Source organism: Verrucosispora sp. FIM060022 (assembly GCF_003977705.1).
GTDB classification, from domain to species: domain Bacteria; phylum Actinomycetota; class Actinomycetes; order Mycobacteriales; family Micromonosporaceae; genus Micromonospora; species Micromonospora gifhornensis.
On the sequence record NZ_RQIV01000016.1, the window covers coordinates 1 to 57,671 of the forward strand.

The window sequence follows — 57,671 nt, forward strand, 5'->3', positions numbered from 1 at the left end:
CGCGATCAACTGCTCATCCGTGACCGCATCCGCCGGCCTGGCCGCCGGCTCCTGCCCCGAGGTGATCTCGGTCGTCATCTGGCGTCTCTCCCTTGATCGGTCGATCAGCCGTTATTTGTACAGTCCCCCTCCTGGACAGGCACGGCCGGCAACCACCAGGCCGCCATCACCGACTTCGAACAACTCCTCACCGACCAACTACGCGTCCTCGGCCCCGACCACCCCCAGACCCTCAACACCCGAGGCAGCTTGGCCAATTTGCAACTGCGGCGAGGGGCGGTGCTGGCCGCACGAACACATGCAACGGCGAAACTCGAAGCAGAAAGACGATTATTCGGAGCACACGACCACCGGACGCGGCAAACACAAACACTAGTAGACGAGATTAGGAACCGCTTGGGTGGACGGCCGAGACCGAGGCGTAGCAACCGAAAGAAGCGCTGATCCGCTCGCCAGCAGACCAGGCGTGTGGACCAGTGAATATCGGAATGTCATAATTTTGACTTCCGGTTTCAGAAGGACTCGCCATACGGACTCTTCGTTTCCAAAGGTGCTACGGGGGCGATAAGCTGCGTCAACAGCAGCGTGAGCTGCTTACACGGTCCACCGGAGTCCATGGCGTTCGGAACTTATCCACGCCCCGCTTTTAACGGCTCGACCGCTTGAGTACTTCATGGTCTGCGACATGCGACGCGGGTTGCGGCATGGAGTACGCCTAGCGCATGGTGGACCCGATGGCCGACATAGGGTGTGCGCCGTAGCAGGTCGTTGGAATCCGGAAAACGGACCGGAAGGCTTCCTCGCAGCATCCATTTGCTCATCTATGCTCGAACCGGTCTGCTGCACCGCCAGGCACCCGCAAGGTGGCGTCGGCGCACATGGTCTACCGCCCCGGGCTCGTCAGGACGACGTGCCGCCCCGTTGATCCGTGCAGTGGCTTCAACCCTGGGATGAACCCGGTCATCGCGACAGCCCGCGGAACGGGTACGGCTTGACCAGATGCGTCGGTCGCTGCCTCAGCCCAGGGCGCGGGCCAGTTCGGTACGGGAGCGGATGCCGAGCCGGTGGTAGATGTTGCGCAGGTGGTGGTCGACGGTCCGGGTGGACAGGAACATCTGTGTGGCGACCTCCCGGTTGGTGGCGCCGGCGGCGACCAGTTGGGCGATGCGCAACTGCTGCCCGGTGAGCAGCCGTACCGCCTGCCGGTCCGGCGTACCGACGGACTCCCCCGCCGCGCGTAGCTCCACGGTGGTTTGCCGGGCCCATACGTCGGCGCCGAGCAGGACGAAGGTCTGCCGGGCCCGGTGCAGGTGGTCGCGGGCGTCGCGGGGCCGCCGGTTGCGGCGTAGTTCCCGGCCGTAGAGCAGTTCGGTGCGGGCCCGTTCGAAGGTGGCGGCGTCGGCCGGGTGCAGGCACAACGCCCGGTCGAAGTGTTCCTCGGCTTCGGCGCTGCCGCGTGGGGCCAGCAGCGCGTGGCAGCGGGCCGACAGCGCCCGGCGCAGCGGGCTGGCGGTGCTTCCCGCCCAGCGGTCGAAGACGGCGAGGGCGGCTCGGGCCCGGGCGGTCCTGCCGTCGTGGGCGGCGGCTTCCACCAGGTGGGGTGTGGCCATCACCTGGACGAGCACCTGGCCGCGTCCGGTGCCGGGTCGGGCCAGCGTGGCCAGTCGGTCGGCCGCGTCGGCGTACCGGCCGTCGACCAGGTCCAGCACGCCGAGGGCCCACTGGGCGAGGGCGTACGGGCGGCTGCCGGGTGCGGCGGTGTCGCCCAGTTCGGCGACGTGGCCGAGGCAGGCGTCGTGGTCGGCCCGCACGGCCGACAGCACGGCGAGCAGACCGAGGTGTACGCCGGCAGTGGCGTGCTGTCCGGCGGCCCGGGCCACCCGCAGTCCTTCCTGGCAGCTTTTCGCTGCGGCGTCGTGCCGGCCCAGCCAGTACTCGCTCATCGCGCGCAGTTCCAGCGCCCTGGGCAGCAGCGACACTTCGCCTCGGTCGGTGGCCAGGTCGACGGCGTCCTCGGCGAGCCGGTACGCCGCAGCGTCGACCGCGACGAGCAGGCCGGCGGCGGCCGCACCGGTCAACGCGGTCGGGGTGACCGCGGCACCGCGCAGCCGACCGCCGAGGGCCACCGCCCGGCGCAGCAGCGGGCCGCCGTGGGCGTGCTCGCCCCGCAGGGTGGCGGCGACCCCGGCGACCAGGGTGGTCAGCAGGTCCGCCCACGGTGGATCCCCGTCGCGGCGGAGTGCCTGCACCCGGCGGGCCACCTCGGCGTAGCGGTAGTGGTCCCCGGAGAAGCAGACGGCCTCACCGGCGCGGACCAGGGCGACAAGTGCCGACTCGCGGTCGACGTCGGCCAGCGTGGTGGCGGCGGCCAGCAGGGTGGGCAGTGCGGTGGAGGCGCGACCGCAGCGCAGGTGCATCTCACCGCGCAGCAGTTCGGCCAGGCCAGCCGTGGCAGCGGTCACCGGCGGGCCAGCGGCGCTGGGGCCGGTCGGCGCGGGTGGGGTCACCGGCGGGCCAGCGGCGCTGCGGCCGGTCGGCGTGGGTGAGGCTTGGTGTGGTGGTGCGCCGGTCGCGTCGGCGACGCGGTGCAGCAGCGCGTGGGCCCGTTCGGGTTGTCCCGCCTGCCAGGCGTAGCGGGCCGCGGTGACCTGCCGGGCGGTGGCGAGCGCCGGGTCGTCGCTGAGTTCGGCGGCCCGGGCCAGCGCGGTCGCGGCCACCGACCGGTCCTGGTGGACCTGTGCTGCGTCCTCCAGCTCGGCGGCCAACGTCGGGTCGCCGCCGTCGGTCGCCGCGGCCTGGTGCAGGGCCCGACGCAGCCGCGATCCGGTGCCGTCGAGGGCGGCGGCGAGCAGCAGGTGGGCGTCGCGGCGGGCGGCGACGGAGGCGGTCGCCTCGATCATGCTGCGGGCCAGCGGTCGGGGAAAGTCGGCGCCACCGGGTGTGGTGATCCGGATCAGGCCGGCGGCCTCGGCGGGTACGAGTGCCTCGACGCCGCTGCCGGCTGCGCGCAGTGCGCGGCCCAGGGTGACCGGGTCCACGGCGGCGGCCCGGCCGGGCGGGGTCGGGTGGGCGAGGTCGGCTGCGGCGATCGCGGCCAGCAGCAGCGCGCCCTGGGTGTCGCGGGGCAGGCGGGTCAGCAGGGCGCGGTAGGTCCGGCCGAGGGTGCCGTCGGTCGGCGGTGCGGCCGGCAGGGGTTCGGTGCCGCACCATTGGCCGGGGGTCAGCGTGCCGGCGAGGTCGACGAGTGCCTGTGGGTTTCCGGCGGCGAGGGTGGTCAGGGCGGCCAGCACCGGCTCGGGTGGGGGTGGGCCGGGGCGGCGGGCGGTCAGCAGGGCGAGGCTGTCGGAGGGGTCCAGGGGCAGTAGTCGGCGGCCGGGTATCGCCGGCGCTGCGGTGTCGTTGCCGGCGGTGAGCAGGAGCACGACCGGCAGTTGGGGCAGTCGTCGGGCCACGAAGGTCAGTACCCGTGCCGTCGGGGTGTCGCCTACGTCGAGGTCGTCCATGGTGCACAGCAGCGGGCCGTCGTGGGCGGTCTCGGCGAGCAGTCCGAGGACGGCGTGGGAGAGGATGAGCTGGTCGCGGTCGGGGCAGCCCTCGCCGGTCAGGGCGTCGCGCAGCACCTGCCGCTGCCGTTCGGGGAGCGCGTGTGCGCGGTCGAGCACGGGGTCGAGCAGCCGCTGCAGTCCGGCGTAGGGCAGCATCGCCTCGTCGGCCAGGCCGGCGGCGGCGAGCAGGCGGCGACCTGCGCGGTGGCGGTGGGCGTACGCCAGCAGGGCGGTGCGCCCCGCGCCGGGCTCGCCGTGCAGCAGGAGCGCTCCGCCGGCCGGTGCGGCGAGCAGCGAGCGGATCTCCCGGCACTCCCCCTGCCGGCCCCGTAGCACTTCTATTTGCACTGCTGATGCACTAACCATGCATCGAGTCTCGCCTATCGGACAGCGCTTGAGAAGAGGCAGAAGCGGAACTCTGCGACAACCGCCCCAGGTCACCCGCCGTCGCGGTGCCGGCTGCGACCCGTCAGCGCTCGTCCAGCTGAGCCAGCAGCGCGCCGACGGTACGGGCCATCACCGCCCGGGCGGCGTCCACGCCCAGCCCGAGGCCGTCGCGCAGGGTGGACCAGGCAGGCCAGGTGCTGGCCGCCACCACCGCGTTGACCACCTGGTCGCGTGCCGGCCCGGCGCGGTCGAGTTCCTCGGCGAACAACTGCTCGATCTCGTCGCGTACCCGGGCGATGTGCTTGAGCCGGTTGCGGCGCAACTGCGCGGAGAACGGCTCGCGCATCTGCGCGGCCCGCGCCGACGGTGCGATCAGTTGCAGCAGCTTGGCCCGCTGCCGGCAGAAGGCGTCGACCCGCTTGGCGAGCGGCAGGGTGGGCGAGATCGGCCGCCAGGCGGCGTCCTGCTGGCGCAGCAGCTCCGCGCCGCTGGCCTCGAACAGGGTTTCCATGTCCTTGAAGTTGGTCCAGAGCGTACGCAGGGAGATGCCGGCCCGCTCGGCGATGCGTTCACCGGTCGGACGCAGGTCGCCCTCGGAGATGAGCGCGAGATGCGCCTCGACGATGGCCGCCCGGGTGCGTTCCGCCCGCGCAGTGCGCCCGTCGACCCGACCGGCGGTCTCGGCACCGACCATCCGCGTCCGTCTCCTCACCCTTGCTGCTCCCTCGTGCCAGCCGAGTCTAGACGCGCGCCGGTACGGCATCCGCGTCCCGATACCGGCGCAGCTCCCGGCGGGCCAGCGACTGGCGGTGCACCTCGTCGGGGCCGTCGGCGATGCGTACCGCGCGGGCGCGGGCCCAGAGCCGGGCCAGCGGGGTGTCCTGGCTGACCCCGGCCGCGCCGTGGGCCTGCACCGCCCGGTCGATGATCCATTCGACGGTCTCCGGCACCGCGATCTTGATGGCCTGGATCTCGGTGTGCGCGGCCCGGTTGCCGACGGTGTCCATCAGCCAGGCGGTCTTGAGCACCAGCAGTCGGGCCTGCTCCAGGCGTACCCGGGCCTGGGCGATCCAGTCCCGCACCACGCCCTGCTCGGACAGGGGCGCACCGAAGGCGTGCCGCTGGCTGACCCGCCGGCACATCAGCTCGACGGCCCGTTCCGCCATGCCCAGCAGCCGCATGCAGTGGTGCACCCGGCCCGGACCGAGCCGGGCCTGTGAGATGGCGAAGCCGGAGCCCTCGGTGCCGATCAGGTTCGTCACCGGCACCCGTACGTCGACGAAGTCGATCTCGGCGTGGCCGCCGTGGTCGCCGTCGTCGTACCCGAAGGCCGTCATGCCTCGACGGACGGTGACGCCCGGGGTGTCGCGCGGGACGAGGATCTGGCTGTGCTGCTGGTGCCGGGGCGCGGACGGGTCGGTCCGGCCCATCACGATGAAGATCGCGCACCGTGGGTCCATCGCGCCGGTGACGAACCATTTGCGGCCGTTGACGACGTACGCGTCGCCGTCGCGTTCGATGCGGGTGGCGATGTTCGTGGCGTCGGAGGAGGCGACGGCCGGTTCGGTCATCGCGAAGGCGGACCGGATCCGGGCGTCGAGCAGCGGGGTGAGCCACTGTTCGCGTTGCTGGGTCGAGCCGAACTGGGCGAGCAGTTCCATGTTGCCGGTGTCCGGTGCGGCGCAGTTGAGCGCCACCGGGGCCAGCCACGGGCAGTGGCCGGTGATCTCCGCCAGGGGCGCGTACTGGAGGTTGGTCAGGCCCGCGCCGTGTTCGCCGGGCAGAAAGAGATTCCACAGGCCGCGCCGACGCGCCTCGGCCTGGAGTTCGGCCACCACCGGCGGTGCCGTCCACGGTTCGTCGGCCCTCCGGGTCTGGGCTTCGAAGATCGGCTCGGCCGGGTGGACGCACTCGGTCATGAACTCGTGCAGGCGCTCGCGCAGCCGTTCGGTGGTGTCGTCGTAGCGGAAGTCCACGTCATCGTCTCCCTAGGGTGCTCAGGCCCTCGGCGATCAGCGGCGGCACCCGCGCGCCGATCTGGTCGAATCCGTCGCCGACGGTCTGGCCCTGCACGTAGCGGTAGTGCACGCCCTCCAGGATCACCGCGAGTTTGAAGGCGGCGAAGGCGAGATACCAGGGCAGTGCGTCGACCGACCGTCCGGTGCGTCGGGCGTACCTGGCGGCCAGTTCGTCGGTGCCGGGCTGTCCGGGTGCGGTCACCCGGCGGGCATAGACCAGCGACAGGGCCAGGTCGGCCAGCGGGTCGCCGAGGGTGGACATCTCCCAGTCCAGTACGGCGCGTACGGTGCGGTCCTCGCCGAGCAGGACGTTGTCCAGCCGGAAGTCGCCGTGCAGCACGGCCGCCGAACGGGTCTCGGGTACGGCGGCGGCCAGCCGGTCGTGCAGGTCGCCGATGCCGGGCAGGTCCCGGCTGCGGGAGGCGTCGAGTTGACGTTTCCAGCGGCGGACCTGCCGGGCGTTGAACCCGTCGGGGCGACCGAAGTCGGCCAGGCCGACCGAGGCCGGTTCGACCGTGTGCAGCACGGCGAGCAGGTCGATCAACCGGAACGCCAGGTCGCGTACCTGCGACGGGGACCAGCCGACAAGCTCCTCCGGTTCCCGGTGCACCCGGCCGGGCACCTGCCCCATCAGGTAGAACGGCACTCCGAGCACCGTCGGGTCGGCGCAGTGGTGGACCATCGGCGGCACCGGGACGGCGGTCGGCGCGAGGGCGTGCATCACCCGGTACTCCCGGCCCATGTCGTGGGCGGTGGCCAGGACGTGGCCCAGCGGCGGGCGGCGCAGCACCCACCGGGTCTGCCCGTCGGTCACCGCGTAGGTGAGGTTGGACCGCCCGCCGGTCAGGAGCGCGCCGTGCAGCGGCCCGGTGAGCAGCCCGGGCACCTGGCGGTGCAGGTAGGTCGCCAGCCGGTCCAGGTCGAGTCCGGGCAGCGGCCCGCCGTCGTCCGAAGCGGCGTCGTCCGGCGTGGCGCTGTCTGCCGGGTCAGGCATCGCGGTGCTCCGTCTGCTGCTGGAGGCGGTTCATTCCGCGCAGCCAGCGGTCCGGGTCGGCGGCCCGGTGGGCGTACCAGTCGGCCACCTGCGGGTGTGGCAGCACCAGGAACCGGTCGTCGTCCAGCGCCTCCAGCACGCAGTCGGCCACCTGGTCGGTGGTGACGGCGGTGGCGTCCAGCAGGGCGCTGCTCATCGCGTCGCCGGCGGCCAGCATCGGGGTACGCACACCCTGCGGGCAGAGCGCCTGCACGACGATGCCCCGGTGTGCGTACGTGGCCCGCAGCCATTCGGCGAAGCTGAGCGCGGCGTGTTTGGTGACCGCGTACGGCGCGTTGCCGAGCATGGTCAGCAGGCCGGCGGCCGACGCGGTGACCAGCAGCCGCCCCCGCCCGGCGGCGAGCCAGTGCGGCAGCAGTTCGCGGGCGGCGTGGACGTGGGACATCACGTTGACCCGCCAGGCCGTCTCCCACGCCCTGTCGTCGGCGTCGCCTGCGGGTGCCACGCCGGCGTTGGCGCAGTACAGGTCGACCCCGCCGAGGCGTCGGCGGGCGAAGTCCACCAGGTCGGCGACACCGGCCGGGTCGGCGGCGTCACCGGGGCAGGCGTGGCCGCCGATCCGAGCGGCCACGGCCTGTGCCGCCTCGGCGTCGAGGTCGTTGACGATCACGCGGGCCCCGACGGCGGCGAGCCGCTCGGCGAGGGCCGCGCCGATGCCGGAGCCGGCACCGGTCACCACGACCGCCGCCCCCGGCAGCCACGGTGCTCCTTGCCTCCTGCCGGCGGTCGCGCCGTCGGTGGCCGGGTCGGCTGTCGACATCGGACTCCCGTCTGCGGTCGGGCGTGGTCCGCACCCGTACGCAGGTGCGGACCACGCGGACGTGTTACTCAGGCGGTCGGCACGCCGTTGACCGGAGGCGACACGGGCGGTGCGGTGTACTCGTTGACCGGTCCGTCGGCCTCGTCGGTCTCGTACGTCGGGCCGAAGTAGCTCTGCTTGCCCCCGCTGACCCGGCTCAGCCGGCCCCCGCCGTAACCGGAGTGGTCGGTGGCGGAGAAGCGCAGCGGCGCCACGCCGGGCCCCTGGTAGCCGCCCTTGCGGACGGCCTCGACCAGCGACTCGCGGGTGAGGTCCTTGCCGGCGGCCAGCAGCACCTGCACGAACAGGTAGCCCACGGCCATCCCGTAGACGGTGTTGCCGTCGAACTCCGCCCCACCGTTGTGTTCGGTGTTGACCTTGGTGAACAGCTGGATCCACGGGTTGTCGGTGTCGCCCTGCATCGGCAGGTAGTTCAGCCCGACCATGCCCTCCAGCAGTCCGGCGGCGTCGCCGAGTTGCCGGGCCAGCGTCGGGTGGTCGGCGCCCACGTTCGACACCACCCACTGGGGACGGAAGCCCAGCCGGGCGGCGGTGCCGACGGACAGGGCGGTGAAGCCGGGCACGGTGGCGAGGATGACGACCTCACAGCCGGCGGCCTTGAACGCGCCGATCTGGGGGGCGACGTTGGTGTTGCTTGTCACGTACGTCTCGCGGGCCACCACCCCGTCGGTGCCGAGCACCTTCTCCACGCCGGCCAGGGCGTCCTGCCCGAAGTCGTCGTCCTGGCCGAGGAAGCAGACCTTCCGGCCGGGCAGGGTGGTCTTCACGTGGTTGGCCAGGATCTTGCCTTCGACCGTGTAGTCCGGGTTGAAGCCGAAGGTGTTCGGGTAGCGGTCGGGCTGGTCCCAGTTGCGGCTGCCGGAGGCGACGAAGAGGTCGGGCACCCGGTTGGTGTGCAGGAAGTCCAGCACGCCGGTGTGGGTGGGGGTGCCGAGGCCGTTGAGGACGGCGAAGACCTTGTCCTGCAGGACGAGTTGGCGCACGACCTGCTGGGTGGTGGCCGGGTTGTAGCCGTCGTCCATGACCTTGTACGTGATTTTGCGGCCGTGTACGCCGCCGTTGGCGTTGACGTAGTCGAAGTAGGCCTTCGTGGCCGGGGCGATCTTCGAGTAGCCGGCGGATGCCGGTCCGGTCAGCGGCATGTGGGTGCCGACGACGATCTCCGTGTCGGTGACCCCGGGAACCGGTTCCCCGGCGCCGGGGCCGTCGTCGGAGCCACACGCGGTCAGAGTGAGCAGCAAGGTGAGGGTGGTGGCGATCGCGAGACCGCGCCGTTCCGTGGTTCGCATGGGACACCGACCTTTCATCGGTCCGGTTGTGCGAGGTGGGTGGTGGGGGTGGGGCGGTTACGAGCGCCCGGCCGGCCGGCGGGCGCGCAGCGCCCTGGTCAGTCGGGACAGCTGACCCTGCACACCGCCGGGGGCGGCGATCATGACCACGATCAACGTGGCCCCGAAGATCGCCAGCGGGAGGTTGCCCTCCAGCCGCTGCGCCGTCGCCGGTGAGAGGGTGAACAGGTTCGTCAGGGAGTGCGTCAGGTCGGGCAGGACGACCAGCAGGAAGGCGCCCCACACGGCGCCGGCGAGCCGGCCGAGACCGCCGATGACGACGGCCATGAGCAGGAACAGCGACAGGTTCAGACCGAACGCGCCGGGTGACACGCTCTGCGCGAGCACCGCCAGCAGGGCGCCGCCGAGGCCGGCGCCGGCCGCGCTGACCACGAAGGCGATGACCTGGGTACGGGCGACGTGGATGCCGGCGAGCCGGGCGGCGACCTCGTCGTCGCGTACCGCCCGGAACAACCGGCCGTAGCGGCTGCGGACCAGGTTGGCCAGCACCACCAGGCAGAGCAGGGTCGCCCCGGCGGCCACCCAGAGTTGCCACCGCTCGTGCGGGAAGTACAGACCCAGCCCTGCCGGTGCGGGTGCCACCGGCACCGACAGGCCCTGCTCGCCGTTGAAGAGGCCGTCGAAGGTGACTGTCAACGCCGGCACCACCACCGCCACCGCCAGGGTGAGCCCGGCCAGGTAGGGGCCGCGCAGCCGGGCGGCGGCGACGCCGACGACCAGACCCACCGTCACGGTGACCGCCACGGCGGCGACCAGTGACAGCAGCAGCACCGCGCCGGAGGTGACGCCCCGGTCGAAGAAGGCGTTCTGGCACAGCGCGACCGTGTACGCGCCGGTGGCCATCAACGCCCCGTGTCCCAGGGAGAGTTGCCCGCAGAGCCCGGTGAGGATGGTCAGTCCGGCGGTGGCGCAGAGGTAGGCGGCCACCGTGGCGAGTTGGAAGTTGCGGTACGAGTCGAGCTGGTAGCTGACCAGCAGCACCACCAGCGCGGCGGCGACGGCGACGGCGAGGTGACGGAGCAGGGTCGGCACGGACCGGCCGGTACGGACGAGATCGACGGCGCGCTGTCGGTGGGGCGGCGCGGGCGCCCGGGTGGCGCTCACACCCGCCTCGCGGTGACCGTGGCGAACAGTCCGCCGGGGCGCAGCAGCAGCACCGTCAGCAGCAGGGCGAGTACCGCGAGCGGGATGAGGTCGCCGCCGGCGTACCCGCTGACGTAGGACAGCAGCAGGCCGACGCCGAGGCCGCCGACGACCGCGCCGGGTGGGCTGTCCAGCCCGCCGAGCACCGCGGCGGTGAACGCGGAGACGAAGACCAGGTCCATCGCGTGGGGATGCAGGCCCAGTTCGGTGGGGATGACAAGCATCGCGGCCAGTGCGCCGACGCCCGAGGCCAGCGCCCAGCCGAGGGTGAGCATGCCGCCGACGTTCACGCCGAGCAGTCGGGACACCTCGGGTGCGAAGGCCGCCGCCCGCATCCGGAGCCCGATCGCGGTCCGGGTGAAGATCCAGACCAGGGCCGCGCCGACCGCGCCGACGGTGGCGAAGACGAACAGGTCGTACGGGGACAGCACGGCGGTGTCGCCCACCGTCAGCGCGGTACGGCTCATCGGGGCCTGTGCGGGCAGGTACTCGTTGCCGTACACCATGCCGAGGATCGCCTGGATCAGCAGGACCAGCCCGAGCGCGACGATCACCGGGTTCAGTGGTGAGCGGTGGTCCACCAGTCGCATCACCGCGATGTCGACGATCGCGCCGAGCAGCAGTCCGGCGAGCAGTGCCGCGGCGAAGCCGAGCCAGTACGACCCGGTCGCGGCGGTGACGCTGTAGGCGACGTACGCGGCGGCGACCGCCATCGCGCCCTGGGCGAAGTTGACGATCCGACCGGCTCGCCAGATGAGCACCAGGGCGAGGGCGAACGCGGCGTAGACCGCGCCCCTCGACAGCCCGTCGAGGGTGAGGAAGAGGAAGCGGTCCACGGTCCTCCTAGCGTTTGTCAGAATCCGAGGTAGGCGTGGCGCAGGTCGGCGTCGTCGCGCAGCCGCTCGGCCGGGGCGGCCAGGACGACCCGGCCGAGTGACATCACGATGCCCTGGTCGGCGACGGCCAGGGCGCTGCGTACGTTCTGCTCGACCAGCAGCACGGTCAGCCCGGTGTCGTCGCGCAGCCGGCGCAGCAGCGCCATGGTCTGGGCCACCACGCGGGGTGCCAGGCCGAGCGACGGTTCGTCCAGCAGCAGCAGGCGGGGTCGGGCGACCAGGGCCCGGCCGAGGGCCAGCATCTGCCGTTCGCCACCGGAGAGCTGGTGGCCGAGGTGCCGTCGTCGCCGCGCGAGCGGTTCGAACAGCTGGTAGACCTCGTCGAGGGCGCGTGCGGCGTCGCGGCGGTCGCGGCGCCACAGCGCGCCGAGGCGCAGGTTCTCCGCCACGGTGAGTTCGCCGATCACGCCGCGGCCTTCCGGTACGTGTGCCACGCCGCGCCGGACGAGTTGCTCGACCGGGGTGCCCCGCAGGTCCTGTCCGTCGAACAGGATCCGGCCGGCGCTCGGGCGCAGCATGCCCGACAGGGTGCGCAGCAGGGTGGTCTTGCCGGCGCCGTTGGCACCGATGACGGCGGTGATGGTGCCGGTGGGCACCCGCAGGTCGACGCCGTGCAGCACCGGCACCGGCCCGTAGCCGCAGGCCAGGGCTTCGGCGGTGAGCAGGTCGGCGGTCATCAGGCGGCCTCGTCGACGGTCGCGCCGAGGTAGGCGTCCACCACGGCCGGGTCCTCGCGGACCGCCTCGGGTGGCCCGGCGGCGACGACCCGTCCGAAGTCGAGCACCACGATCCGGTCGCAGACGGCCATGACCAGGTCCATGTGGTGTTCCACGAGCAGCACGGCGCAGGGGTCGGTGGATCGGTGCGGCAGCGTCCGGATCAGCTCGGCGAGGTTGTCCACGTCGTCGGCGCCGAGTCCGCCGGCCGGTTCGTCGAGCAGCAGCAGTCGGGGGCGGGCGGCCAGCGCGCGGGCGAGGGCGACCCGTTGGCGTACGGCGAACGGGAGGGTGTCCGGCGCGGCGTCGGCGTGCTGTGCGATGCCCAGTTCGTCGAGGACGGTGCGGGCGTGTTCGCGCAGCCGGCGCTCGTCGCGGTCGCTGCGGGGCAGTCCGAGCAGCGCCGGCAGCAGGCCGGCGCGGGCGGTGTGGGTGGCCCCGGTCATCACGTTCTCCAGCACGGTGAGCCCGGCGAACAGGCCGGTGCCCTGCAGGGTGCGGGCGATGCCCAGTCGGGTGAGCCGGTGCGGTCGGGGCCGCAGCGGCCGGCCGTCGAGGGTCAGCGTGCCGGTGTGCGCGGTGACGAAGCCGCACACGACGTTGAACAGGGTGGTCTTGCCGGCGCCGTTGGGGCCGATCACCCCGACCACCTCGCCCGGACCGACCTGAAGCGAGACGTCGTCGAGGGCGGTGAGGCCGCCGAAGCGGACGCCGACCTGGTGCAGTGCGAGACCGTCCGTCATCAACCCTGCCCCTCGCCGCGCGGCCCAAACTTATTACACTGGGAGTGTACGTTTCTCGCGTGTTTCGTCAACACCTTCGATGCCGCGTCCTCAGCGGCCGGCATCGCCGAAGGCGGTGGCCGTGACCGGTGGCGGCAGGTCGACCAGCCGGGCCAGGGCGGCCCGGTGCCGGTCCGCGGTGCCGAAGGCGATCGCGGCGCTCTTGGCGCGCTTGAGGTACAGATGCGCCGGGTGCTCCCAGGTGAAGCCGATCCCGCCGTGCAACTGGACGCAGACCTCCGCCGCCCGCACCGCCACCGGGCCGCAGTACGCCTGGGCCAACGCGGCCGCCAGCGCCGCCTCGGGACCGGCCGCGCCGAGCCGGTCGGCGGCGTACCGGGCCACCGCCCGGGCCTCGGTCAGTTCCACCCACACGTCGGCCAACCGGTGCTTGACCGCCTGGAACGAGCCGACCGGACGGCCGAACTGGTGACGCTGGCGCACGTAGGCCACCGTCGTGTCCAGACACCACTGGGCCAGGCCGACCTGTTCGGAGGCGAGCAGCGCCGCGCCGGCGGTCAGCGCCGCCGTCACCGCGTCGGCAGCGGCGTCGCCGGTGGCGATCGGACGGGCCGCCGCAGCGGTGAACTCGATGTCGACGAGCGGTCTGGTCGCGTCCAGCGACACCACGGCGGACATCCGCACCGCCGGTTCGGCGGCGTCGACGACGTAGAGCGCGTCGCCGGCCGGGACCAGCAGCAGGCCGTGCGGCACGGCGTCGGCCACACCGGTCACCCGACCGGTGAGCGTCGGTCCGGGACCGACCGTGACCGGGTCCGGGCGGGCCTCTGGCGCGGTGGCGAGGTCGGGTGCGGTGGCGAAGTCGACCGCCACCGTCACGTCGCGGTCACCGGCGGCCAGCCGGCGCAGCAGGGTGTGCTCGGCACAGGCCAGCAACGCCCGGGTCGCCACGGCGGCACCCAGGAAGGGCACCGGCGCGACCGCCCGACCCAGCTCCTCCAGCACCACCGCGACCTCGCGGAAGCCGGCTGCGGCGCCGCCGTGCTCGACGGGCACGGCCAGCCCGGTCACGCCGAGCTGGTCGACAAGTCGACGCCACAGTGTCGCGTCGTACGGATCGCCGCCGTCGACGGCGGCGAGCGTGCGTTGCCACGGGGCGTGCGTGGCCAGCAGCGCGCGTACGGTGTCGCGCAGGGCCTCTTCGTCGGCGTCGTAGAGCAGGTCGCTCATCGGTCCACCCGGGGTTCGGTGGGCAGCCCGAGCACCCGCTCGGCGATGATGCTGCGCAGGATCTCCGAGGTCCCGCCCTCGATGGAGTTGCCCCGGGCGCGCAGGTAGCGGTAGGTGGCGGTGCGGCCGAGCAGGTCGGGTTCGGTCGGGCGACGCATCGTCCAGTCGTCGTGGCGCAGCCCTTCGGCGCCGCGCAGCTCCACCTCCAGTCCGCTGATCCGCTGGCTCAGCTCGGCGAAGGAGAGCTTCACCGCCGAGCCTTCGGGGCCGGGCTCGCCGGCGGCGATCAGCTGCCGCAGCCGCAGCGCGGCCAGCCGGGCGGCTTCGGCGCCCACCCAGGCGCGCAGGACCTCGTCGTGCAGCCCGGCGGTGCGCAGCTCGGGGCGTTCCCGCCACAGCCGTGCCAGCACGCCCACCATGCCGCCCTCGCGGGGCAGCGGTCGGCCGCCGATGGCGACGCGTTCGTTCATCAACGTCGTACGGGCGATCTGCCAGCCCTGCCCGACCGCGCCGATGCGGTGGGCGTCGGGCACCCGGACACCGGTGAGGAAGACCTCGTTGAACTCCGCTTCGCCGGTGGCCTGCCGCAGGGGACGCACCTGCACTCCCGGCGCGGTCATGTCGCAGACGAAGTAGGTGATGCCGTGGTGCTTGGGCGCGGCCGGATCGGTACGGGCCAGCAGGATCGCCCAGCGCGCCTCGTGGGCCAGCGACGTCCACACCTTCTGACCGTCGATGATCCAGTCGTCGCCGTCGGGCACCGCCCGGGTACGCAGGCTCGCCAGGTCGGAACCGGCGTCGGGTTCGCTGAACAGCTGGCACCACACCTCTTCACCGGTCCACAGCGGCCGCAGCCAGCGTCGGCACTGGGCGTCGCTGGCGTGCCGCAGCAGGGTGGGCGCGGCCATGCCGAGCCCGATGCTGTTGCGCCGGGGCCGGTTGTCCGGCGCGCCGGCTGCGGCGAAGGCGTCGTCGACGACCGCCTGCAGTTGCGGCGGGGCGCCCAGGCCACCGCGCCCGGGTGGGTGCTGCACCCAGGCCAGCCCGGCGTCGAAGCGGGCGCGCAGGAAACCGAGGCGGTCACCGTTCGGGTCGTGCGTGTCGAGGAACGCGGCGACCAGCGCGCGCAGCCCGTGGGCCGTGTGGTCGGACACCCACCACCTCCAGAATTTTTGCACTGTCAATGCAATATACGGCCGCCGGTCCTCGGGACGGAAGACCGGCGGCCGAACGATCCGGGGCAGCCTGAGTCGCGGCCGCCCCGGCAGGACCGTCAGTGCGGGCAGGTGTTGCGGTACTCCTCCACGGCCAGGCCACTCGGGCCCGGGCAGAGGAACTGGTCGTAGCGGGTGTCGTCGTCGACGAACCGCTTCAGCCAGGCCACCATCTGCTTCGCGGTGGGGGTGTTGACCGTGTTCGGGAAGAAGTGGCCCTCGTTGTTGAGTTCCAGGTACGCCTTCTCCGCCGAGGCCGGGATGCTGTTGTAGAACGGCTCGGAGTGCGTGGCGACCGAGGCGACGGAGTCGCTCTCACCGCCGATGATCAGCGTCGGCACCCGCAGGTTCGACCAGTTCTTGGTCAGGTTCCACGGCGCCAGCGGCACGGCGGCCTGCAACGACGGCCGGCTCGCGGCGGCCTCCAGGCTGCCGCCGCCGCCCATCGAGTGACCGGCCACGGCGAGCCGGCTGGAGTCGATACGGCTGCGCACCGAACTGCGCTCGGTCAGGTAGTCCAGCGCGGCCAGCAGTTGCCGACCCCGGCTGCTCGGCTGGTCGAGGCGGGTGATGGTGTCGATGCCGATGACCACGAAGCCGTGCGAGGCGATCCGCGGCCCCAGCCAGTCCAGACTCGACCAGGAGGCGGTGTAGCCGGGCGAGATGGCCACTGCGCCGAAGGTGCCCGCGGTGGTGGTCGTCGGGTAGTAGATGACGCCGCCGCCGAAGCCGCTGACCAGCGAGGAGACGGTCGTCGACGAGGTCGCGAAGGGGCCGCGGCTGGCCTCCAGGATCGCGTTGGTCGGCGCCGGTCCCCGCTCGTACGGGTTGGCGGCCTGGGCGGCGGACGAGGTGGCGACGACGCCACCGGCGGCCAGGACGGCGGTCATCGCCAGCCGGGCCAGGAGGGTGAGGGAACGGGGACGGGTGGTGGTGGTTGATCGCACGTCGGATACTCCCTTGGGTTGGAGCTGTATCGACTGCGATCAGTGTTTGGGGCTGTCCGCCGACCCCGCATCGGCAGAATCACCAGTCACCCGCTCCCCCGGCCTAGGAGCGACCCGCCGCCCGGTAGGCCGCGCCCGCCTCGGTGGCGGTGCCGTCCTCGCGGTACAGACCGTGTGCCGCATGCTCGCCGCTGGCCGGCAGGGCGAACCAGGCGTACCGCTCGACGTACGGCGTGGCCTGCAACGCGGCGGTCGCCTTGTCGATGAACGTGACAAGCTGCTGCGGCGTCGGGTGGCGCGGCGCGCCCTGGCTGAAATCGATCAGGCCGAACTCGGTGATCCAGATCGGCAGGCGGTAACGTTCGTGGACCGCGTGCACGTACTGCATCAGGTGGTTCGCCGCCTCGTCGCCGAAGTCCGAGCCGTACCAGTGCAGGGCGATGAAGTCGACCCGCAGCCCCCGCTCACGGACACCGGCGAGGAACCGGTCCAGCCAGCCGCCGGGGGTGTCGGCGCCGAAGGCGACGGCCGGGCTACCCAGCCGCATGCCGGTGTGCTGCAGCCGGGGCCACAGGTCCAGCGCGTGCTCGACCGACATGTTCGCCTGTCCCGGCAGGTCCGGCTCGTTGAAGCCGAGCAACGTGCGGCCGGACCGCTGGGCGGTGGCCAGGTCGGCGTCGGTGACGAAGGTGGCACCCCAGATCATCGGTACGAACTCCGGCGCCGCCGGCGCGTCGCTGCCCGAGGTGGACCAGTCGTAGTACCAGGTCGCCCCCACGTCCCGGATGCCGTCACCGCCGGGCGGGAACGCCCAGGTGGCCACGCCCTTCTTCGCCTCGGGTCCGGCCACCTGCGGGCTGCCGCTCGCCGCCCAGGTCTGGGTGACCACGCCGGAACAGCCGCGGATCTGCAACGCCGTCCCGGTCTGGGCCCCACCGGACGCGTCCAGGCACTTGCCGGACCCGGTGTTGATCAGCTGTCCGTTCTCCAGCAGCCAGTCCTGCGCGCCGGTGCCGTTGCAGTCCCACAACTGCACCCGTGCGCCGGCATCGTGCGAGCCGCCGTCCACGTCCAGGCACTTGCCGAACGCGCGCAGCGTCCCCTGGCGCCCGATTCCGGCCCAGTTCTGCGCGTTGGTGCCGTTGCAGTCCCACAACTGCACGGTGGTGCCGTTCTGCGTACCGGACCACTGGACGTCGACACACTTGCCGGCCACCCCGACGATCGGTGCGCTGCGGTCGGCCTTCGCCGACGGCACGGCGACCAGGCCGGCCGCGCCCGCCAAGCAGGTGAGGGTCGCCAGAGCCCAGACGAGCCGCCTGCGGCTCACAGTGCGTGAGGTCATCAACGGTGCTCCTCGATATCCACGGTTGTTGCGGGTACCACGGCGCGCACCCCGCCGCGGTTCACCGGCGCGCAACAAACGTCGTAGCCGCTGCCACCACGGCCCGGGGCATGGGCAGCGCGACCACGGGTACGAGCGAACATGGCCGTGATCAGTGATTACGCCCTTCTCGGCGACTGCCAGGGCGCGGCGTTGGTCTCCTCGGACGGGGTCGTGGACTGGTGGTGCCCGCCCCGATTCGACGCGCCGAGCGTCTTCGCCCGGCTGCTCGGCACCACCGGCGGCTTCTGGTCGATCCGGCCGCTCGGGCGGTACACGACCTCCCGGCACTACATCGACGGAACGATGGTGCTCCGCACCGAGTTCCGCACCCCGACCGGTGTGCTGCGGTTGACCGACGCCCTCAGTCTCGGCGCCGGAGAACGCGGTCACCGCATCGGCTTCACCTCTCCGCACGTGCTGATCCGGCAGGTCGAGGCCGTCACCGGCACGGTCGACGTGGCGGTCGAGGTCGCGGTCCGGCCGGAGTACGGGCTGGTCAGCCCCACGATCACCGAAACGCCGGCGGGGCTGGACATCGCCGGCGCCGGCGACCGGTTGACCCTGGCCGCCGACCGTGCCCTTGCCGTCGACGGTGCACTGGTGACCGCGCGATTCACCCTCGCCGAGGGCGACAGCGCGGTGTTCGCCCTGCACCACCGCCGCTCCGCCGACCCGCCGACCGCCCTGCTGGACGGGCGGGCGGCGCTGCGGGACACCATCGCCGCCTGGCAGTCCTGGGACCGCCTGCACCAGGACTACCAGGGCCCGTACCGCGAACACGTCCGGCGCAGCGCACTGGTCCTTCAGGCGCTGACCTACCAGCCCACCGGGGCGGTGGTCGCGGCGGCCACCACCTCGCTGCCCGAGCAGGTCGGCGGGGCGGCGAACTGGGACTACCGGTTCGGTTGGCTCCGCGACGGCAGCGTCACCCTCAGGGCGCTGTGGGTCGGTGCCTGTCCGCACGAGGCGAACCGCTTCTTCGACTGGATGGCCGCCTCCATCGGATCGGTGGGCGCCACGGACCACATACCGATCATGTTCGGCGTGGGTGGCGAGCGGGACCTGACCGAACACACCCTGGAGCACCTTGAGGGCTACCAGAACAGCCGGCCGGTACGCGTCGGCAACAACGCCTGGCAGCAGAAGCAACTCGACGTCCTCGGCGAGCCGCTGGAGTGCGCCCTGGTCCTGCGCGACGAACTCGGGGACCTGTCACCGGCCGCCACGGACCTGCTGCGCACCTTGGCGGACCGGGCCGCCGACACCTGGCAGGAGCCGGACGCCAGCACCTGGGAGGGACGCGAGGGCGAGCGGAACTACCTGACGTCGAAGTTGCTGTGCTGGGTGGCGCTGGACCGGGCCATCAAACTGGCGTCGACCCTGGACGCTGAGGCACGGGTCCCCCGGTGGTCGCAGGCCAGGGACCAGATCCGCGCGGCGATCCTGACCCAGGGCTGGAACGACTCGCGTCAGGCGTTCACCGGCGCGTTCGGCTCCGACCACCTCGACGCCGGGCTGCTCGTCATGCCGATCACCGGGTTTCTTCCCGGCGACGACGACCGGGTCGTGGCCACCGTGGACGCGATCAGACGTGAGCTGGGGCGCGACGACCTCCTGCAACGCTGGACCGGAGCCGGTGAGGAAGGCGCCTTCATCATCTGCTCGTACTGGCTGGCGGAGGCCCTGGCGCGAGCCGGCAGACTCGACGAAGCCAAGCAGGTGTACGAGAACGTCACCGGCCACGCGAACGACCTCGGGTTGCTGTCGGAGGAGATCGACCGCCGCGACCGCAGCCTGATCGGGAACTTCCCCCAGGCGCTGTCCCACATCGGGGTCATCAACGCCGCCTGGATCATCGGCGAGGTCGAATCCGGCAACCGGCCGTGAGCCCATGGGGTGCCTCGGGCTCGGTTACGTCTGCGGCGAGCGGGTACGCGCCGGTAGAACGGGGAACAGCCACGAAGGGGGAGCGTGCTGATGACCGGACGGCTGGCAGGCAGGACCGCCATGATCACCGGATCCGACTCGGGCATCGGGCAGGCCACGGCGATCGAGTTCGGCCGGGAGGGCGCCGACGTGGTGGTGCACTACCTGCACGACCACGCGGGTGCCAACCACACCAAGACCGAGATCGAGAGAACCGGCCAGCGGGCTGTCGTGGTGCAGGGCGACATCAGCGTCGAGCATCAGGTCGAGGCGATGTTCGACGAGGCCCTCGGGGAGTTCGACCGCCTGGACATCCTCATGAACGACGCGGGCGTGGACGCCTCCGGCATCCCGGTGGCCGATCTGGACACCGCGACCCGGGACCGGGCCATCCGCACCAACCTGTACGGGATGTTCTTCTGCTGTCGGCGGTTCATCCAGCACCGCCGCGACCAGGGCGGACACGGCAAGATCATCAACATCACCTCCGTCCACCAGGAGGTGGCCCGCGCCGGCGGCTCCGACTACGACGCCAGCAAGGGCGGCATGCTGGAGTTGGCCAAGAGCATCGCCCTGGAGGTCGCCCCGATGCACATGAACGTCAACAACATCGGGCCCGGCATGGTGCTCACCCCGTTCAACCAGCAGGCGATCGACGACCCGAAGTACCTGGAGGAGCAGGTGCAGTCCATCCCCTGGAAGCGGGCCGCGCAGCCGGAGGAGATCGCCAAGCTCGCCGTCTTCCTGGCCAGCGACGACGCCGACTACGTCACCGGGTCGACGTACTTCATGGACGGCGGACTGATGCAGAACCAGGGACAGGGCGCGTAGCCGCCCTGCCGGTGAGACGTCCGACGCTAGGCGCCACCGCCGGGTGCGGGCCGGGCGAACGGGCCGGCGCGCCGCGACGGAGTTCGGGCCGCATGCATCAGCGATTCTCTCGGTCGGACCAGGAACGTGCTGGCTGGCACGTGGCGTCAGCGGCCGTACGCCTCGAGTAGCCGCAGCCACACCTCGCTGACGGTCGGGTACGCCGGAACCGCGTGCCACAACCGGTCCAACGGAACCTCACCGACGATGGCGACGGTCGCGGCGTGGATCAGCTCCGCCACGTCCGGGCCGACGAAGGTGACGCCGACGATCACCTTGCGGTCCTCGTCGACGACCATCCGGGCCTGCCCCTGGTAGTCATCGGCGTGCAGGGTGGCACCGGCGACCGCACCCAGGTTGTAGTCGACGACCCGGGTCCGCAGCCCTGCCGCCTCGGCGGCGGCCGCCGTCAGACCTACGGCGGCGATCTCCGGGTCGGTGAACACCACCTGCGGCACCGCACGTTCGTCGGCCGTCGCGACGTGCCGGCCCCACCGGCCGTCGTCGACCTTCTCGCCCTTCGCGCGGGCCACGATGACGTCGCCGACCGCGCGCGCCTGGTACTTGCCCTGGTGGGTGAGCAGCGCCCGCCGGTTGATGTCACCGGCGGCGTAGAGCCAGTCGCCGCCGTCGACGACCCGCATCGTGTCGTCGACGGTCAGCCAGTCACCGGGTGTCAGGCCGACGGTGTCGAGTCCGATGTCCTGGGTGTTCGGCGTACGGCCGATCGCGACGAGGACCTCGTCGGCTTCGACCCGCTCGCCCTGGCTGGTGTCGACGTGGACGGTGCCGGCGTCGTCGCGATGCACGGAGACAGCCTCCGCGTCGACGTGCAGGGACACACCGGCCTCGCGTAACGACTGCGTGACCTGCTCGGCGGCGAACCGTTCCACCGACGGCAACACGCCGTCGCGGGCCAGCACCGTCACCGAGGACCCGAGTGCGGCGTACGCGGTGGCCATCTCGGTCGCCACCACGCCGCCGCCGATGATGGCGAGGCGACGGGGAATGGACGTCGCCGCCGCGGCTTCGCGGCTGGACCACGGCGCTGCGGCGCGCAGGCCCGGGATGTCCGGCATCCGAGAGCCGCTGCCGGTGGCCACGACCACCGCGTGCCGCGCGGTCAACGTCGTCGTGGCGCCGTCGGCGTCGGTCACCTCGACGACCTTGGCGGCACTGAGCCGTCCGTGGCCTCGGTGCAGTGCGATCCCGGCCGATTCCAGCCAGGACACCTGCCCGTCGTCACGCCAGTTCGCGACGATGGAGTCGCGCCGCGCCAGCACCGCCGCCGCGTCCAGGTCTCCCGTCACCGCCTCACGCGCCCCGGGCACCTGGCGGGCCGCGCGCAATGCGGACCCGCTGCGCAGCAACGCCTTGGTCGGCATGCAGGCCCAGTACGAGCACTCCCCGCCGACCAGTTCCCGTTCGACGATGGCGGCGGTCAGGCCACCCTGCACGACCCGGTCGGCGACGTTCTCCCCGACCGGTCCCGCGCCGATCACGACGACGTCGTACGCCAGTTCGGTCATGTCAGCTCCCCTTCGCAGCACGGCCGAGGCGGATCGCCGCGACGAGGAAGAAGATAGCGCCCGGTATGCGTAGCCAGCCGTATTGATCAACGGCGGATGGCCCGCGGTAGCCGTCGGCGATGAAGGATCCCCCGGCCAGGGTGGCAGGAACGAACCTGAACAGGTGGCAGAGGAAACGCCGAACGGCGGCCTGCTGAACCAGTCAGGCCGCCGTTTGACGAAGCGTGAATCAGAGCGAGCGGATGTCCGACGCCTGGGGGCCCTTCGGGCCCTGGGTGATCTCGAACTGGACGCGCTGGTTCTCATCGAGGCTACGGAAGCCGCTCGCCGAGATCGCCGAGAAATGGGCGAAAACGTCGGCGCCGCCGTCGTCCTGGCTGATGAAACCGAAGCCCTTGTCACCGTTGAACCACTTCACGGTACCAGTAGCCATGTCTGCTCCTTCGCAGGCTGTGGGAGACCGCACTGTGCGGTCTCGCGTGCCGCTGCGTTGATGACCCGCGTCGGGAACGACACGAAAAACGAAAAAAGCACCTGGACGGGTTTTGGTTAACCCATCAGGCGCCGAGACGTCAACGGAAATCAAAACTGCAACGAGGCAACCGTAGCACAGAATTTGACGACGTGCGGACCACCGGCCGTTGGCGCCAGTGGGGTGGGGACGGCTGACGTGACAGTGGTACCGCGTGGTGCGCGTACAGTGGAGCGGTGGGTCACCGTTTGTGTCCGCGCCGACCGGCACTTCGGACGTGCCGACGGATAACGGCACGTTGCGGACGGTGACCAGCGTTGTCGTGAGGCAACCCATCGGAGGTCTGGCTGACCTCCAGTTTCGGGTGCTGCCATTTCGGGCGGCCCTCCGGCACAGGAGCAGGACATGACTTTCGCACTGGCCCCATCCGCGGTCCCCTCACCAGAGCCGCGAAGGCCCATCAAGAATCTACGCGAAAAAGGGGCGGAAAGCTTTCACTCTGTGCTCGCCAAGGTTCTGACCACCGCCCTGGAAAATGCTCTGGAAGCGGGCGACCACCCGAGAGCAGTCAGCATCATCAATCGCGGTTTCGCGGAAGGAAACCCGCAACTGGGCTGCGATCTCCTCTGCCGGGCGATCGCCGTCGTCGGAACCGCCCGGACCTGGACCGTGCAGCTCGCACCCCTACGCTCACCGTAAGCTCCCGGGTCAGAGGCTCGACCTGGCGGCGAGGGATCTTCGGTCGGCGGACCATCGACCCGACCGGCCGGAGCCGACAACGGGAAAGGCTTGACGCAGGAACAGTGATCGAGCATCGTCGATTTGAATCGACCTCAGGGATACTCGACACGGGGAGATCCGATGAAGACCTTCGTCACTCTCGCCTCTGCTGCCCTGCTCCTGCTGACCACGGCCAGCGCACCCCACCGCCCGCCGACAGCCGATGCGCCCTGCCGGGGACAGATCCACCCCAACCCGGGCTTCGAGCGCGGCACCACCGGTTGGACCGCCGGCCCCCGCATCGTCGTACTCGGCGACACGGCCCGGCCCGCCCACACCGGCCGCGCGTACGCCACCTTCGCCGGGTTGGACGTCACCCGGAGCGATCTACTGCGTACCGACGTGACGGTGCCGGCGAACTGCGACCTGACGGTCCGGTTCCGGGTCCGGACCCTCACGACGGAGAGCAGCCGCGGCGATTACCTGAACGTCGGGCTGGCGGTCACCGGGATCCCCCCGAAGACGAGGTTCTCGCTGGCCTTCGACGGCGGGTCGCAGTGGCGGGAGTACAGCATGTCCACCGGGACGGCGACGACGGAGCGCACCGCGACGGTCAGCTTCCTCGCCAGCGAGACGGCCGGCAACGGTGTCACCGCCTTCGACGTCGACGACGTGACCTTCACATTGAGCTGACCAGGAACCGGCGGGCAGGAACGCCACCGATCATCGATGCCGGTCGCCGGCTGTCAGCGCGCCCCGCGACTGCCGTGCGCGCCTACGGCAGGCGTCGATGATGTCGGGGCGCAGCAGGTGGCCGAAACCGGCCCGATCGAGACGCTGGACCAACCCGTCGCGGTCGGTACGCAGGGCGGTGGCGGTGCTGTCGAGGTTCCAGTCGTGGGCGGCGAGCTGGGACAGCAGATGCCCCCGGCGGGTCTGCGCAGCCGACAGCCGGAACGTCTTGAGGTAGGCCAACCGGCCGGTCTCGTCGGTGATGACCTCGCCGATGTGGTTGTCGGTATCGGGGTCGAAGGCGGGCAGGAACCGGGCCAGGGTGAAGCGGCCCATCCGGTGCGCCGGGGTGACGGTGAGCCGTCCGGCGGCGAGCAGCCCACCGGCCAGCAGGGCGTGGAAGCCCTGCCACTCGGCGTCCATCCGGGCGAGTTCGGCGCGCAGATCGGCGACGCTGGTGACGGCCGTGTCGTCGAGCCGGACGGTGAAATCCGGTACGGCCGGGTACAGGTGGGCGTAGTGGAACAGCAGGTCGCCGTAGAAGTCCTGCAGCAGCGTGGGATGCAGGGCACGGTAGTAGTCCGGATGCGGGACGACGAACGCGGCGGTGAGCGCGTCGGCGACGTAGAGCACCATGCCGCACTGGTCGGGGTGGATCTCGAAGACGCGCAGCGCGTCGTCGAGGCCGGCGATGGCGGCGCCGGTGTAGCCCGCCTCCACCCGCGGGGACAGGCCACGGGTGACGGCCTGGCGGGTCCATTCCTGCCAGGCGATGGGCGGGCCGCCGAACTGCAGTGCCAGGTAACCCTCCACGGCCAGGTGCAGCGGCAGGAAACGCAGCCGCTGCCGGTCCTCCCGGCGCGCCATGCGGCGGCGGAACACCAGCCGGATCCCCTCCGGCACATCGGTGTCGGCGCTGTCGCGCAGCTGGGTGCCGTAGGCGGCGGCCGGGGTGCTGTCGGTGGTCCAGGTGGCGACGAACGCGTGCGGGATGAACGAGATGTACGCCGTACGCGGTGCGGTCTGGACGATCGACAGCGCGTCGGGGTCGTGGAGCCGGGCGTGCAGGCGCAGGTCGGTGACGGGGTCGCGGCGCAGGAGCGGGACGAGGCGGATCGCGCCCCACGTCTGGGCGGGGCCGGGGGTCAGCCCGGTCAGGTCGATGCCCTCGATGACGGTGGTCACGACACTGCCTCCTGGTCGTCGAGGAACCGCTCGACCCGGTCGGCGAGGTGGCGGCGCAGCTCGTCGAAGCCGGCGCGGCCGGTGGCGAAGCGGGCCAGTTCGACGAGCGCGGCGGCGTCCTCGGCGTCGCGGACCCCGACGGTGGCCACCCCGTCGGCCAGGCGGCGTACATCGAAGGTGTCGGCGTCGTAGACCGGGTTGAGGTGCACGATGCTGGTGTGCTGGTCGGGGTCGAGGCGGGTGCGCCAGATCCGCAGCACCTCGGCGGCCTGCCCGGGTGGGTCGTTGTCCCAGCCGTCGGAGACGATGACGAGCCGGTCGGGGCCGCGTTCGAGCGCGTCGAGGATGCGCATCCCAAGCCCGGTGGCCCCGACGGGGTGGACCAGCAGCGGGTCGCCGCGGTGGTGCAGCCACAGCCCGGTGAAGTCGGCGGCGAGGGCCTCCAGCAGGTAGTGGGTGGCCAGGGCGACGGCGAGTGGTCGGCGACGTTTGGTCCCGGAGCCGGCGGCGGAGTAGCTGTCGTCGAGGACCGCCACCACCCGGCCCCAGGTGCCCGCCTGCCGGCGGGCGGCGCGACGCGCGGCGGCCCGAAGCGCACCGGTCAGCTCGTCGCGACGCCGGAGGCGTTCCGGACGCGGCAGTGACAGCGCGTAGCTCGCCAGCCGGGTCAGGGGTGCCGTGGCGAGGTCCATCGCGACGCCGTCGACCTTGTGCCGTACGGCGCTGCCCTGCAACCGCAGCCGTTCACCGGCGGTGAGCCGGGGTGCGATGCCGGACAGGAACCGGGCCCGGTCGATGCCGTGCTGGGCAGCCAGTCCTTCGGCGACGGTGTACGGCAGCTCGTACAGGGCCCGCTGGTCGTAGTGGGCGCGCCGCCACGCCTCCAGGATCGGTGTCTCGTAACGCCTGGGTCGACGCCAGGCGAACAGCGCCGTGCCGACCTCGCCGGGAAGTGGCAGGTGGGCGTGCCGGGCGGCGACGGACAACGAGCGGCGGTACTTGACCGCGTCGAAGGCCGGGTCGGGCCGGGCCGCCACCCAGTCACGGACGATGGCGCGGGTACGCCGGTTGTTGATCCCCAGCCGGCGCAGGTCGCGGAAGACGCCGTACACCCGTTGTGGTGGCAGGGTCCGCAGCCGTGCCGCGATCAGTCGCCCCTCCCGCGCGCGCTGCTCGCGGCTGGCCTCCCGGGCGGTGCGCAGCAGGTTCGTCACGACCATGGCGGCGTTGAGCTGGTTGACGTCCAGGGCGAGGGTCGCGGCGTACAGGTCGCGGTAGTTGCCCAGCACGTACTCGTGGAGGAAGTCCAACGACAGGCGCTGCGCGGCGGCGGTGGAGCGGAACTCGCGCTGGGCGGTCGAGGTGATCGCGGCGTTGACGAACATGACCACGTCCTCGCACGCGATCCGATCCGCCCGCGACATGACTGCGACTGCACCTTCTCTCGTCACCTGGGTGCCGGCCGGGGAATGGGGGCACGAACTGCGAAGCATCGCTTCAGAGGCGGGTTCCGGAAGTCGCACCGAAGTCCCGCGGCCGGCCCCGGCCACGATACCGGTCACGATCAACTCGTCGCGGGGCGTGGATTGGTGACGAAGTGCCTGCGGGCGGGGTCTCGGGTGGCGAAACTGTTTGGACGTCGTGGATGCGCATGAGGGACAGTCGAACGATGGAGAACTCTGTCGCCGTACGTCATCGCTCGATGGACGAGATCATGGCGGGGCTGCACCTGGTGCGGCAGTCCCCCCGGGCTGCCGGCACCCTGGCGTTGGCCGTACGCCGGCCGGCCGTCGACGCCCGCGAGGTGCTGTCGGAGGCCGAACTGGACGCGAGCGTCGGGCTGCTCGGCGACAGTTGGGGTCAACGACCCAGCAAACGCACGCCCGACCGGTCACCGCACCCCGACATGCAGCTCAACGTCATCAACTCCCGGTTCATCGAGCTGATCGCCGGCGCCGATCGCGACGCCTGGGCGCTGGCCGGGGATCAGCTCTACGTCGATCTGGACCTGAGCGTCGAGGCGCTGCCGGCCGGTACGCGTCTGGCGATCGGCGACCGCGCGGTCATCGAGGTGACCGACCAGCCGCACAACGGTTGTGCCAAGTTCGCCGCCCGGTTCGGACGCGACGCCCACAAGGTGGTGTGGACGGAGGAGGGTCAGCGGCTACGGTTGCGCGGCCTCAACGCCCGGGTGGTCGTCGGTGCGACGATCCGGGTGGGCGACGCCATCCGGCAGCTCCCGCCCGGGCAGCTGCTGCCATGACCTCGGGGAACGGCTGGCGACCGTGACGCGTCACCTGGTCGTGCCCGGTCGAGGTGTGCCGTCGGTCGACCACTGGTCGCGCAGCTGGGTGCGGGACCGTCCGGGGTTCCAGTGGGCACCGGAACCGCCCGGGCCGCCGTACGTCGCCGCCGAACGGGTCGCCGCGCTGCACGCTGCCATCAGCGCTGATGCGGAGCCGGTGATCCTGGTGGCGCACAGCGCGGGATGTCTGACCGTCGCCGTCTGGGCCCGCCAGCACATCGGTCCCGTCCGGGCCGCTCTGCTGGTCACACCGCCGTACCTGGATCCAGACTGGAAACCCGGCCCGGGCGAGAGCGTCGATGTCATCATCGACCACGTGCCACGCGAGCCCCTGCCCTTCCACTCGATCCTGGTCGCCAGTCGCACCGACCCGAACGCCACCTTCGCGCAGTTCGAGGCGTACGCGCGGGATTGGGGTTCGGAGCTGTTCGACGCGGGCGCCGTCGGGCACCTGGACTCCAAGACCGGGTTCGGTCCGTGGCCCGACGGCGAGGATCTGCTCCGGTCGCTGGCCGCGGTGACGGGCTGACCCGGGCCGGTCGGGGCTACGCTGCCGGGATGCGGCTGGTCATCATGGCGGACACGCACGTGCCGAAGCGGGCCCGTGACCTGCCGTCCGGGCTGTGGGCCGCCGTTGACGCCGCCGATCTGGTCATCCATGCCGGCGACTGGGTCAGCGTGGAACTGCTCGACGAGGTGGAGCGGCGCAGCGCCCGGCTGATCGGTGTCCACGGCAACAACGACGGCCCGCAGCTGCGTGCCCGGCTGCCGGAAATCGCCCGGGTGCAGGTGGCCGGGATGCGGATCGCGGTGGTGCACGAGACCGGTCCCGCCGGTGGCCGGGAGCGCCGCTGCGCGGCTCGTTTTCCCGACTGCGACCTGCTCGTCTTCGGGCACTCCCACATCCCGTGGGACAGCGACGCGCCCGGTGGTCTGCGGCTGCTCAATCCCGGCTCGCCGACCGACCGGCGGCGGCAGCCGTACGCGACGTACCTCACCGCCGAGCTGGCCGACGGCCGGCTGGACGCCGTCACCCTGCACGAGGTGACGCCGTCCAGCCGGCCGCAACGCCGTCGGTCGCCCTAGGGTGCCGCCACCACCGCGTCGTTGCCCGGCATCCGGGTCACGCTGGGCAGCTGCGGCACCGCTTCTGCCGAGCGGCTGCTGACATCGCTGGTCGGGCACATCGCGGTGAGCAGGAAGGTCTGCCAGGCGATGTCGAACGGGTGCGGGTCGGGAAGACCGACCTGGTAGTGGCTGATGTTGATGCCGGAGGACACCTGGCGGGTGCCGTCGCGGCTGTGCAGGGAGTAGGTCAGGTGACCGAACACCGCACCGTCGTGGCCCAAGAACTCGCCGCACGGGGTGGGCAGCGAGTAGATGCCGAGACCGTAGGTGCCGGCCTCGGGCAGCCCCGGCAGCATCGGCACCCCGTCGAGCATCTGCTTGAGGGTGGCGGGGCTGAGCAGGTCTCCGTCGAGCAGCGCGCGGAAGAAGGTGTTCAGGTCCGCCGTGGTGGAGATCATCTCGCCGGCCGTCCATCCCCAGCTCATGTTGAACTCGCTGAGGTCGCGTGCGCCGAACGGGGCGAAGTAGGCGCCGCTGTGCGGGCCGCGGATCGTCGGATCGGTGCCCGGGAAGCTCGTCCCGGTGAGCTTCAGTGGCCGCAGGATGCGCCGCTGCACCTCGGCCGGGGCGTCGTTGCCGGTGACCGCCTCGATCAGCAGTCCGGCCAGCACGTAGTTGGTGTTGGAGTAGCTGAACGTCGCACCGGGGGCGCCGGTCGGCGGCATGGCCAGGCCGGTGGCGACCAGGTCCGCCGGGGCGTACGTGGTGACCTGCATCTGGTTGATCGACGCATACGAGTCGATCATGGCGTTGGTGTAGTTGCCGATGCCGCTGGTGTGGTTCAGCAGCATCCGGACGGTGATCTGGTCGCCGCGCTCCCCCGGTACGGTGTCGGGGAGCCACCTGCCGACCGGGTCGTCCAGGCCCAGCCGTCCCTCGTCGACGAGTTGCAGCACGGTGGTGGCGACGAAGGTCTTGGTGATGCTGCCGATGCGGTGACGCATCTGTGGCTGCATCGGTCGAGGTTTGGTCAGATACGCCTGGCCGGCGGCGGCTCGCCAGTCGTGCCGACCGTCGCGCACCTCGGCCAGGACGCCGGGCACGCCGGCTTCGGGTACTGCGGTGAGCGCGGCGCGCAACTCGACGCGGTCCGGCCTGCCGGCGGACGGTCCGGGCTGCGCTGCGGCGGATGCGGGTACGACAGCGATCGTGGCCGCCAGCATCACGCCGGCGGCCACGATCTTCCGTGTCCGAAGAGTACTGAACATAGCTACATGGTCGTCGTGTCCCCGGAGAAACGCACCCTTCGCCGGGAAATCATCGCCCGACTCGTACGGCCAACCGGTCGAGATACTTCACCTGCAGCCACCCGAACGCGACCAGGAAGATCAGCATCATCGGTAGCGGCAGGACCGCGCCGAGGGCCAGTTCGTCGCCGCGCATCCCCCATCGGGCGTACACCATGAGGGCCTCCAGCGGCGCGGGCCGGTACATCGGTGTCGACGCCACGACAAACGGCCAGAGCACCTGTGCGGCGGTGACCAGCCAGGTGACCAGCCCGACCAGCAGGATCATCGGCGCCGCCGGGGCGAGCATGGCGCGCCCGAACCCGGCGCCCGCCCGCCACCGGGGCTCCAGCCCGCGGAACAGCACGGTGAACAGGAACAACGCGGGAATGCTGACCCAGCCCGGCGGCACCAGCCCGAGGAAGGTGTTGAGCTGGTCGAAGTCGCGGGCCCGCAGGTAGGACTCGATGGCCAGCGGCCCGGTGCCGACGAACAGCCACGGCGCGAAGGGCAGCAGGAGCAGCTCGCTGAACCGACCGAGGGGACGCAGGCCCCCGATGGCGAAGCCGGCGGCCGCCGCTACCGCGACCGTGACCACTGCCGACAGCAGGGTCGGCAGCCAGGTCGCCGTCAGCATGCCGCTCAGGTCGGGGGACGGCATCGGCACGGTCTCGTTGGTGAACCGCAGGCTGCGGCGCAGCCACGGCCAGGCCGCCCACAGCATGACGGCGACCACGACCGCCCCCGCGACCGCCAGCCCGATCCGGGCCTGCCGATCACCGGTCGACTCGGTGACCGGAGCGGACTTGCTGACCGCGCCGTGCGGCTGCTCGCGGTGCGTGACGGCCTCGTCGACCACCTCGATGCGGACTCTGGTGAGCAGCAACAGGGCCGTCGCCGCCAGGCCCAGCAGGGCCAGCGGGAGCAGCAGCAGCACCGCTGCTGCGGAGCCGCCACCGAGGTTCATCTGCTGCAGGGACTGCAGGACCACATACGTCATGGGCGTACGGCTGTTGCCCGTGATCAGCGTCGGGGTGAAGGTCTGCAGGGTGAGCGCGATGATGCCGAGCATCAGCAGACCGGCGACGGTCAGCGCGGCCGGCAGGGCGTCGCGGCGGTGCGGCCGGCCGCGGAGGGTGCTGAGGAAGGCCGTGGTGGCGACCGCCACCACCAGTCCGGCACCGGTGACAGCGGTGAACTCCACGAGGGTCGCGAGGGGACGGTCCAGCATCGTGCCGGGTTCCATCCGGTCGAGGCGCCAGCCGATGAGCAGCGCCACGGGCGCGTACCCGGCGACCGGGAGCACGACCAGGGCCCGCAGCGCCAGCCGGGCCGGGCGCCCGGCGCGGTCGGCGAGCAGCGCCAGCACCGGGGCGACCAGCAGGGCCAACAGCAGCGGCACCAGCGCCAGGAGCAGGGCCGAGCCCAGGTCACCGAGGAATCCCCGGGTGAAGAGTTGCTCGTAGTTGGCAGAACCCACACCCTCCGCCGGGCCGAGCAGTTGATCACGCTGCGTCGAGCGCCACACGGCCTGCACGGTGGGGAGCAGGTACGACCAGGCGAGAGCGAGTAGGGCGGGTAGCAGCAGGACGAATCCGACACCGATCCGGGTGCCGCGATCCGGTCCGGTACGGCCTGCCGTCATCGTGGGTGCTGCCAGGCTCATGGTGCTCCTCGTCTCGTCGGACTCCGTGGCCGGGCCTGACGATAGGGGCAGCGATCAAGACGGCGCCACCTGACGAACGGGTGCACATCATCGATGTCGCCGCCGTTGAGTACGGGTACGTCGGCATAGCTGAGTACGGATACTCAGTGCGGACGGATCGCGCCGCCCGGCGGCTTCTCGGGGCGGCGGGCGACAGCTCCGTCGGGTGTTGTCGCGCCCGGGGTGAAGTGACCACCGTCGCTGATCCGGCCACTGGCCGAAAGGCACGGCCCGGACTCCGTAGCCTGGGCTGGTGACATCGGTGCGGGAGCGGATCAGGGCGGTTCTCGCCGGGGCGATCGACTACGAATCAGGGCTGGACGCCCTGGCCGTGACGCGGTCGACCGAGGTCGATCCGGAGTTGGTGGCCGCGAAGGACGAGGCGTGCGCGCGGCTGTGGCGGGGCGGATGGCAGCCGGCCGAGGTGCACCGGGTGGTCGCCCGACGGGGTCAGCCGCGCCAGGCCGAGTTGGTGACCGACGCGGTCGCCGCGCACCTGCGGCGGTTTCCCCGCGACGCCGTCGACGGGCGGTGGCTGGCGCAGGCGGACGCTCTCGGCGCGCAGGTCTGGTGGACCGACGACGCGACGTACGTCGACGAGCTTGCCGCCCGCTGGCGGCTCGACCGGGTGGCCGTACTCGATCTGCTGTTGGGTCTGCTCGTCATCCTGGCGGCGCTCCCGCCGATCGAGGTGCTCGTGCCCCCGCCGGGGTCCGCTCCCCCGCCGGCCGGCGGGTCGGGCGGTGCCGGGTCGTCCCGGATCGACGCCCGGCTGCTGGACCGGGTACGCGCCCTGCTCGCCAAGGCCGAGTCCACGGCCTTCCCGGCCGAGGCAGAGACGTACACCGCCAAGGCCCAGGAGTTGGTCACCCGGCACAGCCTGGACGAGGCGCTGCTGGCCGCCCGGGGCGGTGACGCGACGCCGGTGGTGCCGTACGCGCGGCGCATCGGTGTGGATCATCCGCATGAGCGGGAGAAGGCGTCCCTGCTGGATGTCGTCGCCCGCGCCAACCGCTGCCACACGGTGTCGTCACCGGAACTGGCGTTCAGCACCGTCTTCGGCTTCGACACCGACATCGACGCGGTCGACCTGCTCTACACCTCCCTGCTGGTGCAGGCGCACCGGGCGATGGCCCGGGCCGAGCCACCGGGCGGCAAGGCCGGCCGGAACCGCCTGAAAGCGTTCCGGCAATCCTTCCTGGTGGCGTTCGCCGTCCGGATCGACGAACGGCTGACCGACGCGGCACAGCGCGCGTTGGCCCAGGTCACCGCCGGGAGCGGCGGAACGGGGGTGAGTGACCCGGCCGACCTGCTGCCGGTGCTCGCCTCCCGCGACGAGCAGATCCGCGAGACCATGCGGCAGGTCTTCCCGCACACCGTGCGGGCCCGGGCCAGCCGGGTCGACAGCCACGAGGGCTGGGAGTCCGGTCGGCAGGCCGCCGATCGCGCCACCCTACCGACCGACACCCGGCCGTGACGCGCGCCGTTTCGCCGAAACGGTGGTTTCCCGCCGCTCCGCATTCCGCCGTTGCGGCGAAACGGAGTCGATCACAGGGAGCGGGCCATGGCCAGCCCACCGAGTCCCAGGCTTGCCAGCCCCACCACCAGGGCTACGACGCCGCCGACGATTCCGTAGCCGGTGCCGGGTCCACCCTCGGCGGCGGCCACCACGTACCCGCCGAGGACCACCCCGATCAGCCCCGCCACCAGGGCGATGGTGGCCCCGAGCCGCCCGGTGCCGATGCGGCTGCGGGGGCGGGTCACGGCCAGCCCGCCGACGACCACGCCGGCCAGCGCCGCCAGTGCGCCCACCAGACCCACGAGTCGCCCGGTGGTCAGGTCGTACGCGTCGATGGCTGCTGCCGGTCCGTCGGCGGTGGCCGGGCCGCCGAGCCCGGTCGCGCCGAGCAGTACGGCGAGTGCGACGACTCCGATCACGGCGGCAGCGGTGACGGTCAGCACCTGTCGGATCCTTGATGAGCTCATTTCGTTCTCCTGATCGGCTGGACGGCGATACGGACGCTGTCGGCTTCGGGGGACGCTCAGATCGTCGCGGCGGTGCGGGTGCCGTGGCCTCCGGCAACGGATGGCACCGGCTACGCAGATGGGCGTAGCCGGTTCGGGGCTTGCTACGCCGGTCGTCGTAGCCGGTCGCGCGGTTGTGCGCAGTGATGGCCGTGCGTGTCGGCGGTAGGTTCACGGAATGGAACACCGAGCCGGGTCGCGTCCCCTGCGGGTGGTGGCGCATGACGTGGTGCTCGCGCTGCTCGTCACCGTGATGCAGGTGCAGGGCACGGTCGCCAAGGTCGCCGTCGAGGGCGCGCCACGGCCGCTCACCGACTTCGGGAACCTCGGATACGCGCTGCTGGTGGTCAGTGGTCTGGTCCTGGCCGTGCGCCGTCGGTGGCCGGTGGCCGTGTTCGTGACCGCCGCGCTGGCCAGCCTGGTGTACTACGGTCTCGACTTCCCGGACGCGCCGGGTTGGCTGGGCTTGTTCGTCGCCCTGTACACGCTGGCCGCCTATGGTGACGGACGTCGGTCATTGGTGATCGCCGGTGTGGGTGTCACGGTGCTCGCCGTCGGGTGGTTGGTCGCGGCGGCGGACATCGAGCCGCGGGCCGCCATCGGTTGGGTGTTCTTCCGTATCGGCGCGTCGGTGATGAGCGCGGCGCTCGGCGAATCCGTCCGGTCCCGGCGGGTCATCGCCGCCGACGCCCAGCGGCGTGCGGAGTTGGCCGAACGCAGCCGTGAGGAGGCAGCGCGGGCACGGGTCGACGCCGAGCGCCTGCGGATCGCCCGGGAGGTGCACGACACCGTGGCGCACGCCATCGCCATCATCAACGTCCAGTCCGGAGTCACCGCGCACGTGTTGGACAAGAGACCGGAGCAGGCCCGGGAGGCGTTGCGGGCCATCGAGCTGACCAGTGCCCGGGCGCTGCGGGAGATGCGGACCATTCTCGGCGTACTGCGTGACGACCACGACTCTCGGGTGCCGCAGGCGGGCCTGGAGCAGGTCGACGAGCTTGTCGCCAAGGCGCGTGAGGCCGGACTCGACGTCACTGTCGAGGCGTCCTCGCCCGTTGCGTCGTTGCCGAGCGCGGTGGACGGTGCCGCCTACCGCATCCTGCAGGAGGCGTTCACCAATGTGATCCGTCATGTCGGTCCGACTCGGGTGACCGTCGTGTTGAGCGCCGGGGTCGACGTCCTGGAGGTTCGGGTGACCGACGAGGGCCGCCGCACCCCTCCGCCGGGTGACGGTACGGACATGCGGGCCGAGCCTGGGCGCGGGATCGTGGGCATGCGTGAGCGTTGTCAGCTGCTCGGCGGGGAACTCGACGCCGAGCCGACGCGGCGCGGAGGGTTCGAGGTCCGGGCCCGGCTGCCCCTCGCACCGGACGGGTCACGCCGGTGAACACGGCAGAGTCGCAGATCAAGGTGCTGCTCGCCGACGACGAGAAGCTGGTGCGTTCCGGGTTCAAGCTGCTGCTCGACCTGGAAGACGACATCACCGTGGTCGGTGAAGCGACGGACGGTGCCGAAGCGGTGGAGGCTGCTCGCAGCGCCCGCCCGGACGTCGTCGTGATGGACATCCGGATGCCGAAGCTGGACGGCATTCAGGCCACGACCCAGATCAGCCGGATGCGCGGGCTGGAACGGGTACGCATCCTCATCCTCACCACCTACGACACCGATGCCAATGTCTTCGACGCGCTGCAGGCCGGTGCCAGTGGCTTCCTGCTCAAGGACGCCGGACCGGCCGAACTCCTGCACGCCATCCGGGTGGTCGCCGCAGGGGATGCGCTGCTCGCCCCGCGGATCACCCGGCGTCTCATCGGCCAGTTCACGGCACGGCGGACGGCCGCCGGCGCCGCTCAGGAGCGGCTCGCGGTGCTCACCGACCGGGAGCGGGAGGTGCTGGCGCTGGTGGGGCGGGGTCTGAACAACGACGAGATCGGTGGCGAATTGTTCCTCAGCCCGGCGACCGCGCGTACCCATGTCAGCCGTGCGATGGCGAAGCTGGGTGCCCGTGACCGGGCGCAACTGGTCGTCATCGCCTATCAGACCGGGTTGGTCAGCCCCGACGTGTGACCGCGTGTCAGCGGTCGGGCGCGGAGAGCCAGTCGTCGGTCGGGGTGAGCGGGACGGCTGCGGGGCGCTCGACTGTCGTCGTCAGTTCGATCCGTCGGCCCTCGGTCGCCGACCGGAGCAGGGCGGTCATGATGTCGAGGACGTGCAGCGCCATGTCACCGCTGGCCCGTGGTGGGCGTGTCTCGTCGGCCCGGACCAGGTCGATCAGGCCGATCCCTCGGGAGCCGGCGACGTAGCCGGCCTGCGGTGCGAGGGCGTGCCACTCGGGGTCGCCGAGCGTGAGATGGCGGACGGTGCCGTCGAAGTTGTTGGGATCGGGTACGGCGAGGGTGCCGGCCTCCCCGTGCACCTCGATCGGTGCGGCGGTCGTGGCGACGCCGTCGAAGCTGGTCGTGAGCGTCGTCAGCACACCCCCGACGTGTTCCAGCACCCCGGTCACGTGGGTCGGCACCTCGACCGGGATCCGCTGCCCGAGGCGGGGGCCCGAGCCGATGATCCGGGAGTCACGCAGTTGGCTGGCGGCCCCGATCACCGCCCGGACCGGCCCGAGCAGGTGGACCAGCGCCGAGATGTAGTAGGGCCCCATGTCCAGCAGTGGGCCGCCGCCGGGGACGTAGTAGAAGTCGGGATGCGGGTGCCAGCGCTCGTGTCCGGGGGTGACCATGACGGCCGATGCGGCCAGTGGGCGGCCGATCAGTCCACCGTCGATCGCGGCTCGGGCGGTCTGCGTACCGGTGCCCAGGACGGTGTCCGGCGCGCAGCCGATGCGTACGCCGGCCGACGCCGCCCGGTCGATGATCGACCGGCCCTGCGGGAAGGTGGCGGTGAGGGGTTTCTCGACGTAGACGTTGCGGCCGGCGTCGATCGCCGCGCCCGAGACCTCGGCGTGCGCCGACGGGATGGTCAGGTTGAGCACCGTCATCACGTCGGGGTGGTGGAGCAGCCGCTCGACACTGACCGCCTCGGCGCCGGGAATCGTGGCGGCGGCGGCGACGGCCCGCTCCGCGTCGATGTCGGCCACCGCGACGATGCGCACGGCGGGATGGTCGGCGAGGGTGCTCAGGTACGCGCGGGAGATGAACCCGAGACCTACGATGCCGATGCCGTGCGGGTCGCCCACACCATTCCCCTCTCGATGACGGTCCGCACGCTCGGGTGTTCCAGCACGTCGAGGCTGTGTCCGGGGGTCGTCACGACGATGCGCCCGGCACCCCAGTGTCGGGTCCAGATCGCCGGCGAGGTGACCGGCCGGTGCCACGGTTGCCATTCCCGCGTCGGGTGGGTGGTGGTGGCCAGGACGTCGATCAGGTCGTCGTGCAGCACCCAGTACTGCTCGGTGACCAGGTCGAAGTCCTCGATCCCGGCGGTGATCGGGTGCTGCCGACCATGGTCGGTGATCGTGATCGAGTGGGGCAGGAAGGCGTCCTGTTCTCCGCCGCGGCGATCGCACGGCGGGACGCTCGGATGGGTGGCGAACTGGCCACCCACCAGGTGCAGGTAGTCCGAGCAGGCGCGGAAGGAGTCGACGATGCCGCCGTGCCAGCCGGTGAAACCCGTTCCGGCGGCGACCGCCGTGGCCAGACCGGCCACCTGCTCGCCGGTGATCTGCGACATCGTCATGCACTGCACGATGAGGTCGGTGTCGGCCAGTGCGGTGGCGTCGGCGTAGATCTCCGTCGACCCCTCCACGCGTACCGTGTATCCGTTGACTTCGAGGAACGGGATGAACAGGTCCGTCGCCTCGACCGGCCGGTGTCCCTCCCAGCCGCCTCGGACCACCAGGGCTCTACGCCGCGTCACACCCGCTCCTTCCCCGCTGCACCACTGTCGGTCGGTCGACGCCCCGCGCCGTCCGGCCATCGACAACCGTACCCGCTGCCTCTGACAGCGCTACCCCGTGCGGTGGTGACGTCGGCGACGACGGCGGGCTGCGTCATGAACACGGCGTGGCTGGCCGCAACGTTGGTGATCTCCGCGCCGATGCGCTTGGCCATGTGCTGGAGCGTCGCCTGGTCGAAGGCCTTGTCGTCGGTGGCGATGACGGCCCAGCTCGGCTTGTCGCGCCAGGCGGCGTGCTTCACCGGCGTCCCGAAGGCCGACATGTTGATCGGTACCTGCGTGTCGCGGAGGAGGAGGCGGCGTCGGCGGCGAAGCCGGCCTTGAACGTGTCGTGGTTGAGGAAGCCGTAGCCGTCGTTGCCGACGTCGATGATGAAGTCGGGCCGGCTGCTGCGGTAGTGGCTGGCCGCGCCGGATGAGCGCAGCGCCCTGGTGTCGGTGTGCCCGCCGCTTCGCGAGTCGATCCGCGCGGCACGCTCCTGCCCGTGGTGGACTGTCGGCCTGGCGGGCATGACCGGGCAGACGCGCCGCAATCGCCACAAAGGTCTACACCCTGCTCAGATGACATTGACGCTCTTGACATTCTCCAGATTGCATAGTTAACATTGCCGAAATCTTGTTAACGCTAACAGCGCGTCTGGTCCGAGGAAACAGCATCGGATACGACCGAGCACAATGCTCGCGCACCCGCGAACCGGCCCTGCGGGATCCCTCTCGATTACCTTTGAAGGTCGCCTCACCACCGACTAGTCACACCACAGGCCGGTCAACCAGAAAATCGGACTCTTCCGCTCGCTGTTAGCGCTAACTCCATCGCACGGAAGGTTGGGGAATCATGGCTGACGAAAGGGCCGGAAAGCGACGTCGAGGCATAGCGGCTATCGGCCTCGCTCTCGCGGTAGGCGTCGGGATAGGCCAACTGACACCGGTGGCGCCGGCAGCAGCGGAAAAGCCCGAGAAGCCGGGGGCGCAGGGCGTCGGACCCAAGACGCAGCTCGCGAAGGTGCCGCTGAGCGGCGTCGACATGACACAGACGTACGTGAACCCGATCAACCTGCCGGGGATGGCGGTACGCCACATCGTCGGGACGATGCCGCCCACGGACGCGAATGTCGCCAACACCTCGCAGATTCCCGCCAGCTTGAACCTGCCGACGTGGACGGCGGCGTCCGGACGGACTCTCTCCAGCCGGTCCAGCGTCGGTTTCACCAGGATCTCGGAGAACTCTGCGCGCACCGGGGCGGACTGGTCCGCGGTGAACGTCGACGGGACCATCTATCTCTACGCCTCCGGTGCCATGCAGAACGCGCCGAACAACAACCGCACCGTCTGGTCCACGACCGACTACCTCACCTGGACACCGCACGAGATGAACCTGGGCCTGGTGGCGCCCACCGTCGTGCAGGTCGGCGACACCTTCTACATGGCCGGCAACAACACGCCGGTCTACCGAGCGGACTCCCCCACCGGCCCGTGGACCAGCATGGGCAGCTTCCTGCGCCCCAACGGTCAGGTCCTGAGCGTCGGGGACGTGCAGTTCTTCCTCGACACCGACGGCCGGCTGTACCTGACGTACAACATCGGCTCGCCGATCATGGGCGCCGAACTCGACCCGAACAACCCTCGCCAGCTCATCAGCGAGCCGGTGGTGCTCTGGACCTTCGACCCACGCCAGGAGTGGCAGCACATCGGCGACAACAAGGCCACCTACACGCACGGGTACGTGGAGGGTTCGCAACTGTTCAAGCTGGGCGACACGTACTACCTGCAGGTCGCGTCCGGCGGGACGGAGTTCACCACGTACGCGACAGGTGTCATGACGTCGGACCGGCCGCTGTCCGGGTTCACGGAGACGCAGCGCAACCCGATCGGCGCCGGGAACAACCACCCCAGTTCGGTGTATCCGAACGCCGGGCACGGCAGCTTCGTCGTCGACAATGCGGGCAACCTGGTGTTTTTCTACACCTACGTCATCGCCTATGAGGAGTTCTTCGAGCGGCGCCTCGGAATGGACGTCTGCACCGTGATCCCCAACGGCCCGCAGAAGGGTGCGATCGACTGCGAGTTGTCCAACACGCCGCAGCTGGCCCCGGGCAGGAAGATCTCGGGCCGCGACGACGTCGGGCTCTACAACGTGGCCACCAACAGCCAGGCGTACTGGTCGAGCAGCTACGCCCCCGGACGTAACCCGTACTACGGCAGCGACCGGTCCCTGTCGACCTGGTGGGAGCCGGCCGACAACGACAGCGCGCCCACCTACATCAGGGGCTTCGGCACGGTGTTCCACATCTCCGCAGCCCAGATCCAGTGGAAGGAACTCGGGCGCACGTTCACCAAGGACAACGCCGTGCAGTACACCCTGGAGTACAAGGACATCCCCACCAACACGTGGCGGACGCTTGTCGACCGGAGTACGAACACCACCGCGTACACGGCTGACTACGTCACCTTCGACCGGGTGCTGACCAACGCGGTCCGGCTGAAGATCCTGGGTACGACCGAGAACGTGAAGGTCGGCGTCCACGAGCTCAACGTGTTCGGGGAGAACTACCACCTGGTCGCCTCCAAGGGCATGATCACCCCGTAATCCGGTCACCCGGGGCGGCACGAAAGGGAGCGGGCGAGATCAACCGATCTCGCCCGCTCCTTCTTTGTGGCGGTTTCCACACCGCCTCGGCGTACCTGTGCCGGCTACCGCACCGTCAGGTTCTGATAGGTGTCGGCGTGACCCTGGTAGGTCGGGTTGCCGGAGTAGGCCACGTGGACCCGGTAGTTCCCGCGCTTCAGACCGGCGGTCTGCAGCGTGACGACGGCCTTACCGTCGACAAGCGACACCACCTGCACGCTGTCGGCGAAGGTGACCGTGACCTCGCCGGTCGGGGTCGACGCGTCCTTCTTCGGCCCACCCTTCGGCTCGACCGTCACGTTCAACGTGAACGTGTCGCCCCGGACCACCGACGCCGGCGCGGCCTTCGCGTGGACCTTGACAGCCTTCGAACCCTGGGGCACCTGGACCGACGCCGTACCCGCCGACGCCTTCAGGTAGTCGACGCCGAGGTACTCGGCCTTGACCGACCGGGTACCCGCAGGCAGCCCCGTCGGCAGCGTGACCGTGGCCGCGCCGTCGGTCAGGTAGGCGACCTCCGACCACGAGCCGACGCTGAAGCGCACCTGACCGCCGGTCTCGAACCCGTCGGCCGCGGTGACCGTGGCGGTCGCCGTGGTCGTCTGGGCCCCGCTCGCGTACGGCTCGACCGACACCTCGGTGGTGGTCGTGACGTCGCTGTTCGGGATCCCCCGGATGTCGTTCCACTCGCGCAGGGTCAGCGGGATCACCGTGCCGTGACGCGGCCGGACGACACCGGCGTTGGTCATCGTGATCGGCTTGGCGTTCCAGGTCGGCGCCTCGATGTCCTCGTGGCAGGCGGCCTGGTAGCCACCACCGTTGGTGTACCGGTCACCCCAGAGGTAGAACTCGCCGGGGCAGGCGGTGTCACCAGGGTTGGCCTTGAAGATGACCGGCCCCTCGTAGCCCTGGTTGGCGACCCACGTCGTGCGTCCCAGCGCCGGAGCCAGCAGCGTCCAGTTGTTGATGTTGCTGTCCAGGAAGTCGGTGTGCTTCTCCGAGAAGATGTCCGAACCCTGGTTACCGGCCTCGTTCTTGGTCACCCGGTAGTAGTGGTCGCCGACCTTGATGGCGGTCGTGTCGATCCGCGACAGCGGCGCCGGGTCCTGCCAGACCTGCGGAGCGGAGAACGTCTGGAAGTCGCGCGTCGTGGCGTACCACATCTGCGCGTTGCCCTGACCCGTACGGTTCACCGGGTTGTTCCACAGCGACTGCGCCCAGAAGACGACGTAGGCGCCGATCTCGTCGACCCACAACGACTCGGGTGCGAAGGCGTTGCCCGCGTCGTCGGGGGCGACCTTCACGTGCCGCTGCGGAGTCCAGTTGACCAGGTCGTGCGACTCGAACACCTCGATGTACTGGGTGTCGTTGATGGCGTAGCCGCCCTGGTCGTACCAGTTCAGGTCGGTGGCGATCATGTAGAACGTGTCGCCGTCGGGTGAGCGGACGATGTGCGGGTCACGAAGGCCCTGGTCGCCCAGCTGGGAGATGAGCGACGGCCGACCCCCGGTCAGACCGGTCCAGTCCAGCGCGGTGTTGCCGTTGGAGGTGGCGAACATGATCTGCTCACCGTCGGCGATCCCCTCACCCTTGAAGTACCCCATGAAGTACCGCTCGTACTCCTCGGTCCGGGGCATGGCGGTGATGGTCACCGGGAACGACTTGGTCTTCGACGCCGACCCCTTGGTGATGGTCGCGGTCAGGGTGGCCTCGACATCCGCACGACCGAAGGCGGGACGGGTCACCTCACCGGTGCCGGTGACGAGGTCGGTGGTCGACGTCCAGGTGATCGTGGACCCGAACTCGCCGGTCGCCGGGAGGTTGATGTTGCCGCGTACGTCGTCGGTGGCGTACAGGGTCAGGTCGAGCGTGTCACGGTCGACCGCCTGCGCGTTGTCGAACTCGGCCTTCACCACGACAGGGATGTCCCGCGTGGCGACCTCCGTAGCGCCCTTGCGGACCGTCGCGGTGAGGACGGCTGTCGCGTCGGGCTGTCCCTGCGCGGGCCGGGTGATCCGGCCGGTCACCGGCACCTTGCGGGCGCTGGTGAGCGCCGGCGGAGTGTAGACCGCGACGACCGACGGATCCGAACTCGTCCAGGTGATGGCCGAGCCCGCTGCGGAGCCCACCTTGGGCAGCACGATGTCGCGTACGATCGCGCTGGTCAGACCGAGGTCGATGGCGGCGGCGTCGGCGCGGACGCCGTCGGAGACGGTCCGCTGCGCCAGCGCCAGCGTCTCGTCCGGGCTCACTGCCCGGTCGTAGATGCGGAAGTCCCGGAGCGTGCCGCGGAACGAGTAGTGGCCCGAGTTCTGCGAGCGGGCGAGGAAGTTGCAGTTGGTTCCCGCGGCGTTCACCGACGGCGGCGTGGTCAGGTTCGTCTGCGTCGCGTGCAGCACGCCGTCGAGGTAGAGCCGACCGGTCCAGCTGGTGCCGTTCGGGTTCAGCGACTGGGTGTACGTGACGTGCGTCCACGCCCCCTCGGTCATCCGGACCCGGTTCTGCTGCAGGTTCGCCGAACCCACCGCGACGCGGAACCGCTGGGTGTTCGACGCGAAGATGGCGCCCTGGCCGCCGGTGTCGGCGTCACACGACCCGGACTTCGCGCCGAAGCTCCACATCTGGTGCTCGCCGACGTTCGCCGGGTCGATCCACACGTCGTAGTCGACGGTGAGGTTCGACATCCCGGCGGTGAGGTTCTCCGGCAGCTTCACGTACGCGCCTTCAAGGGCGCCCTCGTACGAGTCGGGGTTGAACCTGACTCCGTTCCCGGTCAACGTCGCCTTCTGCGGGTTGACGAGGGTGGCGTTCGCCGCCGCGCCGGCGCTACCGGAGTTGACAAGCGTCGTTCCGCTGGTCTCGTCGAGGGCGAAGCGGTGCACCAGGCCCTCGTTGAGCTGGTCGTCAGCCGCGTACGAGGGGGTGGCCGCGAACGAGGTCGAGAGAAGCGCACCCAGGGCAAGCACCGCGATGGTTCTGCCCTTGCGATTCAGCCTGGGACGTGACCTTGGCTGTCTCGATCTCAATGGGTCCTCCTTGGGTGGTGGTGGACTCTCCGGTGTGGACGAGAGCGTTGTTAACGCTAACTTCGACGTACTGCCAGGTCAACGAGCGATGCGGTACTGCCGTGAGCTCGGCTACACGTCCTTGCCCCTGACGTCGGCGTCAGCAATTAGCGTCGCCGGTCGACAACGAGTGAGGGAGTACGACGATGAGCCGCGCGTTTGGGTATCGCACCTTCGGTGGCCCGGAGGTCCAGTTCTACTTCGATCGGCCCGATCCACGGCCCGGCGATGGGGAGGTCCTCATCCAGGTGCGGGCCATCGGGGTGGCCCGCATCGATCACATGCTCCGGTCCGGACTCGTCCGGGCGCTCAACGGGCACCTTCCCTTCCCGCAGGTGATGGGGATGGAGGCCGCCGGCGACGTGCTCGCGGTCGGTACCGGCGTCACCGACATCACGGTGGGCGACGCGGTGTTCGGGTTCGCGCTCAGCGGCGCCGGCACGTACGCCCAGATGACGCTCCTGCCGGCGGCGAACGCGGCTCGTAAGCCGGAGGCCCTGCCCTACGAGTGGGCGGCGACGATACCGGTCTCCGGCACCACCGCCCTCGACGGGCTCGACCGGCTCGATCTGCCGGAGGGCTCCACACTGCTGATCAACGGCATCGGGGGCAGCACGGGCCAGATCACCGCGCAGCTCGCTCGAGCGCGGGGCCTGACGGTCATCGGAACCGGCAGCGACAGCAAGCGTGCCGAAGCCGAGGCTCTCGGCGTCACCTTCGCCAGCTACACCGTCGGTGACGTCGTCGAACAGGTACGCGATGTCGCTCCGGCCGGTGTCGACGGCCTGATCGACCTCGTCGGCGGCGACTCGCTGCGGTCGGTCGCCGCGCTGGTGACGGATGCCCGGCAACTGTTGTCGGCCGCCGACGTCGCCGTCAGCGACCTGGGCGGCGAGTACCTGCCCCGCCGCCTCGACCGGGCGTCACTGGAGACGGTTGCCGCACTGATGCTCAACGGCACCGTCGATCCGCGGATCACCCGCACGTTCAGCTTCGACCAGAGCGCGGAGGCACTGGCTGCCGTGGAGACCGGTCACACCGCCGGCAAGCTGGTGATCGCTGTCTGACACGCCGCCGACAGCGGCGATGGACCCCGGCGGCATGACGCACGGAGTGGAACCACCACCGTTGGCAGTGGTTCCACTCCGTTGTCAACGTGCTTCGTACCGCGGCGTCACACGATGGAGATCGACCGCACCTGGGTGTTGCCCTTGGTGTCGACGTACACCTTGTGATCGCCGACGGTGTAGGTGCCAGCGGCATTGTTGTTGATGGTGAACGTGGCCGTCACCGCAGACTCGCTGCCGTCGACATGCGTCCGCTGCACCGTGATGGTCAACTCGTTCGTGTTGCCCTTCAACTTCTTCACCACCGCCGCAGGCTTCGCATCGACGACCGCGTTGGCAACTGTCACGTAGACCGCGTCGGGCGAAGAGAACTCCGCGTTCTTCTGCCCATCACCGAACAGGAAGAAGCCTCGCTGTTCGATCGCCCCACGCCCGGGGAACGGATCCGGGTTCGAGGCCAGGTACGCCGGATTGACGGTGTACAGGTCCGTCTTGGAATCCGCGAGGATGGTCCGCACCCCGGTGTACGGTGCGTCGGTGATCGCGAGGTTGACCGACAGGTAGATGGCGTCGGGGTTGTTGGCCGACATGCGCGAGAAGAAGTACTTGTCCGCACTCTGCCCCGCAGGAACGGCCAGCGGTACGACCCTGTCGCCGACCAGGATGTTGAACTGGAAGTCGCCGTAGCCGCCGGCCACGAACTTCGCCCAGGCCGCGTCCGACATGTGGTCGGGGCGCTCCACCTTGAACTCCAGACGCATCGGCGCCACGTACGTGCTGTTGAGGTACTCGGGGTCGGTCAGGGGCAGGTAGACCCCTCCCGGGGCGTGCCCCAGTGCGAAAGCCGACGCGGTCGGGGCCGAGTTGCCCCGCCCGTTCCACATCGGGATGTTGAACGAGGTGGCACCGAGCAGGGCCTGGTTGCCCAGCTGGTTCGTGCCGACAGCGGCCGACGCGTCCTTGAAGGTTCCGATCGTGACGTCGAGCAGGTCGAGGTCCGAGCGGTCGGCGTTCAACCCCGGCATGTCCGCCCACATGAACTTGGCACCGGCGGGCCCGGAGTACCGGGCCATCTCCAGCATGCCATCGGCCATGATCTTGGTCATCTGCACCGCAGAGTCGACCTTCATCCGCTCGTTCGCCGTGTGCCACCAGCGCTCGTTACCCGGGAGGACGGCGCCGAAGGCAGTCATCTTGTTGCGGAAGTTGCTGGCCAGGGTGCCGCCGGTCGTGCCCTGCGGATAGACCACATCCCTGAGGGAATGGGGATCCGCGAACTCGTCCGGGTTGTGGTCGATCGAGGCCTGGTAGCTGCCGAACTGAAGAGCCGTCAGCGGATTGTCGTGAGTGACGTACAACCCGGCGCCGATGGGCGAGCCGAGGTTGCCGATGGTGAAACCCTTCGCCTGGAAGGCGGCCGTGACCGCAGCCGTCGCCTGGCCGGAGTCAGCCGCGGTGACGTGCATGCTGCGCACATACATCGGCATGCTGAGGTTGCCGGAGGCGTCCGTGTAAAAGCTTGTCGGCGTCTCGGAATTGATGTTTGCCATGAGGGCCAGGGTCAGGTTCGGCGTGCCGTTGTTCGGGTTGCGCAACAGGTTCGCCGGGATTCCCATGTACTTGCCGATATAGGCTTCGCCTTCGACACCGTCGCGGAAGAACAGGTCAGCGATGCCGTCGGCGGCCTTCTTCAACTGCATGTCGGCAGCCGTGCTTCCCAATGCGCCGAGTCCCTTGGAAAGGAGGAACATTCCCCACACGACGGCATTCTTGCCATACTGCGGGGTCGGCATCTCCATCGCCACATCGGTGTTGATCTCCAGCGTGAGCGAGTCGCCGGCGATCGTGGTCTGCACCTTGGGCGTGGTACGCGGAGCAGCCGGGAGCCAACCCTTCGTGGTCGCGGCAGCGGTGATCGCCGACACGAACCGGTCGCGCTCGGCGGAGCCGACCCCCGCCACGTCGAGGGTGAAGATGGCCCGCGAGGCGATCTGCGTGGTGCTGCCGTAGGCGATGTCCTTGAGCGTCGGATCGCCTTCACGCAGGGTGACGCCGGCGGTCGCGGCCGTCAGCCGGAAGGCCTTCGTACGGTCGGCGGACAAGTCCATCGACACCGACGGAGTCACCGATCCGGAGTTTCCGACAATGACCGGGAACCGCGAGTCGGAGGTGTAGGCCGCAATCGGGGTCTCTTCCCGATTGAGGTTCTTGTAGGCCCAGTTGTCGTAGAAGCTCGGATTCGAGTTGTACGGGATGGACTGGAAAGTGGCGGTGTTCGCCGCCGAGGGCGTGCCAGGACCGCCATCTTCGTAGATCCCCATGACGATGCGGATTCGTCGGTCCATAGGCAGTCCGGCCTCCAGCAGCGCCTTGGCCGCGAGCAGCGTCGCCAGCGTCGGGCCGCTGTCATCCTGAATGCCCGCCCCGTAGACCCAGCCGTCCTTGATATAGGGCGAGTGGTAGGCACCAGGAGTGCCGAGATTGCCATCGGCGTCCCGCCAGCGAGCCAACTGGGCTGCCGAAACGGAAGCCGTCGGCGAGTCGAGGTGACTCAACGCCATGATCATCTCCGGGGCGTCCGGATCACCGATCTCCGCGTAGACGTACTTGTCGGGTTGGCGTTGGACGACCACCGGGAAACCCAGGTCGGTGGCCAGCTTGACCACCCAGGCGAGCTTGGCGACCTTGCGGTCGTACTCGTACTGGTTGGCCGGGGTGTTGCTGACCGGGAACGGGTACGCCGTCGCGGCCGTACCGCCTCGGGAGATGGAGTCGTAGCTCGACCCGTCCAGCATCGCCCCGACCAGGCTGAGCGGGTCGTAGGTGCCGTCCCCCGCCCGCGCGCTGTTGACACGTCCGGCCAACGCCTCGACTTCCGCGTGAATGGCGTCCCGCTCGGCGTCGGACACGGACAGGTCGTAGGTGATGCTCGGCTGGAAGCCCTCCTCGGCGACGCTGGTCGCGGAGGCGTTGGGCGCGGGCGCAAGGGTCGCCGCGAGGGACGCGGCGAGCAGGACGGCGAAACTGGTCGTCCGTCTGTCTCTCATGATTGCTCCAGAACAGGGGGATAACGCGGTAGGGACAGCACACGCCAGCCGTGCCGCCAGCGGCCGACGGCGCGGAATATCTTGAGGATGATCTGAGCACCGGCCAGTACTGCAAGACAGGACCCGCCGGACGCACCGACCATGATCACCCCCCGCGTGCGGGTGGTGACGGGGGCTGTCAGGTCGCGGTCGAGATGACCGCTATGCTGGGCTTCGTGGTGCCCGGCACGAGCCTCAAAGATCGCTACCGGCTGGGCCGGTTTCCCTTGGCGCACAAGGGAATGGGCGAGGTCTGGTCCGCACATGACGCTCTGCTCGACCGCCCTGTCATCGTGAAGTTCGTCAGTCCGGCCATGTCGGACCGGGACGTCGTACGCCGATTCCGCCGCGAGGCGTTGCTGACCGCTCGACTCGACCACCCCGGCGTGCCGGCCGTCTACGACCTGGGCGAGCACGCCGGCCAGCCCTACGTGGTGCTTCAGAAGATCGACGGGATCACGCTCACGGACCTGCTGGCCGAGCAGGGCCCTCTGCCGATCTCATGGGTGGCTGCCATCGGCGCACAGGTCAGCAGCGTTCTCCTCGCGGCACAGCAGATCCACCTGGTGCACCGCGACATCAAGCCGAGCAACATCATGCTGGACACCCACGGCGCGGCGAAGGTGCTCGACTTCGGCTTGGCGGTGATCCGCGACGACGAACGCTATTCAAAGATCACGCAGACCGGGCAGAGCATGGGCACGGTCGGTTACATGTCGCCCGAGCAGATCCTCGGCGAGCACACCGACCACCGCACCGACCTGTACGGGCTGGGAGCCACGCTCTTCGACCTGCTCACCGGCCATCCACCGTTTGACGGCGTCACCACGATGACCACTGTGCGCCATCAGATCGCCGATCCCCCGCCACGCCCCACCCAGCGGCGACCGGACATTCCCCGTGCGGTCGACGATCTGGTGCACTCGCTCCTGGCGGTCGATCCCGACGATCGCCCGGACACCGCTGCGGAGGTCTACGCGCTCCTGGCGCCACTCGCCCGCGAGTTGCCACCGATACCCGGCGTCCTGACCGACACCGTCGAGGCGGTGCAGGCGTACGCCGCGATCGTGGGACGAGTACCCCGCCCGGCCCTGCTCACGTCACCGACGACGAGCGCCCTCGCGGCGTCCGACCTGGAGCAGTCCCTCGAAGAGGCTGAACACCTGCACGCGGCAGGCGAATTCCGTGCCGCCGCACGACGGTGGCGGCACCTGGCCACGCAGCACGAACAGTTGCACGGCGAGAACCATCCCCTGGTCTTCGACCTCCGGCTCCGGGCCGCCCGAGCGCACATACCGCTCGGCGAGCATGGCCGCGCCTCGCGCCAGCTCGACGCTTTGTTGCAGGAGCGCCTGCGTGCGGCCGGGCCGGAGGATGCCGTGGTGCTGGCGCTGCGCCGAGAGATCGCACACCTCATGGCGCAGCGGCAGAGGTTGCCCCGCTCCCGGTCAGACGGACCAGCCGCGGATCGCTGAACGCCGGCGGCAGCAGCACCGCCTTCTGCTCAGGGAAGCGACCGGGGTCGTACCGGAAGATCCGGGCACAGTTCTGCCCACGCGTCTCGGTCGCCAACGCACGCCCGGCCAGTGACGAGTACATGCTGCTGTGCTTCCACCAGGCCGCTTCCTCGCCGTGGCGGTCGAAGCCACGGCCGCTGGCCGCGTGCCCGAACACGTCGTGCACCGCACGGAACATGTCGTTCTCGCCGTCGCTGAGATACGGATGGGCATTGCCACTGGCTGCGCTGGCCCACACCATCAACCGGCGCTGCCGGACGTCGTCGACCATCGCCGCCACGTTCGGGTATGGGTCGACGTCGACGATGTGCACCGATATACCGAGACCTCCGAACTCCACCCGGCCGATCAGGAAGTGGTACTGCTGCACTGTTTCGCGGCAGAACGCGGCGTACGCGGGATAGGCCCGCTCGTCCCGGGTCGGGGCCGCCATGTAGGCGTCGGCGATGGCCGCGCCGACGACGGGGTCAAGGCGCACTCGCCGGTACACATGAGCGGCCGGAATGCGGGCTCCCCGGCAGTACCGCGCCACGCCCTCGCTGACGTAGGCCACTGGCGGAAAGCACGGGGACAAGACAGTGGACGCTGCGGATGCGAGCAAGGGTGCTCATGGTCCTCCTTCAGTCGGTGGGACGGGCTGGGTACTGGTCAGCGAACTGACGAGGGTGGCTGCGGCTCGCGCACCGCGACGTCGACGCCCCGCGTCGAGTGCTGCTCACGACGAAGCAGATCACCGAGAATCCGAATCTCGGACCGCCGACGGTCCTGGTGGACCTTCGCGAACTTTCCGATGGTGGTGCTGTGTCCACGACGGGGCATGACTCCTCCAGAAGGCTATGAACCGCGAATCGCCACGAACGATAACCCGTTGTGAACTCGGTACACAAGGGCGGTAGACGTGCTAACGTTCACGCGTGACTACTGAGTCGAGCGGGACCGCCAACGCGGCAACATTGACTGCCAGCGGCATCGCGCGACTGGCCAATGTGGGTCGAGCGGCGGTCAGCAACTGGCGACGCCGGTACGCCGACTTCCCGACTCCCGTCGGCGGCACCCCGGCCAGCCCATCGTTCGACGCGCAGGAGGTCGAGCACTGGCTACACCGCCACGGTCGACTGCACCAGACCAGCATCGAACAGCAGGCCTGGCGGCACATCGAGAGCTACCAGCCCGCCGCGCACATCAGCGACGTCCTCGGCATCGTCGGCGCCCACCTCCTCGCCCGAGCCGCACGGCCCGATGACTCCGGCGACAGCCCGCCGACCCCGCGACAGCTCGTCGCCCGCCTCCGCGCGCTCGACGCCACGCTGGCCACGATGGTCTCCGACGCGCTGCCGAGGCAGTGGACCGCGCAGCTCACCGCGCTCCTGCGCTCGGCCGACCAACTCAGCTCGGCACGTGGCGCCGAGTCCGCTTTCGAATACCTGCACAGTCAGTACGTGAGCTCCGCCCAATCGGTGTCCGGACTCGCCGGCACACCGGAGAGCGTGGCTGACGTGATGGTGGCTGTCGCCGGCGTCGGCACCCACACCTTCGACTTCACCAGCGGCACAGGGTCGATCCTGCGCATGGCCGCCGACCGGGCGCTACGAAGCGGTGCCACCACCCGATGCTTCGCCCAGGAGATCAACCCTCAGTACGCCCTGATCACGTCGTTGCGGCTATGGTTCGTGCACCTGCGGGCACAGCAGGCCGGACATCACACACCACCGCCGGTCGTCCACGTCGGCGACAGCTTGCTCGCCGACGCCCTGCCCGACCTACGCGCCGACGTCGTCGTCGCGAACTTCCCGTTCGGCATCCACGACTGGGGTCACGACCGCCTCGCCTACGACCCCCGCTGGACCTACGGCCTACCCCCACGCACCGAACCCGAACTCGCCTGGGTGCAACACGCCCTGGCGCACCTCTCCCCCAACGGCACCGCCGTTGTGCTCATGCCCCCCGCTACCGCGTCACGGCCCGCCGGCCGACGCATACGTGCCGAACTGATCCGTCGTCACGCGCTACGCGCGATCATCGCCCTGCCCGCCGGACTGATGCCGCCGACGAACATCGGACTGCACATCTGGGTCCTCGCCCAACCCGATCCACAGCACCCGCGCGTCGGCGAACTCCTCTTCGTCGACGCCACCGCCAGCACCGGTCAAGACCTCACCGACACCATCGGCACCGCCTGGACCGCCTACCAATCCCACCACTACGCGCAGGCACCCGGCGTCCACCGCACCATCGCCGCCATCGATCTACTCGACGACGAAGTCGACCTGACACCGCAGCGTCACGTACCACAACCCACCGAACTCACCGCCGAACCGGCGCGGATCATCGCCAACCTCAGCGACTTCGACCACCTGCTCGAACAGCTGCGACACAGCCTGCCCGCCGTACACCAGACAGACACCGCGCCGCTGCGCCAAGCCCCACACGCCGACATTGCCGACCTCATCCGATCCGGCAGCTTCTCCGTGCACCGGACCGCGACCCGCAGACGAGCCGCCAACGCCACGGTCAATACGCGCGTACTGACCGCCGCCGACATCATGTCCGGCGGCCCCGCCACCGGCTACACCGTCCGCGCCACAGACGAACCCCCAGGACCCCGAGTACGCACCGACGACATCCTCATCTCCGTCATCGGCCACAAAATCAACGCCCGAGTCGCCACCTCAGAACAGCTCGATGCCGAACTCGGGCCAGGCACTCAACTGATCCGCGTCGACACCACCCGCTTCGACCCGTGGTTCGTCGCCGGCGTCATCTCCCGCACCGACAACCTCCGCATCGCCGGCAGAGCAGCCAGCACCATCAACGGCGCCGCGCGCATCGACATCAAACGACTCACCATTCCCGTGATGCCGCTGAGCCAACAGCAGGCCTACGGACAAGCCTTCCGTAAACTCGCCGAGTTCCGAACCACCCTCGACCGAATAACAGGATCCGGCGCCGTCCTGGCACGGGAAATCGTCGACGGCCTCACGACAGGCACTCTCGGCCTCACGCCATCAGTCACGGGGGGTGATCCTCGAGCCTGGTAGACCAGTACGCGATACCGGGCCACCTCCCCGTTGGACGGAGCGTCACCTGCCAGGGAGCCGTCCATCGCCGCGTAGACGTACCTCCCGTCCGGCGAGGTCGTGAGGGCCTCGAGGGTCGCGTTCTCGGGTGCCTCACCATTCGGCGCGACCCGGACAGATCGTTCCAATGTGCAGGCACACGCTCGCCGGCGTTTCGGTTGTCAGGGTGTGCTGGCCTCCGCACGGATCTCGAAGACGGCTCAGGCACCACCGGCCAGGTCGCGTCGCTTGAGGGCGACTGTGGCCGCCCGGAGCAGCGCTGCGGAGAGCAGGGTCAGCACCGCGACCGCAACCACGTTGACGTCCTCCAGCGGGTATTCGCCGATGTGCGCGAACGGTGACAGGTCAAGCACGGCGTCGGGGATGTCGAGGATCGGGGCGAAGTAGCTGGCGATCAGGCCGTAGCCGAGCGCCACCCAGATCACCGGTAGTGCCCTCGGTGCGATCGCGTACAGCAGGGCAGCGATGGCCATGATCTGCCAGACCGCCGGTGTGTGGGCGACGTGGCCGAGCAGCAGCGTCCCGATCAGCCCGGGGTCTTGTGTGCTCAGAGCGGCACCGACGCCCATGCCGACTCCGGCGAGCAGCAGCAGCCAGGCCACGCCGACTGCGGTGACGGCGACGTGACTGCCGAGCCAGGCCGTCCGGCTCACCGCCGTGGCCAGGACCGGCTCGGCCCGCCCGTCGGTCTCCTCGGCACGAAGCGTGTGCACGGCCAGCACCGCGTAAACGCCGACGGCAAGCGCCATGGTCACACCCATCATGCCGAGGTAGCCGTCGAGCATGTTCTCCGAGCCGCCCATGATCGCCAGCAGGTCTTCCGGGGCGTCGGCGAAACTGTCGATCAGCGGTTGGGTGAACGAGCCGTACGCCACACCGGCAACGATCAGGGCGATGCTCCAGCCGATCAGTCCGGCCCGCTGTAGCCGGAACGCGAGCGCGAGCGGACTGGCCAGCCAGGCAGCGGCCCGGGGTGCGCCGGGGCGTGGTGGCAGCAGGCCGGCACCGAAATCCCGGCGCGCCGACAGCCCGTAGCCCACCGCCGCGGTCCCCACCGCGAACAGCAGCGATATGGCCAGTGGCCACCAGCGGTCATACACGTATGGTGCGGCCTGCTGGGACCAGCCGATCGGCGACAGCCAGGACAACCAGGACGGTCCGCTGTCCTGCACCGCCGCCATGTCGCCCAGCCCGCGCAGGACGAACGCGGCGCCGAGCGCGGCACCGGCGGCACCGGCGGCCGCACGCGGGTATTCCGACAGTTGCACCGTGACCGCGGCGATGCCGGCGAAGGCCAGCGCCGTCGCACCGACGGACGCACCGAACAGCACCGATCCGGCCAGGTCGTAGCTGCGGCCGGCCATCATGGCGCCGATCAGCAGGGTGACCAGCACCGCCATCGCGACCGTGACGACCAGGGCCGCGGTGAGCTGGGCGTGCCGGCCCAGCACGTTCGCACGGATCAGCTCAGCGCGGCCGGAGCGTTCCTCGGCGCGGGTGTGCCGCACGACGGTGAGCAGCCCCATCAAGCCGGCGCCGATGGTCACGTAGAGGCCGTACTGGCCGGCGAGGAACCGTTCGATGGTCAGCTGGTCGAACCCGAGACCGCGTCCACCGAACAGCGCACCGGCGGGGCTGGCGGTGAAGGCGGTCAGACTCTCCAGTTCCTGTGGTGTCGAGGCGATGCTCTCCAGCGCGGTGGCGAAGTACGTCATCAGCAGTGCCAGGCCCAGCGTCCAGGCCGGGAAGCGGACCCGGTCCCGACGCAGCATGAACCGCAGCAGGATGGCAGTGCCGGTGACGGCGCTGGCCCGGAAACGGACGGGAGGTGTGGGGCGGCGTAGCGTCGTCGTGGCCATCACGCCACCTCCGTAGCGCCGGAGCGGGTGAACTGGTCGCCGTAGTGACGTAGCAGCAACTGCTCCAGCGTCGGTGGACGGACGGTCAGCCCCTGCACGTCCAGATCACCCAGCTGACGCACCACGGCGGCGAGGTGGTCGCCGTCGACCTCGAAGCGGATGTGACCGTTCTCGGCGCGCAGTCCGTGCACGCCGGCCGCGCCGGCCAAGGCATCGATGGGCCGGTCGGTGATCGCGTCGACCGTTGTCCGGGTCAAGTGCCGCAAGTCGCTCAGCGAGCCGGTCTCGACGATGGCACCTTGGCGGATGATCGAGACCTGGTCGGCGAGGACCTCGACCTGGGCGAGGATGTGACTCGACAGCAGCACCGTACGCCCGGCGTCCTTGGCCTCGCGGATGCACTCCTGGAACACCGCCTCCATCAGCGGGTCCAGCCCGGCCGTGGGCTCGTCGAGCAGCAGCAGTTCCACGTCGCTTGCCAGCGCCGCGACCAGGGCGACCTTCTGCCGATTGCCCTTGGAGTAGGTGCGGCCCTTCTTACTCGGATCCAGGTCGAAACGCTGGCACAGCTCATCGCGTCGGACCGGGTCGGTACCGCCGCGTAGCCGGGCGAACAGATCGATCGCCTCACCGCCGGTGAGGTTGGGCCACAGCTCCACGTCGCCGGGCACGTAGGCGAGCCGGCGATGCAGGGTCACTGCGTCCGCCCACGGGTCACCACCGAGCAGCCGGACCTGGCCGGCGTCCGCGCGTAGCAGCCCGAGCAGGATCCGAATGGTGGTGGACTTGCCCGCGCCGTTGGGGCCGAGGAAGCCGTGCACGGTACCGGTGGCGACCCGCAGGTCCAGTCCATCCAGCGCCCGTACCCGACCGAAAGACTTGTCGACGTGTCGGATGTCAATGGCAGTAGTCATCGCGGTAGACCTCGTTCGAGGAGAGCCCGGCACGGGCCGGGGGAAGATGTCGTCGATCGCCTGGCGTCGACGAGGGAAGAAGGGCCACACGCCCGAGGGGCAGGGTGGTGACTAGCCTGCAGCGGTGTCCGCGTCACCGGGGGACGGCGGATCCGGGACGTACATCAGGTACTCATCGAGCATCGACCGGTCGGTGAGCAGCCCTTCGGCGAACAGTTCCAGGGCGGGCAACGCGAAATCATCCATGTAGCGACGGAACAGGTGTGCGAACTCCTCCGGGGCGGCATCGGCCCCGTGCAAGGTGAACCACAGCACCATGCTGCCCGTGGCCTGATAGGCCAGATAGCGCGTACGCGCGGCCCCATCCCGACTGGGCTTGATCACCCCGGCGCTTTCGCCCGCTGACAGGTACGCCTCCGCGTCGGCGATCATGGCTTCGATCAGTGTCGCCGCCAACTCGCCGCCGGCCTGCAAGCTGCGAAGCAGATACCTCACCATCGGCGCGTACTGCTCTACCTCGGCCAGCTGCGCCAGCAGCGTCGCGCCGGTGCCGTCGGTCAGCACCTTGGCCTTCTGCTCACGCATCACCGCGAGTACATGGCTGTCGCAGGCGCGCCGCAGCCCGTCCTTTGAACCGAAGTGGTGGACGATCAGTCCGGCAGTGACACCGGCGTCGGCCGCGAGGGCCCGCAACCCGACTCGAAAGCCGTCACGGGCGAACCGGGCGATAGCGGCATCGCGGATGCGACCCACGGTGGCGAACTCACCGCCGTGCTTGTCGGAACTTACCTCTCTCGAGGCCACGACATCAGATTAAACAGTTGTTCAACCGGCGCGCAATACCGACCACGCCCCAGACAACGGGGATACCGTCGGTCCGCGCCGCTGCCCATGGGCGGCGGCGCGGACCGACGGCTCAGGTCACCCGTCGATGCGGGTCAGGCCGGCAGGACCACCTGTCCCGGGGTCGTCCGGCCGGTGGTGGTGCCGTCACCGAGTTGCCCGAGGAAGTTGTCGCCCCAGCACCACAGGGTTCCGTCGGTGCGGACCGCGCAGCCGTGGTGCGACACCGCCAGACTTCCCGTCCAGGTCGTCGCGGTGCCGACTTGGGTCGGGGCCAACCGGTGGGTGGTGGTGCCGTCACCGACCTGCCCATAGGTGTTCCTGCCCCAGCACCACAGGCTGCCGTCGGTACGGGCCGCGCAGGACGAGTCGATGCTCGCCTCGACCCGCGCCCAGGTGGTGGCGGTACCGATCTGCAGTGGCGTGGTCTGGTGGCCGCTGCCCCCGCCCAACTGGCCGTACCCGTTCTCGCCCCAGCACCACAGGGTCCCGTCGGTGCGGACCGCACAGGTGTGGACGTACCCGGTCGTCACTGCGGACCACGTGGTCGCGGTGCCCACCTGGGTCGGGGTCGTCTTGTAGCTCATGATGCCCAGACCGAGCTGCCCGTCGGAACTGCTGCCCCAGCACCACAGGGTTCCGTCGGTGCGGACGGCGCAGCTGTGCCCGTATCCGGTGGCGACCCTCGCCCAGGTGGTCGCCGTGCCGACCTGGAGGGGGGTGGGCGACATCAGGGGGGTCATGCCGACGCCGAGCTGGGCGTGAGTGTTCAGGCCCCAGCACCACAGGGTGCCGGTGGTCCGTACCGCGCAGGTGTGATTGTTGCTGGTGCTGACGCTGGCCCAGGTGGTGGCGTCGCCGATCCGGACCGGAGCGGTCCGGCTCGTGGTGGTCCCGTCGCCGAGCTGCCCGTTGTTGTTGGCACCCCAGCACCAGAGCGTTCCGTCCGTGCGCACCGCGCAGGTGTTGCTCTTACCGGCGTCGACCTGCGCCCAGGTGGTGGCGTCGCCGATCCGGACCGGAGCGGTCCGGCTCGTGGTGGTCCCGTCGCCGAGCTGGCCGTTGAAGTTGTTGCCCCAGCACCAGAGCGTCCCGTCGGTGCGGATCACACAGGTGTGCAGATCACCCGTGGCGACCTGGGACACCGCCGCGGCGGCGACCGAGGCGCTCGACGTGCCCCGGTCGGCGGGGCTGCCGCCCGCCGCGGCCGCCCCCGCCGTAAGGCCGACGGCGAGCACGGTGATTCCCACGACGGCCGTCGCCGCGGCAACGGCGGTTCGGGCTGCCCGCCGCCACCGTGTCCGCAGCCGGCCCTCCTGATGTTCCTTCACGTCTTGTTCTCCCAAGGCATCGTCGGTTGTGCAGAGTGGAGGCGGCGCTGCCTCGGTAGGTCGTCAGCGACCTGTCACTTCATGTCGATCAGCACGGTTGGCAAACAGGACGAACTCGATCCCGAATTACGGGTACGGTTCGGCGGCAAGGCGCGCCGGCATGCTGCGAGTGCGATCAACTGACCGTGGCAGGCGGGTCGTTGCCCAGACGTCCCCATGCCCTCAGCCGATACAAGAGGGTCGGGTGTTCCCGCGCGGATGGCTCGCAGCAATCTTGCCGCACACCAAAGACAACCGTCAATGTGACTGCGTCCCAGCCTCAGGGGCCTGCCGCAGCGATTAGGGGCAGAGGTCCGGGTGGAGGAAGCAGGACAGCAGTTGCCTGAACTCGTGCGGGTGCTCGATCGCCGGCACGTGCCCGCATCGGCCGAACACGTGCAGACGGACATCGGGCAGGTGTGCGAGGAGAGGCTGGGCTGCCGTTTCGAGCGGGGTGACCCGGTCCTCAGCGCCGTGGACGAGCAGAACGGGCGCGCGGATCGCCGCCAGCGTCTGCGCGGAGAGGCTGAGGTCGTCGGCCCATCGTGCCCGGGGTGGCGGGAACAGCGAGGCGAATGCATCCGCCCCCGCTCGCATCGCGGCCGCGCGGGCATCGACGGCCGCATCGGTCACGAGCGTCTGGTCGAGGACGAGGCGACTCAGCATGTCTCGTGCGCCGAGCACGCTGGCGGGTACGGCCCAGATCGCGTCGAGGTCGGCGGACAGCGGCGCGCCGGGGGCGCCCATCGTCGAGACTGCCACGACCCGGGTGACCTGCTGGGGGCGGGCGGCCGCCAACGCCAGTGCCACGGCACCGCCCATGGAGTGACCCACCACGGTGTAGTGCTCGATACCGAGAGCATCCATGAGGCCTGCGGCCTGCTCCGTCCACAGCCGGAGCCCGCCCCTGGAGCCGGGTGGGACGGGTGTGCGGCCGAACCCGGCCTGGTCAGGAGCGACGAAGTGCCAGGACGTGCCCAGCGCCTGCGCGGTGGCCGCCCAGGCTCCGGACCCGGTCGTGCCGGGTCCGGAGCCGTGCAGCATCAGCACCGCGGGTCCGGTGCCGCTCTCCA

47 protein-coding genes and 2 pseudogenes (1 of these 49 running past the window's edge) are annotated in these 57,671 nt (G+C 70.3%); 15 read left to right on the forward strand and 34 right to left on the reverse strand.

Annotated features, from left to right (window positions below; genetic code table 11):
* Positions 1–156: 156 nt before the first annotated feature.
* A pseudogene (locus EG812_RS30155) lies at positions 157–444 on the forward strand (hypothetical protein); the annotation flags it as partial.
* A gap of 572 nt (positions 445–1,016) precedes the next feature.
* Here EG812_RS30155 and EG812_RS27280 read toward each other — a convergent pair.
* From EG812_RS27280 to EG812_RS27345, 14 genes are all read right to left on the reverse strand, one after another.
* Positions 1,017–3,911: a helix-turn-helix transcriptional regulator gene (locus EG812_RS27280; protein WP_126713269.1), complete on the reverse strand. Its 2,895-nt coding sequence runs from the start codon at positions 3,909–3,911 to the stop codon at positions 1,017–1,019.
* A gap of 103 nt (positions 3,912–4,014) precedes the next feature.
* Positions 4,015–4,626, reverse strand: a complete 612-nt coding sequence (locus tag EG812_RS27285; protein WP_126713310.1) for a TetR/AcrR family transcriptional regulator — start codon at positions 4,624–4,626, stop codon at positions 4,015–4,017.
* 46 nt (positions 4,627–4,672) lie between these two features.
* The gene (locus EG812_RS27290) at positions 4,673–5,908 is read right to left on the reverse strand and encodes an acyl-CoA dehydrogenase family protein (protein ID WP_126713270.1); all 1,236 of its coding nucleotides are present in this window, start codon (positions 5,906–5,908) and stop codon (positions 4,673–4,675) included.
* Between the two features lies 1 nt (position 5,909).
* The gene (locus EG812_RS27295) at positions 5,910–6,944 is read right to left on the reverse strand and encodes a phosphotransferase family protein (RefSeq protein WP_126713271.1); all 1,035 of its coding nucleotides are present in this window, start codon (positions 6,942–6,944) and stop codon (positions 5,910–5,912) included.
* Positions 6,937–7,701 (reverse strand): SDR family NAD(P)-dependent oxidoreductase, encoded by a 765-nt coding sequence (locus EG812_RS27300; RefSeq protein WP_126713311.1) that lies wholly within the window; start codon positions 7,699–7,701, stop codon positions 6,937–6,939. Before EG812_RS27300 ends, EG812_RS27295 begins: the two co-directional genes overlap by 8 nt.
* Positions 7,702–7,832: 131 nt before the next feature.
* Positions 7,833–9,113 carry an ABC transporter substrate-binding protein gene (locus EG812_RS27305; RefSeq protein WP_013733289.1) on the reverse strand — a complete coding sequence of 427 codons (1,281 nt, stop codon included), beginning with the start codon at positions 9,111–9,113 and terminating at the stop codon, positions 7,833–7,835.
* Between the two features lie 57 nt (positions 9,114–9,170).
* The gene (locus EG812_RS27310) at positions 9,171–10,277 is read right to left on the reverse strand and encodes a branched-chain amino acid ABC transporter permease (protein ID WP_126713272.1); all 1,107 of its coding nucleotides are present in this window, start codon (positions 10,275–10,277) and stop codon (positions 9,171–9,173) included.
* A complete protein-coding gene (locus tag EG812_RS27315; protein WP_126713273.1) occupies positions 10,274–11,152 on the reverse strand; it encodes a branched-chain amino acid ABC transporter permease in 879 nt (292 codons plus the stop codon). Before EG812_RS27315 ends, EG812_RS27310 begins: the two co-directional genes overlap by 4 nt.
* A 17-nt stretch (positions 11,153–11,169) precedes the next feature.
* Positions 11,170–11,889: an ABC transporter ATP-binding protein gene (locus tag EG812_RS27320; RefSeq protein ID WP_013733286.1), complete on the reverse strand. Its 720-nt coding sequence runs from the start codon at positions 11,887–11,889 to the stop codon at positions 11,170–11,172.
* Positions 11,889–12,671: an ABC transporter ATP-binding protein gene (locus EG812_RS27325; RefSeq protein WP_126713274.1), complete on the reverse strand. Its 783-nt coding sequence runs from the start codon at positions 12,669–12,671 to the stop codon at positions 11,889–11,891. The genes EG812_RS27320 and EG812_RS27325 overlap by 1 nt, the downstream gene beginning before the upstream one ends.
* Before the next feature lie 90 nt (positions 12,672–12,761).
* Entirely contained in the window at positions 12,762–13,901 is a 1,140-nt protein-coding gene (locus EG812_RS27330) for an acyl-CoA dehydrogenase family protein (protein ID WP_126713275.1), read from the reverse strand.
* A complete protein-coding gene (locus EG812_RS27335; RefSeq protein WP_126713276.1) occupies positions 13,898–15,055 on the reverse strand; it encodes an acyl-CoA dehydrogenase family protein in 1,158 nt (385 codons plus the stop codon). Before EG812_RS27335 ends, EG812_RS27330 begins: the two co-directional genes overlap by 4 nt.
* A gap of 119 nt (positions 15,056–15,174) precedes the next feature.
* Positions 15,175–16,005 carry an alpha/beta hydrolase family protein gene (locus tag EG812_RS27340; protein WP_050814728.1) on the reverse strand — a complete coding sequence of 277 codons (831 nt, stop codon included), beginning with the start codon at positions 16,003–16,005 and terminating at the stop codon, positions 15,175–15,177.
* Positions 16,006–16,165: 160 nt separating this feature from the next.
* Positions 16,166–17,407: a glycoside hydrolase family protein gene (locus tag EG812_RS27345; protein WP_126713277.1), complete on the reverse strand. Its 1,242-nt coding sequence runs from the start codon at positions 17,405–17,407 to the stop codon at positions 16,166–16,168.
* 141 nt (positions 17,408–17,548) lie between these two features.
* Here EG812_RS27345 and EG812_RS27350 point away from each other — a divergent pair, with 141 nt between their 5' ends.
* Entirely contained in the window at positions 17,549–19,336 is a 1,788-nt protein-coding gene (locus tag EG812_RS27350) for a glycoside hydrolase family 15 protein (protein WP_126713278.1), read from the forward strand.
* A gap of 90 nt (positions 19,337–19,426) precedes the next feature.
* Complete coding sequence (locus tag EG812_RS27355) at positions 19,427–20,206, forward strand: SDR family oxidoreductase (RefSeq protein ID WP_126713279.1); 780 nt, start codon at positions 19,427–19,429, stop codon at positions 20,204–20,206.
* Between the two features lie 146 nt (positions 20,207–20,352).
* Here EG812_RS27355 and EG812_RS27360 read toward each other — a convergent pair whose 3' ends face one another.
* Together EG812_RS27360 and EG812_RS27365 are read right to left on the reverse strand one after the other, a co-directional pair.
* Complete coding sequence (locus EG812_RS27360) at positions 20,353–21,774, reverse strand: dihydrolipoyl dehydrogenase family protein (RefSeq protein ID WP_013733278.1); 1,422 nt, start codon at positions 21,772–21,774, stop codon at positions 20,353–20,355.
* A gap of 229 nt (positions 21,775–22,003) precedes the next feature.
* Complete coding sequence (locus EG812_RS27365; RefSeq protein WP_013733277.1) at positions 22,004–22,207, reverse strand: cold-shock protein; 204 nt, start codon at positions 22,205–22,207, stop codon at positions 22,004–22,006.
* 444 nt (positions 22,208–22,651) lie between these two features.
* Here EG812_RS27365 and EG812_RS27370 point away from each other — a divergent pair, with 444 nt between their 5' ends.
* Together EG812_RS27370 and EG812_RS27375 are read left to right on the forward strand one after the other, a co-directional pair.
* Positions 22,652–22,945: a hypothetical protein gene (locus EG812_RS27370; protein WP_126713280.1), complete on the forward strand. Its 294-nt coding sequence runs from the start codon at positions 22,652–22,654 to the stop codon at positions 22,943–22,945.
* A 162-nt stretch (positions 22,946–23,107) separates the two neighbouring features.
* Positions 23,108–23,659 carry a hypothetical protein gene (locus EG812_RS27375; protein WP_126713281.1) on the forward strand — a complete coding sequence of 184 codons (552 nt, stop codon included), beginning with the start codon at positions 23,108–23,110 and terminating at the stop codon, positions 23,657–23,659.
* A gap of 30 nt (positions 23,660–23,689) precedes the next feature.
* Here EG812_RS27375 and EG812_RS27380 read toward each other — a convergent pair whose 3' ends face one another.
* Together EG812_RS27380 and EG812_RS27385 are read right to left on the reverse strand one after the other, a co-directional pair.
* The gene (locus EG812_RS27380) at positions 23,690–24,883 is read right to left on the reverse strand and encodes an ARPP-2 domain-containing protein (RefSeq protein ID WP_126713282.1); all 1,194 of its coding nucleotides are present in this window, start codon (positions 24,881–24,883) and stop codon (positions 23,690–23,692) included.
* The gene (locus EG812_RS27385) at positions 24,880–26,307 is read right to left on the reverse strand and encodes a hypothetical protein (RefSeq protein ID WP_126713283.1); all 1,428 of its coding nucleotides are present in this window, start codon (positions 26,305–26,307) and stop codon (positions 24,880–24,882) included. Before EG812_RS27385 ends, EG812_RS27380 begins: the two co-directional genes overlap by 4 nt.
* A 245-nt stretch (positions 26,308–26,552) precedes the next feature.
* Here EG812_RS27385 and EG812_RS27390 point away from each other — a divergent pair, with 245 nt between their 5' ends.
* Genes EG812_RS27390 through EG812_RS27400 form a run of 3 tightly spaced genes read left to right on the forward strand, consistent with a single transcriptional unit; the run spans position 26,553 to position 28,274 of the window.
* Positions 26,553–27,146 (forward strand): MOSC domain-containing protein, encoded by a 594-nt coding sequence (locus tag EG812_RS27390; RefSeq protein ID WP_013733273.1) that lies wholly within the window; start codon positions 26,553–26,555, stop codon positions 27,144–27,146.
* Between the two features lie 22 nt (positions 27,147–27,168).
* A complete protein-coding gene (locus tag EG812_RS27395) occupies positions 27,169–27,717 on the forward strand; it encodes an RBBP9/YdeN family alpha/beta hydrolase (protein WP_013733272.1) in 549 nt (182 codons plus the stop codon).
* Positions 27,718–27,746: 29 nt separating this feature from the next.
* On the forward strand, positions 27,747–28,274 hold the full coding sequence (locus EG812_RS27400; protein WP_013733271.1) for a metallophosphoesterase family protein: 528 nt from the start codon (positions 27,747–27,749) through the stop codon (positions 28,272–28,274).
* Here the strand turns inward: EG812_RS27400 and EG812_RS27405 are convergent.
* Positions 28,271–29,494, reverse strand: a complete 1,224-nt coding sequence (locus tag EG812_RS27405; protein WP_199743972.1) for a serine hydrolase domain-containing protein — start codon at positions 29,492–29,494, stop codon at positions 28,271–28,273. The genes EG812_RS27400 and EG812_RS27405 overlap by 4 nt on opposite strands.
* A gap of 79 nt (positions 29,495–29,573) precedes the next feature.
* Positions 29,574–31,208, reverse strand: coding sequence for a sugar ABC transporter permease (locus EG812_RS27410; RefSeq protein WP_126713285.1), 1,635 nt, complete (start codon positions 31,206–31,208; stop codon positions 29,574–29,576).
* Between the two features lie 292 nt (positions 31,209–31,500).
* Here EG812_RS27410 and EG812_RS27415 point away from each other — a divergent pair, with 292 nt between their 5' ends.
* Positions 31,501–32,724 carry a DUF2786 domain-containing protein gene (locus EG812_RS27415; protein WP_233579665.1) on the forward strand — a complete coding sequence of 408 codons (1,224 nt, stop codon included), beginning with the start codon at positions 31,501–31,503 and terminating at the stop codon, positions 32,722–32,724.
* Between the two features lie 71 nt (positions 32,725–32,795).
* Here the strand turns inward: EG812_RS27415 and EG812_RS27420 are convergent, their stop codons facing one another.
* Complete coding sequence (locus EG812_RS27420) at positions 32,796–33,233, reverse strand: DUF6223 family protein (RefSeq protein WP_126713286.1); 438 nt, start codon at positions 33,231–33,233, stop codon at positions 32,796–32,798.
* Positions 33,234–33,450: 217 nt separating this feature from the next.
* Here EG812_RS27420 and EG812_RS27425 point away from each other — a divergent pair, with 217 nt between their 5' ends.
* Positions 33,451–34,659: a sensor histidine kinase gene (locus tag EG812_RS27425; protein ID WP_126713287.1), complete on the forward strand. Its 1,209-nt coding sequence runs from the start codon at positions 33,451–33,453 to the stop codon at positions 34,657–34,659.
* Entirely contained in the window at positions 34,656–35,336 is a 681-nt protein-coding gene (locus tag EG812_RS27430; RefSeq protein WP_126713288.1) for a response regulator transcription factor, read from the forward strand. Before EG812_RS27425 ends, EG812_RS27430 begins: the two co-directional genes overlap by 4 nt.
* 7 nt (positions 35,337–35,343) lie before the next feature.
* On the opposite strand, the gene EG812_RS27435 is transcribed toward EG812_RS27430, so the two are convergent.
* Genes EG812_RS27435 through EG812_RS29385 form a run of 4 tightly spaced genes read right to left on the reverse strand, consistent with a single transcriptional unit; the run spans position 35,344 to position 37,686 of the window.
* Complete coding sequence (locus tag EG812_RS27435) at positions 35,344–36,456, reverse strand: Gfo/Idh/MocA family protein (protein ID WP_126713289.1); 1,113 nt, start codon at positions 36,454–36,456, stop codon at positions 35,344–35,346.
* Positions 36,426–37,136, reverse strand: a complete 711-nt coding sequence (locus EG812_RS27440; protein WP_013733263.1) for a ThuA domain-containing protein — start codon at positions 37,134–37,136, stop codon at positions 36,426–36,428. Before EG812_RS27440 ends, EG812_RS27435 begins: the two co-directional genes overlap by 31 nt.
* Positions 37,133–37,438 (reverse strand): alpha/beta hydrolase, encoded by a 306-nt coding sequence (locus EG812_RS29380; RefSeq protein WP_013733262.1) that lies wholly within the window; start codon positions 37,436–37,438, stop codon positions 37,133–37,135. The genes EG812_RS27440 and EG812_RS29380 overlap by 4 nt, the downstream gene beginning before the upstream one ends.
* Positions 37,414–37,686: a hypothetical protein gene (locus tag EG812_RS29385; protein WP_199743970.1), complete on the reverse strand. Its 273-nt coding sequence runs from the start codon at positions 37,684–37,686 to the stop codon at positions 37,414–37,416. Before EG812_RS29385 ends, EG812_RS29380 begins: the two co-directional genes overlap by 25 nt.
* Before the next feature lie 416 nt (positions 37,687–38,102).
* Here EG812_RS29385 and EG812_RS27450 point away from each other — a divergent pair, with 416 nt between their 5' ends.
* Entirely contained in the window at positions 38,103–39,761 is a 1,659-nt protein-coding gene (locus EG812_RS27450; RefSeq protein ID WP_158632559.1) for a family 43 glycosylhydrolase, read from the forward strand.
* Positions 39,762–39,865: 104 nt separating this feature from the next.
* Here the strand turns inward: EG812_RS27450 and EG812_RS27455 are convergent, their stop codons facing one another.
* A complete protein-coding gene (locus EG812_RS27455) occupies positions 39,866–42,766 on the reverse strand; it encodes an immunoglobulin-like domain-containing protein (protein WP_126713291.1) in 2,901 nt (966 codons plus the stop codon).
* A gap of 245 nt (positions 42,767–43,011) precedes the next feature.
* Here EG812_RS27455 and EG812_RS27460 point away from each other — a divergent pair, with 245 nt between their 5' ends.
* Positions 43,012–43,932: an NADP-dependent oxidoreductase gene (locus tag EG812_RS27460; RefSeq protein ID WP_126713292.1), complete on the forward strand. Its 921-nt coding sequence runs from the start codon at positions 43,012–43,014 to the stop codon at positions 43,930–43,932.
* Positions 43,933–44,039: 107 nt separating this feature from the next.
* On the opposite strand, the gene EG812_RS27465 is transcribed toward EG812_RS27460, so the two are convergent.
* Complete coding sequence (locus EG812_RS27465; protein WP_158632560.1) at positions 44,040–46,727, reverse strand: M20/M25/M40 family metallo-hydrolase; 2,688 nt, start codon at positions 46,725–46,727, stop codon at positions 44,040–44,042.
* A gap of 446 nt (positions 46,728–47,173) precedes the next feature.
* Between EG812_RS27465 and EG812_RS27470 the strand changes: the two genes are divergently transcribed.
* Complete coding sequence (locus EG812_RS27470) at positions 47,174–48,493, forward strand: serine/threonine-protein kinase (protein WP_232510792.1); 1,320 nt, start codon at positions 47,174–47,176, stop codon at positions 48,491–48,493.
* Here the strand turns inward: EG812_RS27470 and EG812_RS27475 are convergent.
* Positions 48,432–49,013, reverse strand: coding sequence for a hypothetical protein (locus EG812_RS27475; RefSeq protein ID WP_126713294.1), 582 nt, complete (start codon positions 49,011–49,013; stop codon positions 48,432–48,434). The genes EG812_RS27470 and EG812_RS27475 overlap by 62 nt on opposite strands.
* A 436-nt stretch (positions 49,014–49,449) precedes the next feature.
* On the opposite strand from EG812_RS27475, the gene EG812_RS27480 reads away from it, so the two are divergent.
* Positions 49,450–51,573, forward strand: coding sequence for an N-6 DNA methylase (locus EG812_RS27480; protein WP_233579666.1), 2,124 nt, complete (start codon positions 49,450–49,452; stop codon positions 51,571–51,573).
* Positions 51,574–51,620: 47 nt separating this feature from the next.
* On the opposite strand, the pseudogene EG812_RS27485 reads toward EG812_RS27480, so the two are convergent.
* The 6 genes and pseudogenes from EG812_RS27485 to EG812_RS27510 all read right to left on the reverse strand — a co-directional run.
* Positions 51,621–51,740: pseudogene (locus EG812_RS27485) on the reverse strand (hypothetical protein); the annotation flags it as partial.
* Between the two features lie 72 nt (positions 51,741–51,812).
* The gene (locus EG812_RS27490) at positions 51,813–53,471 is read right to left on the reverse strand and encodes an ABC transporter permease (protein ID WP_126713295.1); all 1,659 of its coding nucleotides are present in this window, start codon (positions 53,469–53,471) and stop codon (positions 51,813–51,815) included.
* A complete protein-coding gene (locus EG812_RS27495; RefSeq protein WP_013733253.1) occupies positions 53,471–54,385 on the reverse strand; it encodes an ABC transporter ATP-binding protein in 915 nt (304 codons plus the stop codon). Before EG812_RS27495 ends, EG812_RS27490 begins: the two co-directional genes overlap by 1 nt.
* Positions 54,386–54,496: 111 nt before the next feature.
* Positions 54,497–55,189 carry a TetR/AcrR family transcriptional regulator gene (locus EG812_RS27500; RefSeq protein WP_126713296.1) on the reverse strand — a complete coding sequence of 231 codons (693 nt, stop codon included), beginning with the start codon at positions 55,187–55,189 and terminating at the stop codon, positions 54,497–54,499.
* 134 nt (positions 55,190–55,323) lie between these two features.
* On the reverse strand, positions 55,324–56,559 hold the full coding sequence (locus EG812_RS27505) for an RCC1 domain-containing protein (RefSeq protein ID WP_013733251.1): 1,236 nt from the start codon (positions 56,557–56,559) through the stop codon (positions 55,324–55,326).
* A 339-nt stretch (positions 56,560–56,898) separates the two neighbouring features.
* A protein-coding gene (locus tag EG812_RS27510; RefSeq protein ID WP_013733250.1) for an alpha/beta fold hydrolase crosses the window boundary here: on the reverse strand, positions 56,899–57,671 show its 3' portion. 49 nt of this gene lie beyond the right edge of the window; only the last 773 of its 822 coding nucleotides appear in the window; its start codon lies beyond the right edge, outside the window; the stop codon is at positions 56,899–56,901.

Excerpts from the sequence above, each read along its gene's own strand:
- EG812_RS27280 (WP_126713269.1), bottom strand. The coding sequence starts at position 3,911 with ATGGTTAGTGCATCAGCAGTGCAAATAGAAGTGCTACGGGGCCGGCAG.
- EG812_RS27285 (WP_126713310.1), bottom strand. The coding sequence starts at position 4,626 with ATGGTCGGTGCCGAGACCGCCGGTCGGGTCGACGGGCGCACTGCGCGG.
- EG812_RS27295 (WP_126713271.1), bottom strand. The coding sequence starts at position 6,944 with ATGCCTGACCCGGCAGACAGCGCCACGCCGGACGACGCCGCTTCGGAC.
- EG812_RS27305 (WP_013733289.1), bottom strand. The coding sequence starts at position 9,113 with ATGCGAACCACGGAACGGCGCGGTCTCGCGATCGCCACCACCCTCACC.
- EG812_RS27320 (WP_013733286.1), bottom strand. The coding sequence starts at position 11,889 with ATGACCGCCGACCTGCTCACCGCCGAAGCCCTGGCCTGCGGCTACGGG.
- EG812_RS27325 (WP_126713274.1), bottom strand. The coding sequence starts at position 12,671 with ATGACGGACGGTCTCGCACTGCACCAGGTCGGCGTCCGCTTCGGCGGC.
- EG812_RS27330 (WP_126713275.1), bottom strand. The coding sequence starts at position 13,901 with ATGAGCGACCTGCTCTACGACGCCGACGAAGAGGCCCTGCGCGACACC.
- EG812_RS27340 (WP_050814728.1), bottom strand. The coding sequence starts at position 16,005 with ATGACCGCCGTCCTGGCCGCCGGTGGCGTCGTCGCCACCTCGTCCGCC.
- EG812_RS27345 (WP_126713277.1), bottom strand. The coding sequence starts at position 17,407 with ATGACCTCACGCACTGTGAGCCGCAGGCGGCTCGTCTGGGCTCTGGCG.
- EG812_RS27350 (WP_126713278.1), top strand. The coding sequence starts at position 17,549 with ATGGCCGTGATCAGTGATTACGCCCTTCTCGGCGACTGCCAGGGCGCG.
- EG812_RS27355 (WP_126713279.1), top strand. The coding sequence starts at position 19,427 with ATGACCGGACGGCTGGCAGGCAGGACCGCCATGATCACCGGATCCGAC.
- EG812_RS27360 (WP_013733278.1), bottom strand. The coding sequence starts at position 21,774 with ATGACCGAACTGGCGTACGACGTCGTCGTGATCGGCGCGGGACCGGTC.
- EG812_RS27365 (WP_013733277.1), bottom strand. The coding sequence starts at position 22,207 with ATGGCTACTGGTACCGTGAAGTGGTTCAACGGTGACAAGGGCTTCGGT.
- EG812_RS27370 (WP_126713280.1), top strand. The coding sequence starts at position 22,652 with ATGACTTTCGCACTGGCCCCATCCGCGGTCCCCTCACCAGAGCCGCGA.
- EG812_RS27375 (WP_126713281.1), top strand. The coding sequence starts at position 23,108 with ATGAAGACCTTCGTCACTCTCGCCTCTGCTGCCCTGCTCCTGCTGACC.
- EG812_RS27385 (WP_126713283.1), bottom strand. The coding sequence starts at position 26,307 with ATGTCGCGGGCGGATCGGATCGCGTGCGAGGACGTGGTCATGTTCGTC.
- EG812_RS27390 (WP_013733273.1), top strand. The coding sequence starts at position 26,553 with ATGGAGAACTCTGTCGCCGTACGTCATCGCTCGATGGACGAGATCATG.
- EG812_RS27400 (WP_013733271.1), top strand. The coding sequence starts at position 27,747 with ATGCGGCTGGTCATCATGGCGGACACGCACGTGCCGAAGCGGGCCCGT.
- EG812_RS27410 (WP_126713285.1), bottom strand. The coding sequence starts at position 31,208 with ATGAGCCTGGCAGCACCCACGATGACGGCAGGCCGTACCGGACCGGAT.
- EG812_RS27420 (WP_126713286.1), bottom strand. The coding sequence starts at position 33,233 with ATGAGCTCATCAAGGATCCGACAGGTGCTGACCGTCACCGCTGCCGCC.
- EG812_RS27425 (WP_126713287.1), top strand. The coding sequence starts at position 33,451 with ATGGAACACCGAGCCGGGTCGCGTCCCCTGCGGGTGGTGGCGCATGAC.
- EG812_RS29380 (WP_013733262.1), bottom strand. The coding sequence starts at position 37,438 with ATGTCGGCCTTCGGGACGCCGGTGAAGCACGCCGCCTGGCGCGACAAG.
- EG812_RS29385 (WP_199743970.1), bottom strand. The coding sequence starts at position 37,686 with ATGCCCGCCAGGCCGACAGTCCACCACGGGCAGGAGCGTGCCGCGCGG.
- EG812_RS27460 (WP_126713292.1), top strand. The coding sequence starts at position 43,012 with ATGAGCCGCGCGTTTGGGTATCGCACCTTCGGTGGCCCGGAGGTCCAG.
- EG812_RS27465 (WP_158632560.1), bottom strand. The coding sequence starts at position 46,727 with ATGCTGGACGGGTCGAGCTACGACTCCATCTCCCGAGGCGGTACGGCC.
- EG812_RS27470 (WP_232510792.1), top strand. The coding sequence starts at position 47,174 with ATGACCGCTATGCTGGGCTTCGTGGTGCCCGGCACGAGCCTCAAAGAT.
- EG812_RS27490 (WP_126713295.1), bottom strand. The coding sequence starts at position 53,471 with ATGGCCACGACGACGCTACGCCGCCCCACACCTCCCGTCCGTTTCCGG.
- EG812_RS27495 (WP_013733253.1), bottom strand. The coding sequence starts at position 54,385 with ATGACTACTGCCATTGACATCCGACACGTCGACAAGTCTTTCGGTCGG.